A 57,671-nucleotide genomic window follows, 5' to 3' on the forward strand; every position below is an offset into this window, starting at 1 on the left:
ATGCTGTCGTCCCGTTGGGACTGGGCGTGATGGCTACAACGTGTCGTCCCGTGGGACTGGGCGAGCGCGCACTAGCCACGACATGGCGATAGGATAGAGGCATCGGCCTCAGCCCGTGGATCCCCCTGTCAGACAAGAAGGTTGATCATGTCGACGTTCACGAATCTGTTGTTCCATCTGATCTACAGCACGAAGTATCGCAAGCCTGCGATTCGGTCCGAATGGCAGGATGAACTGCACGGGTACATGGGCGGGATTGTCCGGGACCAGAAAGGGACGTTGCTGAGGATTGGCGGCGTCGACGATCACATTCACATGCTCGCGAAATTGAGTCCCACCATCGCCATCTCGGATGTGTTGCGCACAATCAAATCCAATTCGTCGAAATGGATCAACGAGCGATCGGACGTCCACCGAAAATTTGAATGGCAATCCGGGTACGCCGCGTTTTCCGTCAGCGAATCACAAGCCCCTGCCGTCGCCGAATACATCGCGAACCAGGCGGAACACCATCGCAAGAAAACGTTCGAAGACGAGTTCCTCTCGATCTTGAAGCGGCACCGCATCAAATACGACCCACGGTATGTTTTCGAACGCGAAATCATCGCGTGATCTGTTCGCCGGCCCAGCCACGAAGTGGCGACAGGATGTAGCCATTGGCGTTGGCCAATGGATATTCGGCGAAACGAGATCGAGAAGTCCCGAAGGGACGGCAGGTCGTGCAATACTGTCGCCCCGTTGGGGCTTGGCGCGTTGGGTGGGGGGCCTTGGATCCACGAGCTGACGCTCGTGGCTACAGCATGTCGTCCCGTTGGGACTGAGGGCGTGTACGACATGGCGATGTGTTACCCGAGCGCGCACCAGCCACGAAGTGGCGACAGGTTGTAGCCATTGGCGTCAGCCGATGGAGAACGAGAAAAACGCGATCGCATGAGGTTCGTCTCTGGCAACCGTGGACCAATGCACATCGGCTGATCGCTCAACCTGCGAAACGAATTCGATCAACCGTCTGGATGGCGACGGGCTACTGCGAGAGTGGAGCGAATTCGAGTTCGCCGTCGACGTCCGCATCGCTGGTCGGGCCGCCGCGATTGCCTTGGGCGTCTTGCGGGTTGAGGTAGTCGCTCAGGCTGGCGTCTTGGTCCGCCGGAATGTTATCCGGCTCCACGAGACCTCCCACTTGTGACCGTTCGTTTGCCAATCGCATCCAGCCGACACTGCCGGGAGGAATCATGGCGTCGTGAACCATGGCCATGGGTTTGGCGGTGACGTACTCAGGGTTGCGGCAGGCACGGTTGCATCCGGAACAACGTTCGCAAGGACGGCTGCCTCGCCAAAACATCAGCTCATCCAAACAGCTTCGCGACGCGACGAAAACGCGGTCACCGGGCTGGATCTGATAGTTCGTCGCCGTGTTCCCCATTTGAACGATTTCGCGGTAGCAAACAGGCAACGTAACGCGGCATTCACAGGGATCGGTTGGCCGAGCCAAAAGGATTTGGCACGGATTGGCGCTGGACGTCAAACCGCCCGCTGACACGATTGCATCGAGCACGGTTTCAGAGCCGGACAGCGGATATGCACCCGGCGCGTTGACTTCACCCAGCACATAAAAGCGATCGACTGGTTCGAGAAGCCGAACGTTGACGGCGATGGCGTCGCAATCCTCGGGCATCGGTTCCGGTCGGTTCGATTCCGAACCTTGTTTGCTGGCTGCTTGCTCGCTGGCGAATTGTTTGCAGTCGGATTCTTGCTGGCGAATCTGGTGAGCGATTTGTTGTTCGATGAGTGATTCCGCCTGCTCGAGATCGCGGCCGGCGACGATGACGCGTCCGTAAGGCCCCAGATCCAATGTTCCGTCCGCCAAGACGACTTGGTCGGCTGGCAATCGCAGGTCGCGTTCCAGATTGATGGGCTCGATCAACAGAGCATCACCCGGCTGCAAGGCTCGCGGTGGCAAGACTTGCTTGGCATTCTCTCGAGCGATCCCGCCAGGGATTCGAGAGGCATCGAGGACATCCTTTGCTTCGCTGGTGAGCGTCGCGCCGGACGGATACAGCGACAGACCCAGCGTGCTGCAGCCGGTGCTGGCCATTGCGAGCACGCAACCAAGCGTGAACAGAATCTGATGACCAGAACAACTCATCCTATTACCTCTTGCCGTGGAATCCTTTCCCTACGAACAATCGGCTCAAAGAACAGAACTGGCGTGACTGATTCACGAAGACCGTGGTGATCATCACAACCCGCAAACCTCGCCGCGATTCAACGCTCACGCGGATCAGTCAGCGTTTTCGCACGCAAGCAGAATTAAAATCCGCCGTCCATGCCATCGACGGCGCCGGCGGTGATTCCCGTCAGAATCAATCTTTGGCCTTCGCGAAGAAGGAATCGAGCCGTTTCTTCGCGGAATGTTTCGACGGGACGCAGCCGCACGATCGGACTTTGAGTGGATCCCATCACGGCCACGACCAGCGTCCGGTCGCGAAGCAGTTCCGAGACGCTGAGGATCGCAGACGCGGGAAGAAGCGAGCGAAGAGCGTACTGTTGTGCCAATTGGGTAAAGTTTGCCGCGATGTCGCGGTAGTCACCCGTCGCAATCAATGCGTTCAAATCCAAACGCCCGCTGCGCAAATAAACCTTACCATCCGCTTGCAGGAGTGCGTTGTCCGACCCCAGCCAGAACTCATCCAGCACGACGACACCTTGGCCAATGATGCCTTTGGCTTCGCCCACATCAAACGACTGATTGGCCAGCGAAATGGGTCCGAGAAATCGTGATGCGGCAAGCAACCCAGGCACGGCCGCACCGCGAGTGTCACCCAGCTGGAAATCAAAGCGTCCGGACAAATCATCGATGGATTGAACTGACTTTCCACGCAGCGAAATCTCGCCTGAAATTTCACCGCTGGCCAGCGAACTTGATCGACCGAGTTGATCCGTCAATCGAACGAAATCCATCCGCCGCGTCTTCCAGTGACTCGTCATATCGACGCCGCCGGAGCGTCCTGAAGAAAGCAGCAGGCCGCCTTCCAATTGACCTCCTCCAACGCGAGAACGCACTGACGGAAAGTTGACGCTCCATTTGGACGATTGAAAATTCGCGGTCGCGACCAACGCACTGTGAGCGTTGCCCGCGGGAAGGCCGTAGATGTCCAGGTCTCGTCCGTCGACGTTGCCTCGAACACGAATGGATTCAGTGTGACCTGTGACGGTTGCCTTTCCAGAGGCTCGTCCTAAAAACTGATCCGCGGTGTCACCGAGGAACCAAAGTCCGCGGTTCAAATCCACGCGGGATGCCACCAATCGCGTGTCGAATCGCGGGTGAATCCGTCGGTCGCTATCGACCAAATAAACCAGTCCATGCAGGCTGAGCGAACCGTCCGCGTAGTCGCCTCTGAGCGACTGAATCCGGAGCACGTCGTTTTCGATTCGGCCGGCCAATCGAAGTTTTCTCGAAAGCGGCTGAGCACGATACTTGAGCTGCGACAGCTCGAGATCGATCGTTGTGTCTGGGATCACTCGGCCGAGGCCGCTTGTCGAAGCAAGACCGCTTGGTGATGCGAAGTTGACCAAGACATTGCCGGTTGCCTTTCCGGTCAGCCCGATCTTTCGACGTGCCAACAAATCAACCAACGCGTCCAACGACACGCCATCGAACTTCAGTTGGGACGCTTGAAGCCGTGCGGGCAAATCATTCCATTGATCCGAAGCAATCAGTTGTGCGGTGGAGTTACCTTGAACGGTTCCGCCGAAGAGGTCGCCATTCAGATCGAACTGGAATTCACCTTGGTTGGTCGAAACGTTCGCGTTCAAATCACCGATCGAAGCATCGCCCAACATGATGGACGAGGCGATCAACTTTGCTGCCCCACGATGTGCGACCGGATCGGACAGCCGGTTCAATGGGACCTTCCATTCAAGCTCACCTGACAGCGTCGATGCGATTTTCAGTTCAATGCTGTCCGAGACAGGAAGTCGTAGCTCAGGTCGAATGTCACGAAAATTGAGATCCACGACGAGGTCTTCTTGATCACGGCGAGGCACGGTCGCTTGGCCGGAGATTTGTCCGCCGAACAGAGTGGCGGTCAACGATGTCAAATCAAAAGCGGTCTCCGTGAGTTGATATTCGGACTCGACACGATGCACCTTGAAGCGTGAGGGGAGCTCAGAACTTTGCCGCCGCGGCGTGAGAGCGAAGTTGGTTGGCGTGAAGCGAACATCGTGCTCGAACGAGCCGAGGTTGACGCCCGCGATTTGGATCGATGGAGACGCCAGTGACCCAGCGATGCTCCATTGCGATTGTTCCGCTCGATCGTTCAGTTCACCTGACCCTTGGATTCGAAAATCAAGTTTGCCCTGAACGAGCCCTTCTTGTTCGGATGATTCAGAGGCGGCGATCCATTTGGACATTTGCCCGATCGGAAGGTCGTCCGCGGCCACTTCGAAAGAGAACGATCCGTTGCCGGTCAGCGGAAGGTCCGCTCGGCCAATCATTCGAACGGCGGAAGGATTCGACGTCGGCGTTGTTTGCAGATCGATCTTGTCGGCTCGCAGACGACCGTCCCGTATGACCACTTTGCCGACCTTCAAATCCGCCGGCGGCAATCCACCAAGCTCCAGGGCGTCGGCTTGAAAGGTTCCCTCCAAGTCGTAGCTGGCGATGTCATCGATACGGTGGATGGGAGCTCGAAACTGGACGTCTCCGGATAGCTCACCATCCTTCGGGAGCATTGGCTCGTAGGATGGGAACAACGAGGCGACCAGTTTGGTGATGGGGGCCAGCGAGATGTTGTCCACTATTAAATTGGCGGACGCGTCGCCTTGAGGAACCAGTTCAAGTGAACCGCTTCCTGTGAAGTTGCCTTTCGTTGGATCGTTGGAAGCCTCGCCGGATTCGACGGCTGAGCCGGTCAACGAACTCAGCGTGGCAACACCATCGCGATAGCGGACCGTGGTTCGCAGATCGAGAAATTCGAAACGGTCGACAACCAAGCGTGAGCTGGTCAGTGTTCCATCGAATCGGTAGGCGGCTCCGTCGGTGAGAGACGTCCAAGGAACGCCAACTTCAAACTGCACCGTCACGTTGCCTTCCAACGGGATGCCGAGATCGATCCCAATGGATCTCAGTCGCTCGGCCAGTTTGGCAACATCGATCTCACGAAACGCCCATTGGCTCTCCCAGTAGCGATCGGCGGGGGCCGCGTTTTCTTGGACTGCTGGTGGCTGGACTGCAGCGGGCTGGACTGCGGCGGGTTGCTGGGCCGAAAGTTGTGCGGCAAAGGCAAGCGACGAAAACACCGTGACGACGCCAATGACGATGCACGTGCGCAATCGCCCGGCCGAACTTAGGCGGCACATGGCGGGCGGCGGATCGAGGCGATTCCCGGACACTTTGGCTCCATCTTTCGTAGTTCATGCCATTTTGAACCGCAGCCTACAAAAAGTTCGCCGCCCGATGCCAACGGAATCTGGCGGATTCGAGCGGATCAGAGACGCCAGCATCTGCCGCGATTGGATGCCGTCCAGTCCGCCTGCCACGGGGCAAATCACGGGCCCAACGGTGCTTTCCGGACAGGTGTTTCTCATGCATTGCTGGCCGAGATGTGTAGAAACCTGACCAATGTTGCGGGGTTCCACTCAATGTCCGAGCGGCACCGTTGGGCCCAAGTCGGGATCGCCGGTGGCTGATGGACGCCGTTTGGATGCGGCCCGGAGCAGTTTTGTATCGATCCAAACGTCGCTTCACCAACCGGCCGCCGACTTCCCTAAACTTTCTGTCGTGGCCCGATGGGTTCGCGACGCAACGAAGCACCCGTGGTTTCTTTTCCAGCAGTCTTTTCCCAGGATTCCTACTGATGACCGGTTTTCAACGTTACTTGGTCGTTCTTTTGTCGCTCGCGTTGTGCGACTCCATTGTCGATGCCGAAGACTGGAGCCGCTTTCGAGGACCGAACGGATCGGGAGTCGTCAAAAGCGACGAATCCGTTCCGGTTCAATGGAGCCCAACACAGAACGTGAAGTGGAAGGTGGCTCTTCCGGGGGCAGGTGTTTCCAGTCCGATCGTGGTTGGCGACCGAATCTTTGTGACGTGCTACTCCGGCTACGGGCTCGATCGTGCCAATCCTGGAGACATCAATGATCTGAAACGACATCTCGTTTGCGTTGACGCCAAATCAGGCGAAATGATCTGGGAGAAATCGATCGACGCGGTTCAGCCGGAAGATCCCTACACAGGTGCCGGCGTTCCCTCCCACGGCTACGCATCGCACTCGCCCGTGTCCGATGGCGAAAACGTGTACGTGTTCTTTGGAAAGACCGGCGCGTTCGCATTTGATTTCGATGGCAACCAATTGTGGCACACTCCGCTGGGCACCGAATCGGATCCGCACCGTTGGGGTTCCGCGTCGAGTCCGATCTTGTTGGACGACAAAGTGATCGTGACGGCTTCTTCGGAAAGTCAAGCTTTGGTGGCATTGGACAAAGCGACCGGCAAAGAAATCTGGCGTCAGGAAGCGAAGGGGCTCGACAACGTGTGGGGCACGCCGGCACTTGCGAAAACGGAGAACGGAGTGGACTTGGTTGTCGGAGTTGCCGGCGAGGTTTGGGGGATCAACCCTGACAACGGCAAACTTCGCTGGTACGCCTTGGCGGGCGAATCGGATCAAGCCAGCACGAGCGCCGTCGTTGACAAAGACGTTGTGATCGTCCTTGGAGGTCGCGGTAGCGGGTCGATCGCGGTCCGCGCAGGAGGAACCGGCGACGTGACGGATTCCCATGTGGCTTGGAACGGTTCAGAATCAGGACGGTTCGCGACGCCGGTGGCTTACAACGGAACGGTCTACATGATTGCCAACGACGTGTTGACTCGCACCGATGAAGAATCCGGCGAGATGATCGACCGCATTCGGTTGTCGGGTGGAAGCGGCAGTTCGGGCGGCGGACGAGGAGGCTCGGACTACGCGTCACCCATCGTCGTTAATGGCAAGCTCTACTACATCAAAGGCAATGGCGACATGTTTGTCTTTGACGTGCAAGACGAACTGAAACAACTCGCCGTCAATCGCACGACGACCGAGACCGAATCGTTCAGCGGATCGCCAGCGTACAGCGATGGCAAGTTGTTCGTTCGATCGAATAAACATCTTTACTGCGTCGCTGCCGGGCCCTTTGATGAGTCATCCGAATCGGTCCCCGCAGCTGACACACCGGACTCAAATGAAATGGCGCAACGCGTTGATCGAGGCCGGGGCGGACCAGGTGGTGGATTCGGACGCGGCGGTTTCGGAGGTGGTGGATTTGGCAACCGTGGCGGTGGCGGTGATCGCGGACGCGGTGGAGACCGTGGCCGAGGCGGCGGACGCGGAGGCTTTGGCGGTCAACAGGAAGACAACCGTCCCGATCGGCCACAGCGTCCACCGATGGATGCCACGAGCAGCAACTGATGCGTTGAACGTTTCTGTCGGTCGTGCGGCCTCGTCGCCACGCGACCGATTTCTAGAAGTCAGCTCTGGACGTTGCTACCATGGGTGATCCGATTTGCCGCTGGGAACGGTTGTTGTGGAAGGAACCGTGGCTAACGCCAAAACGCCTAATGCGATCCGCATTGCCACAAGCCAAATTGGATCCGAAATCCGTTTTGAACTTGCCCCGTAACGAGGAATCGATTCGATGAAACGCAAGACTGCAAACCAATTCGATCAACGTGTTCTTGATCTGTACGACGACTTTGCTCATGGCCGATTGGATCGACGTGGCTACTTGAAGGGACTCGCCGCGTTTGCGGTGGGAGGAGTCACGGTTGAAGCACTTGAAGAGAGTCTCTCACCAAACTACGCGTGGGCTGAGCAAGTCCCCGCGACGGATCCGCGAATCAAGACGGAAACGGTCACATACGATTCGCCTGAAGGCGGCGGTCAAATCAGCGGCCTGCTGGCTCGACCCGCGACGGGTGAAAAGTTTCCAAGCGTGGTGGTGATTCACGAGAACCGCGGATTGAATCCATACATCGCGGATGTCGCGAGACGATTGGCGGTCGAAGGTTTTCTCGCGTTGGCACCCGATGCCTTGTCACCGTTGGGCGGTTACCCCGGCAATGACGATGATGGTCGCGCGATGCAGAGGCGTCGAGATGGAGACGAAATGACGGAAGACTTCGTTGCCGCGGTCAAATGGATTGACACGCATGAGCTTTCGACGGGGAAGGTCGGTGCGGTCGGCTTTTGCTTTGGTGGAGGCATGGTCAACCAACTGGCGGTTCGATTGCCCGACGTTCTCGATGCTGGCGTGCCGTTCTACGGTCGTCAGCCGGATGCGGAGGATGTGGCCAAGATCAAGACTCCACTGTCGATTCAAAATGCGGAGCTTGACCGCCGAATCATGGCCGGCGCGGAAGCGTTCAACGAAGCGTTGAAAGCGAACGAAGTGCCATATGAGTCACACGTTTATCCGGGAGCCAATCATGGTTTCCACAACGACACCACTCCACGCTACGACGAGGCCGCGGCTGAATTGGCGTGGAAGAGAACGCTCGCCTGGTTCAATCGATATTTGAAGGCTTAGTGTTGAACCTGAAAATGGACGCCGCGAGATCATCGACGTTCGATGCGCCGATGAATTTTATCTCATGACCAAGCGATCAGGTGTTCAATCAAAATCGACGAGTCGGCCGGACGCTCGGATGTGCTTTCGGATCTCTTGCTTCGTCAGGGCTCGGTCGTAGAACGCGACTTCGTCGATCTGGCCGACATAGGGGCGATAGTTCTTGGTCGGGTAAATTTGCCCGATCAAGATTTTCATGTTGGCCGGAAGCGGAGCCTCATCTTCTTGCTGCGCCGCGAGATTCCCGTCAATCCAAAGCGACAACTCGTTGCCTGATTTGCGAGCCACAACGTGCTGCCACACGCGAACTTGGTATGGATCCTCTGAGACCAGATTCGTCCCGTCCAACACCACTCCCGAAGGCGGTGTTCGGTGATTGAAACGAATGCGGTTTGGCCCCAGTACCTTCAACGCATAGAACCATTCTCTCGCGAACGTTTCGAGCAACAGTGCTTGGTCATGACGCCCCTCTCGACGCTCCAGTGGATCGACCAAGCAGATCATTTCGCCGTGGTGATACAGTTGCGGTTTGGCCCAGGCTTCAATCGTGTAGTTGTCCAGCGGTTTGGAGGGCCACAATGTTTCCGTCGTGAAGGCAGAGGCCGCATCGGTGAGTCCCAACTCCGCAACACGATTGCCGCGGTATTGTCGCCAACCAGGGTTGCCGACTACCAACGCGTGCAAATCGGGCAGTTTTCCTTCGTTCTTGACGTGCTGCGGGTAAGATCCTTCGAGGCCTTCGAAACGCCAGTAGATATCCGGTGACGATTCGAGAACGGCGCTGACGTACTTCTCGTCCAGGCTGAGCGGATCAAAGGCGTTGGATCGAGCCGAAGCGAAGCTAGCCATGGATGCTTCGAACAGCACCACACCCGAGTCCATTTCTGTTCCCGTCGAAAGGCGGACCGCGTCGCCTTCTTCCAATCGAACATCGGAGGATCCGTAGGTGCTCAGCGGCCGAACGAAGGCTCGTCCCGAGAACAAATGGACTTCATGCGAGTCCCCCAGAGAAACCAAGCCAACGTAACTTTGCCCATCAACGGACACCAATCCAATTGGCGTGATGATCGACACCTGCTCACTGCCAAAGCCCAATGATTTTGCCGTCAAGGTTCCGTGATTGAGACCGAGTTGACCATCATCACGAATGAAGATGCTGGCGGGGCCTTCGATTCGCACCAAGGCTTCGTTGGGAGTCCCGTCGCCGGTTTTGAGTTCCGCGACCCCCTCCACCAAGTTCAGGACTTCGCCCTGATGAATGGGTTTCCCCAACGTCGGAACGGAGTTTCCACCATGTCCCCAAACGCAGGCGGTCATTGATACGATCTGAGGCGGTTTCACCTTCGCCGTTTGCATTGCAATGGGTGCGACTTCGCGAGCCGGTCTCGCGAGCGACCAAGCGAACGAACCAATCACCAAGTGACTCGCCGCCAACCCCACCAACCAATACGCTCGCGTCCAATTCTTGGAATGCGTTTCTGCTTGGGGCCGATTGGGCCGCGATGCGGCAACGGGTCTGGATCGTTCGGTGGCTGGCTCGGGGAACGCAGCGGTGTTGAAAGCTGGCGGCGCGGTGTGGTGAGAATCTTGGCGTGCGCCCGACTGTTCTTCTTCAAGCGACAAGAAATTGGATGAGCCGATGTCGGTGAACGCGCAGAGCTGATCGACCAGGCGAGCGGCTTCCTCGGCACCGCCAGGCAAATGAATCAAACGATTCAGCTCGATCGTTTCCGCTTCACTCAAGTCTTCGCTTTGGGACTTCAGAATCAGCGTGCGAAGCTCATCGAGTTGTTGGTCTCGCGAATTCATGTCCATGCCTCCTCAACGGATCGGTCCACGCAGCGTGATAGCATGCCGTGAATCTTGCTCAGCTCTCGATAGATCGCGTGGGTGGATCGGCCTGCTTTCTCAGAGATCTCCGCGACGCTCAAACCTTCGAAATATCGCTGGCGAATCAAATCTCGATCGGGGTTGGACAGTTTCCGAATGCACTCGGACAGCGCGGTTCGGCGATCGGTCAGCTCCGCCGAGATCGGCATGGCGGCTTCGGCCAACGATTCGATGGCCTCGTCGCTGAGAAGCTTGATGCGGCGTTTCGATTCTCGGTACTTCAGTGTTTCGAAGTATGCCATGCGGGATGCCCAGGCGGAGAAGTTGCCGGATGGTTCGTATTGCGAGAACTTTTGCCACAAGACCATGCAGGTCAGTTGAAAGATCTCCTCCGCGTCATCCTGGCGGTTCATGGTCAAGATGCGAATGAACGACATGATTTTGCTGGAATGCATTGAGAGCAATCGAACGAACTCTTCTTGCGAGACTTCGTTGTTCGGTGGAGGAGATTGCGAATCCAAGGAATCATTCCCGTTTGCGATCGAGTGGAAGGTATCACCAACTTTCCGGTGGCACTGTTCTTCTTCCCCCGACCCGAAGCATGTTTTGCGAAATTTTTGTGCGCTATTTTGAGTTGAAACCGGTTTCGTCGCAAATTGCTGGCAATCTTTTGATTTTTGAAGCAAAATCTTATACTCAGAGCGGCTTGTCTATAGATCGTCTACAGGCCGCTCCGCTCGGTGGGTTCTTGGTAGCCAACCATCAATTTGTTGCCACTGCATCATGCATCGAGCTCGCTAGCGGTTTGCAGAACGAAAGCTTCGACGAAATGCGGACCAGACGGTGGTGAGGCACGGCTCGGCAATCAAAGCAGCATATTGAACGGTTAAGTCGCACGATCGAAAGGCGGCGTGCCCGTGCAGGTAGACGAGATTCGACAAGGCATCTCAGCGACAGAAGCTGACTCCCAATCACTCAGTGCCAATGGATCGATAAAAACACATTTTTCGGATGATTTGCCGCAAAGCCGGGCCGCAAGGACGGGAATAGTCGCATACGAGCGGATTTGTGGTGGCCGAAACTGTGACGCCTTCGTTTACCGCGTTTAGCATCCACACGCTCGTTTCACTCTTCTTCTCTTATTCGATTTGGGATTGTCCAAGATGAAACGAAAGCATTCTGGCTTCACACTTGTTGAGCTGCTGGTGGTCATTGCGATCATCGGTGTGCTGGTAGGACTTTTATTGCCGGCTGTTCAAGCCGCACGGGAAGCAGCTCGCCGTATGAGCTGCAGCAACAACTTCAAGCAAATTGGGTTGGGCATCCACAACTATCACTCGGCATACAACGGTATGCCAATTCATGGCACCGGCACGGACCGAGTCGGTGGCCAGCAGATCTATGCAGGCGACAACAGAACCGACAGCATCAACCGCCGCGGATCGTTTCTGATCAGCGTCCTTCCATTCATTGAACAGCAAGCATTGTGGGAGCAAATCAGCAACCCACTCGGTTTCAACGCGGACGGCTCCACGAGAGCGACTCCATGGCAAGCGATGGGGCCCGGCGTGGCACGCATCGATTACGGTCCTTGGGGAACGACGATTCCAACGTTCCGTTGCCCAAGTGATCCAGGCAGCGGTTTGCCATCGCTCGGCCGAACCAACTACGGTGCCTGCACCGGTGACTCGTCCGTGATGTCACGCGAAGGGCCCATCAATGTCACACTCGAATCGCGTGGCGCAACGGTTCCTTACACCGAGAACAATTCGACTTTGTCGCAACGTTCACGCAAAGTCCACCGCGGCATGTTTGTCATGACTCGTCGAATGAAATTCCGCGACACCCTGGATGGTCTCAGCAACACGATCATGTGTGGCGAATTGGCAACCGACCTTGGTGATCGAGATGTGAGAACATCGTTCCCAACCGCGAACGCCTACAACGATCGCAGCGGACACGGCCGAGCCGAATGTCGCCGCAACCCTCGATACATGGATCAATTCCATGATCCCGCGCGACCTCAATTTTGGATCGCTGCTGCAGGATCTTCCGTGAACGTTGCAAACTCTCGCGGTTACCGCTGGCACGACGCTGTGCACATGCATTCGCAAGTCCACACAATTTTGCCGCCTAACTCCGGCGTGTGCACGGGCGGATACACCAGTAACGATTCGAACGTCACCGTCTCGAGCCGTCACCAAGGTGGCGCACACGTTCTGATGGGCGATGGTGCGGTGAAGTTTGTCACTGATAGCATCGAAGCGGGTAACAGCAACCAAGCCATGATCTCTTATCACGGTTCGCCCGCAACGGTTGCTGGTGCTCAAAGCCCCTACGGATTGTGGGGAGCCTTGGGCACTCGTGCAAACAAAGAAGTCATCGACTCAGAGTTCTGAGTCAAAGTTGTCCATGTTTCGAAAGCCTCGCTACCGTTGGTGGCGAGGCTTTTTCCTTTCCTACTTTTGTCTTCAAAACCAGGTCTGTTTATCGATGTTCAAGACACTTCGTTTGGCAATGTTGCTGCTTCCATTGGGACTCATCACAGCATGCGGATCCTCCGAACCCACCAATGATCTGGCCGATTTGGACCAGTCCAAGATTGACGAATACAATGCGATGATCGCGGCGGAAGCGAAAGAAGCGACTGAAGCCGGTGACATCGGCAAAGGCGAATAGCCGATTGACTCCCCGCCTCATCCCCACCCTCCTGAGTTCTACACCGTGAAGTACAGTCGAATTGTCGTTGGATTCATTCTGTTGTTCCTTGCCGATACGCTTGCTCAAGCAGACGACACGTTGGCGACCATCACCAAACCGCAGTTTGACGCCAGTGTCGAGGAGGCGCGCGACAGCTTCCTCAGTCGTGGCTACACACCTCTGTTCAACGGGCAGGATCTGTCCGGTTGGCGGAATCCGTATCCCCACGGAGAAGCCTCCGTGGTGGATGGCGAAATTCACCTGACGGCGGACAAGAAGTTCTTCTTGGTGACAGAGAAAAAGTACTCCAATTTTCGGCTGAGCGTTGACATTCATTTACCCGAAGGACCATCCAATTCGGGCGTGATGTTTCGCTGTCACGTGGACGAAGATGCGGAAAAGAAGGTGTACGGGTATCAGGCCGAATGCGATGGCTCGGAGAGACGTTGGTCTGGCGGACTGTTTGACGAAGCGAGACGCCGCTGGATTTGGCCAAGCACAAAAGGCCGTTCGACGAAGCAATTCCTTGCTCACGAAGAGGAGTCGAAAGACTTCTTTGCCGAACCGCGTGTCCGTGACGCACTCAATCGCAACGGTTGGAATCGGTACACCATCACTTGCATCGATGATGTCATCACGATCGAACTCAACGGGGTCCAGACCGTTCGCTTTCGAGACGCGATGGATTCCAGCGGTTTCATTGGCATTCAGCACCACGGCGAGAAGGGTCAAACCTATCGCTTCCGCAATCTGTTCATCAAAGAGTTGCCATTGATCCCGGCGAGCGAACATGTGTCGCTGACCGAGCACGAACCCGTGTCGGTCAAACGGATCAACGACAAAGTCACGTTGATTGATTTCGGCAAGGTCGCGTTTGGGAACATCGTCATGCCTGTTCTCTCCGACGGACGTGGGACGGTCAACTTGCACTTTGGCGAGAAACTCAAAGAAGGACGCATCGACCGAACTCCACCCGGAACAGTTCGGTATGGCATGACGTCTGTTCGTCGAGGGCAGCAACGAGGCAATTGGATCGTGCCGACGCCCGTTGACGAACGCAACATTCAACAATCGGGACGGATGAATGCGAATCCGCCCGCCGTCCTGACGCCATCCGCATGGCAGTCCGTGATGCCGTTTCGCTGGATCGAGATCGAAGGGCTCGAAGCAGATTTCGCGTTTGATCAAATTCGTCGACGTGCCGCATATTCAAAGACATGGAACGATGACGCGAGCTCGTTTGAATGTTCCGATGAAACACTCAATCGCATTTGGGATCTGTGCAAGTACAGCATCAAAGCCACCACCTTCGCGGGCGTTTACGTTGATGGTGACCGAGAACGGATCCCCTACGAAGCCGATGCCTATCTGAATCAGCTCAGCCACTATGCCACGGACGATCACGTCACCATGGCCGCTCGAACCTTTGACTGGTTGATGGAAAACGGCACGTGGCCGACCGAGTGGGCTCCGCACATGGTTTTCATGGCTCATGCGGAATGGATGAACTCCGGAGACACAAAGTGGTTGCAACAACGCTACGAATCACTGAAGTCAAAAACGCTTTTGCATCGCAGCGCCGATGATGGACTGGTTCGCAGTGCTGAACTGGATCGCAGTCGCCACGACATCGTCGATTGGCCGCAGAAAGAACGTGACGGGTTTGTGTTCACTGAGATCAACACGGTCGTCAACGCATTTCACATCGAGGCCCTGAAGCAAATGGCCGAGATGGCAATGGCGGTGGGAAAGACCGCGGACGAGGATGCTTTCGCGGCCCGCGCCGATTTGGCCCAAACGGCCTTCCAAGCGACGCTGTTCGATGAAGAGGCTGGGATTTACCGCGACGGAGTTGGCACGGAACACAGCAGCATTCATGCGAATTTCTTTCCGTTGGCGTTCGGCTTGGTGCCCGACGACAAACAGGCCGGCGTTGTCGAATGGTTGAAAACCAAAGGCATGGACTGCAGCGTGTATGCGGCTCAGTACTTCATGGACGCGTTGTTTCAAAACGGCGGCGAGCACAAAGCATTGGCATTGATGTTGGCCGATGGCGATCGCAGTTGGAAACACATGGTCAGCAGCGGAACCACCATCACTTGGGAAGCCTGGGAAATGAAGTACAAACCCAATCAGGATTGGAATCACGCTTGGGGTGCCGCACCAGCAAACCTCTTGCCGCGTCATGTGCTTGGCATCCAACCTGTCCGCCCAGGTTGGGAGCAAGTCCTCGTGCGTCCGTGCTTGGGCGACCTGAAATTCGCTCGCGGAAAAGTGCCAACCGAGCATGGCCCCATCCATGTGGACTGGAATCGCGAATCGGGTTTTAAGCTTTCCGTCGAGTTGCCCGAGGGAATCACCGCAAACTTGGATTTACCTGAACTGGACGACATGCAATCGGTTTCAGTCAACGGATCGCCTGTTTCCGTGACTAAGAAACAGAATCGATGGGGTCTCGATGGCGAATTCAGTGGCTCGATTTTAGTCGAGGCCAATTGAACGAGTCCTCAGAGCATCTATGATCATCTTGGGACGGCAGTCTATACGTTTAACTGCCGTCCCAAGTCCCACCACAACAACCCACCTCCGCAGGCTCCCCGCCTGCATCTTCAACGCATTCAACATGCTCGTTGCATCAGCCCGAGTGAACCGCTCGAGCAAGCTGTTCCATGCGTGACGCGATCGAAAGCGGCGTTTGATCGACATCAAGCCCTGGTCCTATCGAAGGCCAGCTTGGAACGACGCCCAACTTGTTTCCTCCCACCTCTTTGCAAAGCCACCGTGACCTACATCGGATATTTGACACGCGCGTGTCTCGTTCTTTCGTTTGTCTGTTCTCTTTCCGTCCAGGCGGAAGATTCCTTTGAAAACTTGTTCAACGGGAAAGACCTATCTGGATGGGCCGGGAACAATTCCTTTTGGTCCGTTCGCGATGGAGTCATTCATGGCGAAACCACGAAAGAGAATCCAACCAAGGGCAACACATTCTTGGTGTGGCAGGGCGGAGAGGTCGGCGACTTTGTCTTCAAAACCAAAGTCCGTTTTCGCGGCAACAACAGCGGCGTGCAATATCGCAGCGAACTGATCGATCCTAAAGACTTTGTCGTCAAAGGCTATCAAGCGGACCTGCACAAATCGCCCGACTTCTTTGGAATGCTCTACGCGGAAAAATGGCGTGGCATCGTCGCCAAACGATTCCAAAAGGTCGAAGTCGGTGCGGATGGCAAACCCAAGGTGGTCGGCGAGGTCGGTGACCGCTCGCAAAAGCTGGTCGATTGGGAATGGAATGAACTGACGATCATCGCGGTGGGCGATCGGCAAATTCACCAGGTCAACGGCGTCACGACGATGGACCTGACCGACAATCACCCGGAAGCTCGCCGCAGCGGAATTCTAGCGTTGCAGTTGCACGCCGGGCCGTCGATGACTTGTGAGTTCAAAGACGTTCAACTTCAAAAGCTGGATGCCGCGAACGCCAAGTCCGTGTTGAACTCTTACGTGCAAAGTGGAGCTGCCTCCAAAGGCAAGAACGCCAAGAAACCTTCGGCCGCAACCGCGTTTGATTGGGTTGCCAAGTCAACAACACCAAAATGGATTTGGCGTCAGGATCAACCCTCATCCAACGACCCGCTCTATCTGCGGCATCAGTTCGAATTCATGCCCGAGGGATCCAAAGAAGCCATTCGCTCGGCCCGCTTGTATGCCACCTGCGACAACGAAGCGACCGTTTGGATCAATGGCAAACCTGTCGGCGATTGTCCCGATTGGAAGTATCCCATCAAACAACTGGATGCTCGTCAGTTTGTCCGAGCAGGCAAGAATCAAATCGCAGTGAAAGCCGGCAACCGGGGTGGCGTGGCCGCTTTCGTTTTCAAACTCGAAGTCGAAACCGAGGATGGAACCGTTCATCAAGTCATCTCGAGCCCGAACTGGAAACTGGCCAACGCAGCCACCGGTGATTGGAAGACCGCCGCTTACGATGATTCCAAGTGGAACGTTGCCGCCAAGTCGCTGGGCAATTTTGGAAAATCGCCATGGGGAAAACCGGGCGTCGGAACGGACCAGGCATCCGGGGACACTTCATTCAGTGCCGACGAAGTCACGGTGGCCGATGGATTCAAAGTCGAACTCGTTTACCAAGTTCCCAAAGTCCGCCAAGGAAGTTGGGTCTCGTTGACGACCGACGATCAAGGTCGCTTGTACGCCAGTGATCAAGGCGAAGCAGGTTTGTATCGAATCACGCTCGATGAAAGCCATTCCAACGCAACCGGCGAATCAGGCGTCAAGGTTGAGAAGATGCCCGTGAAGGTGTCGGGAGCTCAAGGCATGACCTGGCACGACGGTGCGTTGTATTTCAATCGCGGAAGCAGCCCGATGTATCGCGTCACGGATTCCACCGGCGACGGTTTGCTGGATCACGCCGAAGAATTGTTTGGCACGCATGGTGGCGGAGAACACGGGAACCACGCGGTGATTCCAACCGAGGACGGTGACGCTCTTTATGTTGCCGCGGGCAACCACACGAATCTGCCGGACGAGTCCATCATCGCTGGATCACGCGTCCCGACTTGGAACGAAGACCTGCTATTGCCACGCGAATGGGACGCCAACGGACACGCTCGCGGTCGACTCGCACCCGGCGGTTGGATCACCCGTTTTGATCCAAAGACGAACAAACATGAAGTCACCTCGATGGGGTATCGCAACCAATACGACATCGCACTGAACCGTGCCGGCGACCTGTTCACCTATGACGCTGACATGGAATGGGACCTCGGTTCGCCATGGTACCGCCCAACGCGAATCAACCATGCCGTCAGCGGATCGGACTACGGATGGCGAAGTGGTTCAGGGAAATGGCCAGAGTACTACGAGGATAGCTTGCCAGCCGTCTTGAACATCGGCCCCGGCAGCCCGACCGGTGTGGTCGGCGGCCAAGGAGCCAAGTTCCCCGCCAAGTATCAAGATGCGATCTATGCACTCGATTGGACCTTCGGAACGATCTACGCGATTCACTCGGAACCCGATGGGGCTGGCTGGAAAGCTCACCAAGAAGCGTTTTGTTACGGAGCACCTTTGCCTGTGACCGATGCCATCGTGGGCAAGGACGGTGCGTTGTACTTCACCGTTGGTGGACGTGGCACTCAGTCCGCTCTGTTCCGAATCACGTACGAAGGCGACGACTCGACCGAACCCGTATCGGCCCCGATCCCTGGTGAAGAAGCTCGCCAACAACGCCGAAGCTTGGAAGTCTTCCACGGGAAAGAGCACGCGGACGCAGTCGCCAAGGCATGGCCCCATCTTTCGAGCAACGATCGTTGGCTTCGTTACGCGGCACGAATCGCTGTCGAGTCGCAACCGACCGAGCAATGGGCCGACAAAGTCTTCGACGAATCCAACACGCAAGCCCGGATCACCGGCGCCGTCGCTCTGGCACGGCGCGGGGATGAATCCCATCGGTCCGACTTGGTGAACGCGTTGTTGGACATGAACCCCAGCGAATTGCCCGAACCGCAACTGCTCGGACTGCTGCGAGCCTACGCGTTGACCTTCATTCGGCTTGGTGAACCAACCGCGGAAGAACGCGAACGGGTCATCGAAGAGCTCGATGCCTTGCTTCCGAACAAAAGCAAAGACGTGAACACCGAACTGGTTCGCTTGCTGGTCTATCTGGAATCACCCACGGTGATCGATAAAGCAATCGCCCTGATGACGGACGCGAAACCGACAGTACCCGCTTGGGTGGAAAACGTTGATTTTCAACGCAACCAACGTTACGGTTCGCGAGTCGTGAAGATGCTGGAGAACCAGCCGCCGTCTCACGAAATCAACTACGCGTTCATGCTGCGAAACCTGCGTGATGGTTGGACGATGGACAATCTTCGGGCGTACATCCAGTTCATCAACCAAGCCGCGAAATACAGCGGCGGCAACAGCTACGGCAAGTTCCTCGCGAACTTGCGAGACGAAGTGTTGGGGCATCTCAGTAACGCACAGCGGGAAGAACTTTCCGACATCAGCGGCGAAGACTTCAACCCTGTCCCCGATTTTGAAATCACCGCTCCTAAGGGACCAGGCAAAAAATGGACTTTGGCAGAAGCGAGCAAGCACACCGGCGGTGCCTTGCGTCAGGCCAACTATGAAAGCGGCCGCAATCTTTTCCACGCCGCACAGTGTGCCTCTTGTCACCGGTTCGATGGACTCGGGGGCGACATCGGCCCCGACCTGACAACGGTGAAGAACAAATTCAACGCCAACTACTTGCTCGAATCCATCATCGAACCCAGCAAAGTCATCAGTGATCAATACGGGTCCAAGGTGGTGTTGCTGGAAGACGGTCGCGTGCTGACCGGGTTGATGGTCGAAAATGAGGACCGAATGGAAATCCATCCCGTCAGCAAGGCTGGCGAGACGGTGAAACCAGTCGTCGTGGAACCGGACGAAGTCATCTCAGTCAAAGACTCGCCGATCTCGCAGATGCCGACGGACATGTTGAATTCTTTGAACGCCGAGGAAGTTCGTGATTTGATCGCGTACTTGCTTTCCGGTGGTGACCCCAAAGCCAAGGTGTATGGGCGATAGTGATGAGCAAGCTCAAGAACTGTTTGACTGGACTGGCGATCACGGTTTTCTTCGGTGCTGCGATTGCAACGGCGAAGGACACCGAACGCCAGCCCGACATTGTGGTCTATCTGGCGGACGATTTGTCCGCCTCGGACTTGGCACTGTATGGCGGCACCAACATCGAAACGCCCGCCATCGATCAATTGGCTCAGGAAGGCATGACGTTCGATCGTGCCTTCGTCGCCAGCCCATCGTGTGCCCCGAGTCGGGCCGCGTTGTTGACGGGGTTGATGCCCGCACGAAATGGCGCGGAGGAAAACCACTCGTACCCACACGAGGATGTGTTGAAGCTGCCGGTCGTCTTGAATGAATTGGGCTACCAGACGGTGGCGTTCGGAAAGGTGGCCCACTCGCGAAGTGCACCGGACTATCAGTTCGATACACACGACCGAGCACAGGACATTCCCGCGGTGCGAAAGAACGTCCAGGCGTTTCTCGAAAGCCGAACTGATTCGCGACCGCTGGCGTTGTTTGTTGGAGTGTCCAACCCGCACGTTCCGTGGCCAAGTGAATCCACCGTGGATCCGGAATCCATGTCGCTGCCGGTGAAGCTGCTCGACACGCCACAAACTCGAGTCCAGCGATCTCGCTACCTGCAAGAGGTCAAGGACTTGGACGCCTACCTCGGTGAACTGCGGCAATTGGTTGACGAACACCTGGCCGAAGATCGTTTGTTTCTCTTTTCAAGTGACCACGGGGCTCAGTTCCCATTTGGCAAATGGACGCTCTACGACGAAGGCACACGCATCCCGCTCATCGTTTCTCGCGAAGGAATGATTGAACCTGGTTCACGCACCGACGCGATGGTCAGTTGGGTCGACATCTTGCCAACCTTGATCGAAGTCGGTGGTGGCGAAGTGCCCCAAGGCATCGATGGGAAGTCATTCGCCGGAGTGTTGCAGGATCCATCCAAACGTCATCGCGAGCGAATCTTCACGACGCACAGCGGCGACAAGATGATGAACGTCTACCTGAGCCGCAGCATTCGAACCGACAAGTACAAATTGATCTGGAACCCGCATCCGGAGTTTGCGTTCACGACGCACATCGATTTGTTGCTGCGTGCCACATCGGGGGACTACTTCAAGGAGTGGACCGAGGCGGCCAAGCGTGATCCTCGTGCCGCAGAGGTTGTCGCAAGCCATCACGGACGACCTGAGTTTGAACTGTACGACCTGACCAACGACCCGAACGAAACCGAGAACTTGGCAGACGATCCCAAATCGGCCAACGTTCGATCGCGTCTGCTGGCGGAACTGAAAGATTGGATGCGAACTCAAGGCGACGAACTGACGGTCTTTCACAAACCGCTCATGCTGGACGCTCCCGAAACATGGGTTCCTCGCAAACCATAAACCCTCGCGGCAGATTCAGTCGCGATCGAAAATCACTGCACCTGAGATAATGAAGTTAGAAAGCATGAACTGTATCCGAATCTCCCTCGTTGCCGTGTGTTTGGTGTTGATCGCCGGAGCTTGGCCGGCTGACCAAACGCAGGCCAAACAACCCAACGTTGTTTTCTTGTTGAGCGATGACCAATCGTGGACCGATTATGGGTTCATGGGACATCCGCATATCCAGACACCCAACATCGACCAATTGGCGAAGTCTGGTTTGGTGTATGAGCGAGGTTATGTCACAGCGCCGCTTTGCCGGCCTTCGTTGGCAAGTCTCGCAACCGGTTTGTATCCGCATCAGACCGGAATTCGCGGCAACGATCCCGTGATGCCGACCGCCCTGAACCGCAAAACGAACAAGAAGGTCTTTGCATCGCTGCGGAAGCAAATGACCGCACCGTTGCACCAGCAGCCCTCGTTCATCCGGTCGCTCAAGGACAATGGTTACGCAACTTTGCAAACTGGAAAGTGGTGGGAAGAAAACCCGCTGGATCATGGTTTCACCGACGCCATGACCCACGGCGACGTTTCGCGAGGCGGACGTCACGGCGATGTGGGTTTGCAGATCGGGCGAACCACGATGAAACCGGTGTACGACTTCGTCGATTCCGCCGTGAAGGACGATAAACCTTTCTTCATCTGGTACGGAGTCTTCCTGCCGCACGCACCGCACAACGCTCCCGACCGTTTGGTCAACAAGTACAAAGACATCGCTCCCAATGAACCAACCGCTCGCTACTGGGCCAATGTGGAATGGTTGGACGAAGGTTGCGGGCAGATCATTCAGTACTTGAAAGACAAGGGACTCTACGAAGACACGATTTTTGTCTACACCTGCGACAACGGCTGGGTGCAAAATCCCAACCGGATGAACACGAGCATTCGTTCCAAGCGTGAGCCCGTGGAAGCTGGGATTCGGACGCCGATCATCATCACGCATCCCGGGGCCGTGAAACCTCAGCGAGATTCATCGACGCTTGCCAGCAACATTGATGTCGCTCCCACCATTCTGAAAGCCTGCGGGATTGAGCCTCCCAAGGAAATGTCCGGTTTGGATCTGCGCGATCCCGAGGCACTGCGTCAGCGAAACCGAATCTTCGTGGACGTCTACGACCACGACAGCGATCTTGAACAACTCGATGACATCGACAACGGCTTGCAAGCTCGTGTCGTCATCGACGGATGGGACAAGCTGATCGTCCGACCAAGCGGCAAAGAACTCTACGATCTCCAAGAAGATCCAGATGACAGAAACGATCTCGCCGCACAGGACGCTGACAAAGTCCAACGTCTGTCAAGCATCGTCGATGAATGGCTCGAGAACACGCCAGCCATCGGAAAGTGATCTCCGCGAACACGGCTCCAGATGGTTCATGGTGCATCGTATTCGAGATTGTTTTGAGCCTCAAGAATTTTGCGTTTCGCTTTCGCTACTTCAGCAATAAGAGTTCGCAGGATCGCATCGTGATGCTAGGATTCAAGCGATCAATCATCCCCTTTTCTTTATGAAACCTTTGGTTTGATAATTCGCTTTTCCGCAGAGTAATACGATGAATTTGAGTGTGAAGAAAGTCAGCTGTCTGGCACTAATGATGAGTTGCTTGGGGTGTGGCGGATCACAGCCTGTCAATGTGAAAGACAGCGCAGATGAACAAAGCATCGAAGAGTACAAAGAAATGGTCGCGGCAGAAGAAGCCGCGAACGCTGGCTCGGAAAAGAACGGCGTGAAGCCACCCAAAGAGTGACTCGGGCAACCAGCTCGGTGATACAAAAAACGCCCGGGCAGCAATTGCTGACCGGGCGTTTCCTTTTGCGTGTCGATCAAGTGGATCAGAATTCGCCGTCGATGACTTCGCGTGACGCGCGAGTTCCCAAGGCTCCCCACAAGCCATAAGGGCTTTCGGATCCAGGAGCGTTGTTGAACGCCGCGGTTCCCCATTGATAGACCATACGGTTCGTTTGATTTCCGGCTTCGATCGAATCGGTAATGAACTTGACCGCACCGTCACCCATCAGGATATGAGCACCACCTTGGTGACGACTGGACACCGACATTAGGTTGTTGCGGTTGACGGCACCAGCGGAACAAATCTCCGAATTCGGCGGCCGAACCGTGTGCACCATCGTGAATGTTGGATTGAAGCTCGCCCATCGGTAGCCGCGTCCGGACGTGGCCCCTACTACAGGAGCTTCTGGACGCCAGAATTGAGGCCGTTCGGGATCAAGGTGTTGTTCGCACCAGTTTGGTGTCACGACGATGGTCCAGTGGTTGTTGTTGGTGCTGTACGTGCCACCGGCAGTCAGGCTGGTTCGAGCGTCTTTGTCACCCAAGTCCGTGGTCAGTTCGCCCATGGCAATGGTGTTGGACAATCCGTCGAGCACATCACGAAATTGAGTCAACTTGTGAACAACGAACATGCCACGATGGGCGGCGTTGGTTCGCTGGGAAGTGGCCGAGGTGGCTGCGTATGGCAGAACCGGTGAATCATTCCGCACATACACGAATCCATCACGCATGTAGTCGGTTGAGTCGCCCAGGTTGGCGGCGTAATTGGTCCGTCCCAATGATGGCAACCCCTTGCCAGGATCGCTTGGGCAACGCAGCGTGGGGATGTCGGTTGCCCACGGAACGTAGTCGATGTTTTCAGGTGTTGGTCCCATGGCAGGGAAATCAATTGTGCCGTCGCTGTCAGAGTCGTTCGGGTTGGCAATCAACTCCCAAAGTCCCTGTTGCTCGACAAATGGCATCAATCCAACCAGCATGCTCAGTCGCATGTTGTTACCGGTCGTTGTGTTGACCCAAGGATGAGTGGCAACCGTGGGGTGAGTTCCGCCGCCATGCATTGGCAGTTTGTTGTAGGCGGAATGGTAGTTGTGCAGGGCCAGACCGAGTTGCTTGAAGTTGTTGCTGCAGCTCATCCGTCGAGCGGCTTCGCGGGCGGCTTGGACAGCGGGCAGAAGCAAGCCGACCAGAACTCCGATGATGGCGATGACAACGAGGAGCTCAACCAGCGTGAACCCCACGCGAGTCCCGCGGTGCGGGTGTTGGGAAGTGGATTCCATTGAAGATTCTCAAGAGTGCGATAAGAAAACGGTGATGCCAATGCTCGCTCGAAAGCCAGCGAGGAAATCGTCACCGAATTCATTCCTGAGAATGTTCACACAATTTGCGCAAATTCGTCTGAATTGAAGAGTTTTCCCAGAAATCATTGATGCCATCACCCTCCCGCGAGGCCGAGCAGCATTCTGAGACCGCTTTTCGGCAGATTTCCACGTAGCGCACCTCTCCCGAAACGAAGTTTGGGGAGAGGTTGAGGCTCGGGTATGGGAAACGGCGCGCACTCCCTCCCCGGAATTCTCGCTGAACACTCGCATTCCGACCCTCCCCAACTGCGTTCAGGAGGGTGATTTCAACCTTGTGAGCATGGCACTTCAAAACTGCACGACTTCCGGCACTGGCGGGGTTCTCAAGACAGTACTGGCGCAGCACCTCAAAACGGCACGACTCTCCCCAGCCAGACCTCTTCGATGCCAAGAGGTCGGCTTTACCGGAGAAGCCTTTGAATCGATTTAGGCAATGATCTCTTTGACCACTCGAGCGGGCTCGACTCCGGTCAATTTCTGTTCCAGTCCTTGGAACGGGAATGTGAGCCGTTTGTGGTCGACGCCAAGAAGATGAAGCATCGTGGCATGCAGGTCACGAACATGAACCGGGTCGGCAACGACGTTGTAGCTGAACTCATCCGTCGCACCGTGTCGTATCCCGCCTTTGACGCCGCCGCCTGCCAACAAAGCAGTGAAGCACCTGGGGTGGTGATCGCGACCATAGGTGTCCATGTCCAATTTGCCCTGGCCATAAACCGTTCGGCCGAATTCACCGGCGAAGACCACCAGGGTGTCTTCGAGCAATCCACGTTGCTCGAGATCTTTCAGCAGCGCTGTGGTCGGTTGGTCAACATCCTGGCACTGCCCAGGTAAGTTCGCCGGCAACTTCGAATGATGATCCCACCCGCGATGGAATAACTGGATGAAGCGAACATCACGTTCTGCCATCCGACGGGCCAGCAAACAGTTGCGGGCGTAAGAACCCGGGTTGTTCACTTCTTCGCCGTACATCGCCAGTGTCTCAGGAGACTCGTCGGAGATGTCCGTCAGTTCGGGGACCGACGTTTGCATCCGAAACGCCATCTCTTGTTGAGCGATGGTTGTTTCGATTTCGGGGTCACCGATCTCACCGAAGTGTTTGCGGTTGAGGTCGCCAAGCGAATCGAGCATGCGCCGCCGAATCGCTGGATCAATGCCGCTGGGGTTGGAAAGAAACAGGACCGGATCGCCCGACGTTTGGAAGCTGGTGCCCTGGTGCTTGGACGGCAAGAAACCGCTGCCCCAAAGGCGCGAGTACAACGCTTGCACGTTGACCTTGCCGCTCCAGTGAGCCGATGGCATCACGATGTAGTCTGGTAAGTCCTTGTTGAGGGTTCCCAATCCGTAGCTCAACCACGCTCCCATGCTTGGTTTGCCTGGCAGTTCCGTACCGGTGCAGAACGCGGTTTTACCGGGGTCGTGATTGATCGATTCGGTGTGCATCGAATCAATGAAGCATAACTTGTCGACTTGCGTCGAAAGGTGCGGCAACAGATCGCTCATCCACATGCCGCTTTCGCCTTGTTGCGAAAAACCAAAGCGACTGGGGACGATCAGTTGTTCTTTGCCACGTGTCATGGCGGTCACACGCTGGCCTTGGCTGACCGATGGCGGCAACGGTTGATTGAACTGTTTGACCAGTTCCGGCTTGTAATCGAACAAGTCGATTTGGCTGGGGGCTCCCGCCATGAACAAGAAGATCACGCGTTTTGCTTTGGGAGCAAAGTGGCAACCCGTCGGGATATCGGATGGTGCACCGGACGCGGCGCTGGGGGCCGCGGCGCTTGCGAGCTTTGGTCCCAAGACCAACGATGCGAGCGCTGTCGTCCCCAGTCCCATGCCGGCATTGGCCAAGAACCGACGACGATTTTCGCTTGTCGAGGTGATGTGATTATGCATGGCGATTCAATCTTTGGTCTTGGTGATATCGAGGTTGTAGAGCGTGTTGCACAGTACCGTCCAAGCGGCGAGTTCAACTTTGTCTTGAGGCGAGTCGACGAACACTCCCTCGCACAAATCGTCAACCAGTTTGGGTGAGCTGGCGTATTCGTCACGCAGATCGTTCAACAGCGTTTGAAGAACGTCGACCTCTTTCGAATCTGGGAGTTTGGCCGTGACGGTTTCATAGGCGAACAAGATTCGGTCCTCGGCAGGTTCAGCCAAGGTGGACTGAGCCAATTGCCCGGCAGCACGAAGGTATTCACTTTCGTTGAGCAGCAACAAAGCCTGGGTCGGCGTGTTGGTTCTTTCGCGGCGAGCAATGCAAGCGTCACGATTGGGTGCGTTGAGGATGGTCATTTGCGGTGGCGGCATCGCACGTTTCCAGAACGTGTAGATGCTGCGGCGATAGATCGATTCGCCCTGGTCGGGCCGGAAACGTTCGCCCGTCATCGAAACCGCTTTCCACAACCCGTCCGGCTGCGGCGGTTTGACACTCGGTCCGTGCATTCGCGTGGACAGCAGTCCGCTCGAAAACAGGATTTGATCGCGGATCATTTCGGCATCCAACCGATAGCGTGGGCCGCGACTGAGCAGCCGATTTTCCGCGTCCGCTTTGAATTCATCCGGAGTGGCTCGCGAAGATTGGCGGTACGTTTTGCTCATCACGATTCGCTTGAGCAACGCTTTGACATCCCATCCTGACTCGACAAACGACACCGCCAATTCATCCAACAATTCAGGATGGCTTGGGACCTCGCCTTGGTTGCCGAAGTCCTCGGACGTCTTGACCAGCCCGACGCCGAAAAAGAGTTGCCAGAAACGGTTCACCGCCACGCGTGCGGTCAGCGGGTTTTCAGGAGACACCATCCAATCGGCCAAATCCATGCGGGACGGTGTTTCAGATTGGGGCTCCAGCGGCGGAAGGAATCCTGGGACGCCGCGTTGGACTTCTTCCCCGGGAGCGTCGTACTGCCCGCGAATCAGAACGAACGTCTTTCGGACCTCGTCGCGTTCCTTCATCACCATCGCTTTTTCGACACCATGTTCGACGGCGATTCTTTCACGCTGAGTCTTTGCACGTTGTTTTTGCGACTTTGCCAGCGATAACCTCAACTGACCGAGTTCGTTTTCGAGCGATTCTTTCAGAGCGTCCCACGCTCGGATTGTCTTCAGGCGAGCCTCTTCTTCAGGCGTCATCGCTTCCGCCACATCGCTTTCCGCCAACTCGTCGTCGGACTCTTCTTCCTCAGGCTCAATTTCTTTGATTTGCTGAAGCTGCTTGGTGATTTGGTTCGCTCGCTCATTACGAGGAGCGATTTGTTGATCGAGCTTTATCAGTTCTGCATCTAGGCGACTTAGTTCCGCCCGCTGAGCATCGGTGGGGAATCGCACGAAAGGCTCTTGGAAACCATCCACCACTTGTCGCGGGTTGGTTTCGGGTTCGGCATCGATGTTGTTGAAAAACGCGTACAGCGAGAAAAAGTCTTTCTGTGTGATGGGATCAAACTTGTGGTCGTGGCACTGTGCGCACTGAACCGTCAGTCCCATGAATGCGGTGCCGACGGCGGTGACGCGATCCAACACATTTTTGACGTGACTTTCTTCCGGCAATGCGGTTCCGCGATCGATGATCAAGTGCAACCGATTGAATCCGGATGCGATGAGTTGGTCTTTCGTCGGCTGAGGGTATAAATCGCCAGCGATCTGGTCTCGAACAAAGTCGTCGTACGGAAGGTTGTCGTTGAAAGACCGAATCACCCAATCGCGATAGGCGACGTGGTTGCGATAGAAGTCTTTGTGCATCCCGTTCGTGTCAGCGAAACGCACCAGGTCCAGCCAGTGGCGGGCGATGTGTTCGCCGAATTGAGGACGCGAAAGCAGGTCGTCGATCAATTCTTCCCACGCCAATTCGGGCGAGTTGGCGTAGGCCGATTCAAAGTGGCGGATCGCTTCTCGGCTGGGTGGCAGCCCCGTCAGATCGAAAGTGACTCGTCGCAGCAAAGTTCTCGCGTCGGCTTCTTCTGATGGGCGACGCTGCTGCGACTCAAGCTTTCGAAGCACAAACTGATCGACCGTTTGTGCACTCCACTCAGCATTTTGAGTCACCGGTGGTTGTGGCCGTTCAGGGACTTGAAAAGCCCAGAAGTCTTCGTAAACGGCACCACTTTCGATCCATCGCCGAATCAGCTCCGTCTCTTCTTCGTTGAACGGCTTCAAGTGTGAATCCGGCGGCGGCATCAACATCGATTCATCATCGGCAGTGATCCGGTGCCAAACTTCACTGTCCTCCACCGAGTGAGGTTCGATCGCGTATCCAATCGCCCCCTCATCTCCATCGGGCTGGTCCAGTCGCAAACTTCCCTCTCGCGAACCGGCGTCTGGACCGTGGCAGGCGAAGCATCGATTCGAAAGCAACGGCCGGATGTCGCGACTGAACGAGACCGGTGACTCGTCCGCGACGGAAACCGATTCGGTATCCTCGCTCTTGCGATCGACGTCCTCAGCATGCGAGCGAATTGGCGCGAGCGAACCGAGAACCGTGGTGCAAAGGGCGGCGGCCAGCATCAAGACGGGTGGCATGCACGTCTCGCGGGCGAACCGATTTGGGAGATAGCCCCGTTGGAATGGCATAGGTGTTGATCAGCGTTCGGCGGCAGGGTGGTAGGCGGGATTCGATCAGTGTAGATCGAACGGGATCATTTGAAAGCACAGCGGCAAGTCTCGATGGAGTCCGAGTTCGCACGATGCCTCTGTGATTCTCCCGGCGAAAGATCCCATTTTTGCAATCCAATTTCCTATGACGTTTCACTTTTCGGAAATTTGCGTGGGTTTTCGCGAAAACAACGCAACAGGTCGCGTCCATGTCAGGATGTAAGTGTCGAGTTTCAGTCGTTACTCATCGTTATTCGTTCATCCCTGAGTCAACGCATTTTCGGCACCGTGCTTCCTTGGTACCCACCTGATCAGACTCGGTACCCACCTGATCAGAATGGCCTGCAGCCATTGGCCATCTACACTCCCCACTCCCCTTCCCCAATGAACGATACAAAGACCACTCCATGGATCGACGTGAATTTGCCGGAATGACCTCGCTCGGCATCCTTGGCGGACTGGTAAGTGCGAACAAGTTGCTGGGGACGCGTCCCCTCTTGGCGAGTGGCCCGGATGCTGCGTCACAGAACCGATTGCCCGAACAAGATCATTCGGATATGCGATCGCTGGCGAAGTCTTTGCTGGTGGATTGGTGCGATGGCATGATCCGCCGCCAAACCGTTGCCCCTGATGATCCGTCCGCGCACGGTGCTCTCCAATGTGACTCCTGTAGTCACATCCATGGTCGATGCAGCGACGCCTTGTACCCGTTTCTTTACTTGGCTAATGCGACCGGCCAACAGAAGTACTTGGACGCGGCACGGAATGTTTACGCGTGGGCGGAAAACAACGTCAGTCGAGAAGATGGTAGCTGGACCAACGATATCAACCCTCGTTCTTGGCGCGGGACCACCATCTTTGGCGCCATCGCGTTGGCCGAAGCACTGCACTACCACGGTGAAGTCCTAGATGCCGACGAAAAGCGTGCCTGGGAACAACGCTTGGACGAAGCAGCCGGCGGGTACTTGTTCAGCGACTTTCGAAAAATTGATTTCACAAATCTGAATTACGGCATGACGGCCGTCTACGGCTTTCATTTGTTCGGCCGCGTATTGAACCATGCCAAGTACACCGAACGCAGCCAGCAGCTCGCGGTCCGAGTCAAAGAGTTTTTCACCGAACCGAACAAGCTGCTCTGGGGAGAGGGAAAGCCCAACGACAATAGAAGCGGTCGTGGACTGCTGCCGGTGGATCTTGGTTACAACGTGGAAGAGTCACTCAATGGCGTGGTGCTTTACGCCTTAGAAGTCGGTGATGAATCGCTGCTGGATTTGTTGACTCAGTCGATGAATGGGCACCTGGAATTCATGCTGCCCGATGGTGCCTGGGACAACAGTTGGGGAACTCGTTCAGCCAAATGGTCTTATTGGGGCAGTCGAACCGCGGATGGATGCCAACCCGCGTTCGCATTGATGGCTGATCGCAATCCAGCATTCGAAACCGCCGCGATCAAAAATGCGGAACTGCTGAAACGATGCACGGCAGACGGCCTGCTGCACGGCGGTCCTCACTACGTCTCTCACGGGGTCAAACCCTGCATCCACCACACCTTCGCACACGCCAAAGCGATGGCTTTGGTGCTAGACAAGACGCAGCCGACGGCGACGAAACACGAACTGAAACCGTTGCCTCGAGTGACGTCGGATGGTGTCAAGCACTTCGCCGAACTGGATGTTTGGTTGGCAGCAAAAGGCCCATGGCGAGCAACCGTGTCGGCGTATGACTCCATCTACAAAACCAAATCGGCCGATCACATCCAGCAACCCACTGGCGGCTCGCTCGCGGTCCTTCATCACGCCCAAGTCGGCACGTTGCTGGCATCCAGCATGGCTCGTTACATCCAAGTCGAACCGCTGAATCAACAACCGCAACCCGGGGAGGACTTCCCGCTCACGACTCGATTGGAACGACGCAACGAAGGGGGATGGTTCACGAATCTGTACGACCTCAAAGCCAACGTGACCTCCAATGCAACGGATGACCAAGTCCGATTCGACGTCACAACGACGCTCCAGGACGAAGACCGGCAAATCGACGACGAGTCAAATTCCCAGTGCCAGTTGAGCTATCGCATTGAACGTGAACGCGTGCTGCTCACCGCCTCACCAGCCCAATCCGATCGCCAAGCAAATGCGTTTGCTTTGATCGTTCCCATCGTTTCACCGACTGGCGAAACGGTCCGGAGAGTATCCAAGAACCAGATTGAGATCGAAAAGCCGGAGGGCACAGTCGTCTGCAAGTGCAATGTGCCGTTTGCAATCCACGGTGGTGCCCAGTCCAGTGGTGCACAGTCCAGTGGTGCCCAGTCCAGTGGTGCCCAGTCCAGTGGTGCCCAGTCCAGTGGTGCCCAGTCCAGTGGTGCCCAGTCGCGGGTTTTCAACATGGTGCCTGGAATGGAAGCGGTGCCTCTGGTTGTGGAGTATCCTGGCGGAAACGTCAGCGAAATCCAGTTTGAGATTTCGGTTTCGTAGACTCGACCTCCATCCTTTGCCTTTCCGTGGTTCCATGCAGATTCTTGTTCGTGCGTTGTTTGTCTTGACACTGGTTGCCTTCGCAAAAGGAGTTCCCTGCCAAGCCAAAGATGCAGCGACACCGCCGGCTGAGAAAGTCCAGCCCGCGGAAGCCAACCCTTTCGCTGATCTGAAGCAACAGCTCAAACAGACTTGGCCGAACAACCGCTTGGTTCGATTTGTCTTTCACGGGCATTCCGTCCCCGCCGGGTATTTCCGTACGCCGATTGTTCGGCGTTTTGATTCGTACCCGGTGCTCTTTCACCAAGAACTGTGCGAGCGTTATCCAACCGCGGTGATCGATGTTTGCAACACCGCGATCGGAGGCGAGAATTCGGTCAGTGGGGCCAAGCGATTCGCGGACGATGTGTTGACGTTGAAGCCCGACGTTATCTTCATCGACTACTGTTTGAATGATCGTCGCGTCGGCTTGGAAACCGCTCAGGATTGCTGGCGAGAGATGATCAAGCAGGCGGTGGCAAAAGACGTCATGGTTGTCTTACTGACACCGACTCCTGATTCCAAAGAAGACATTTTGGATCCCGACTCGCCTCTCGCGAAACATGCCGAATCGATCCGGCAGTTGGCTGGTGAGTTCAACCTGCCGCTGGTGGATTCCTACTCGGAATTTCAACGTTTGGTCGGGGAAGGCGATGATGTCACGGACTATCTCTCGCAGTCCAACCATCCCAACCGAGCCGGTCATCAAGTCGTGGCTGATCAGATTCTCGCGTTGTTCGAGTGACGCAAGTGGACCGCCACTTTCGCGTGGTTCAGAACACGATTCCCAACACTTCCCCGGAATGATGATGTCGCATCGAGCTCACTGGCAGTCGGTTTTATTGGCATGGGCCATGGCGTTTTTCGCATGCATGCCGTCGTCCGCCACGGCCGATGATGCTGGTGCCGAACCGCCGAACATTGTCTTGATCTTGGCGGATGACCTGGGCTTCAATCAAATCGGAGCGTACGGCAACACCCCGATTCAAACACCTCATCTGGATCGACTCGCCGCCAACGGAATCCGGTTCACGCAGGCCTATTCAGGCAATACGGTTTGCTCGCCATCCCGCGTGTCGTTGTTCACCGGTCGCGATGGACGATTGATGGACAACAATTCCAACACGGTCCAACTGAAAGACATCGACGTCACGATTGCTCATGTGTTGAAGCACGCCGGTTACGACACGGCATTGTTTGGCAAGTATTCCATCGGTTCGCAGATGGGAGTGACGGATCCATTGGCGATGGGGTTTGATACCTGGTACGGCATGTACTCGATTTTGGAAGGGCACCGGCAATACCCAACCATTTTGTGGCGTGACGGCAAGAAGATTCGAATCGAGGAAAACGAGGGCGGAAAGAAGGGGGCGTACGCACAAGCTTTGTTCACCAACGAAGCGATCCAGTACATCGAACAAGATCACAAGAATCCGTTCTTTGTGCTTCTGGCGTACTCGTCGCCTCACGCTGAACTGGCCGCGCCAGCCGAGTTTGTCGAACGCTACAAGGATGCGTTTCCCGAGACTCGCTATGGCGGCATGTCCAATGGAACCGCGTCAGACAAATACGCTTGGTATTACCCCGAGCCTGTTGAACGCCCGCATGCGACGTTGGCCGGTATGGTGACGGCACTTGATGCATACGTTGGCCAGATCTACCAAACGCTGAAATCCAAAGGCGTCGCGGACAACACGTTGATCCTTTTTACTTCGGACAACGGACCGCACGATGAAGGCGGTGGTGACCCGACGTTCTTTCGTGCTTCGGAACCCTACAAAGGGATGAAGCGTGACTTGTACGATGGCGGCATTCACGTGCCCATGATCGCCCACTGGCCCGCTGCCATCCAGTCTCCACGAGTGGACGATACGCCGTGGGCATTCGCCGATGTGCTGCCAACCTTCGCTGAGATCGCAGGCGTGTCCCTGGACATCGTTCCGCGAATCAAGACGAACGGAGTGTCCGTGCTACCGCGTCTTCGCGACGATCCACGACCGTTGCCCGATCGGACTCTGTACTGGGAGTTTGGCAAGCAAGCCGGAGATCCAAATTCCGGAGTGGTCGGCGAAGTCTACCAAGCGGCCCGTCGCGGTAAATGGAAAGCCGTTCGGTACGACATCGAGGGGCCCATCGAGCTGTACGACTTGGATTCCGATCCCGGTGAAACAGTGAACTTGGCAGCCGACAAGCGAGACCTGCGAGAAGAATTCACCGCGTTGTTCGAAGCCAACAAAGACTGAGAATCAACGCTCCACAGCGACGCCGTTCAGGCGTACGCGAGGGTGAGGGCCGAGCATGGGAAACGGCTCGCACTTCCTGGCCAGACCGCTTCTCTATGGACTTGGCACGATCGTGCTGGTTGTTTGCGCAATCGCAAAGGTTTGCCGCACAGCCTCGAGCTAGATTGGGGCTGTTCTGGTGACGCTAGTGCGCCGGACGAAGGTTTTCACATCCCTTAGCTGGGTCTCGCGTGAATAAGGGGGGCTGGCAAGATCAACGCCAGTCAGCACTGTTTCTCGTCGATTTGACGCGGCAGAGGGCGTTTTGCTGAGCTTCCCCCCATCCCGGTTTGACCATTGAAGACGCTCCTATCCTTCCTGTTTTTCGCGGCAACCACTGTCGCCGCCGCAGCATCCGTTTCCGCTCTCGAGCCGCAGCGTCTGCGGTGCGAGTACCTCGAGAATCCGACCGGGATCGACATCACTCAGCCTCGGCTGAGCTGGCAGGTCACGTCGAATCAACGGGGACAATCGCAGGCCGCGTATCGGTTGCTCGTCGCCTCTTCGGAAACGCAGCTTGGATCCAACGTCGGTGACCTTTGGGATTCCGGCAAGGTGAAATCCGATCAAACACTGTTCGTCGAGTATGCGGGCAGCCGGCTTCCGAGTCGCCAAGAATGCTATTGGAAAGTCCAGGTCTGGGATGGGGCCGGCAACGCGACTTGGAGTGATGTCGCCTCATGGTCGATGGGGTTGCTCGACGAAAGTGATTGGTCCGCCGAATACATCAGCTATCGCGACGACTCGCCGGTCCACACCGATCTTTCAACGCTTCACTTGCCAGCGGCGCGTCAGTACCGAAAAGAGTTCTCGGCGTCCAAGTCGATCAAACGTGCCACCGTCTACGCAACCGCACTCGGCATCTATGAACTGCATCTGAACGGGCAACGTGTTGGCGATGCCAGCTTCGCTCCTGGTTGGACGGACTATCACAAGCGTGCGTACTACAACACGCACGATGTCACTGACTTGGTTCGCGAAGGCGACAACGCGATCGGTGCTTGGGTCGCCGACGGTTGGTACAGCGGCTATGTGGGGTTTGGATTGTTGACCGGGATGGGACCGGAAAAGAACGGCCGATCAGTTTACGGAAAGACTCCCTCGTTCATGTCGCAACTCGAGATCGAATTCGAAGACGGTACCAAACAAACCATTGGCACCGACACGACTTGGAAGGTGACCGGCGAAGGCCCGATCCAAGAGGCGGACCTCTTGATGGGCGAAGCCTACGACGCACGTCGCGAAATGGTTGGTTGGTCCAAACCCGGGTTTGAGGATGGACAGTGGGACGACGCGATTTTGGCGAAGCAGAATGGTGAGGTGACGGCAACGTTCTACGAGTTTCGAAATCCGACCACGGCAGGTACCGGGGTGAAGAAGGTCGGAGAGCAACGCGACTTTGGTTTCAAACGGCCAAAGTTGGAAGCGTTTCCCGGAGTGCCGGTTCGTATCACTCAAGAGATCACCGCCAAAACGGTATCGGAATTGGAACCGGATACGTTTGTCTTCGACCTCGGACAGAACTTTGCCGGAACGATTCGTCTGAAAGTCAAAGGACGCGAAGGCGAGCGGATTCAACTGCGTTACGGAGAGATGTTGCATCCCGATGGTCGCTTGATGACCGAGAACCTTCGCAAAGCAAGAGCGACGGACTACTACACCTGCAAAGGTGATCCCGACGGAGAGGTCTACCAACCACGATTCACCTTCCATGGCTTTCAGTTCGTGGAAGTGAAGCGTTTGTCAGATTCGAATGAAAACGCAGGCGGTGCATCTGCCGAGGCGTCCGGTGGGACACCTCCATTGGACATGGTCACCGGTTTGGTGCTGCACAGCGACACACCCATGGCGAGCACGTTTGAATGCAGTGACTCGATGGTCAACCAGCTTTTCAAAAATGTGGTTTGGACCCAACGAGCCAACTTCCTCGATTTGCCCACCGATTGCCCGCAACGCGATGAGCGGATGGGATGGACGGGTGACGCTCAGGCTTACGTCGCGACCGCGGCTTACAACGCAGACATCGGCGCGTTCTACACCAAGTGGCTTCGAGAATTGATGGAGTCACAACGCCCCAGTGGTGCTTTCCCCGGCTACGCTCCGTATCCCTTTCAGCATGGATGGGACTTCGGAACGGCCTGGGCGGACGCGGGGGTCATTTGCCCGTGGACGATCTGGCAGTTCTACGGTGACACCCGAGTCATCGATGACTGCTGGGAACCGATGACTCGTTTCATGCAGTGGCGCAAAGAGACCAGCGTGGACAACCTTGGCGTGTCACACGGAAACGCATGGGGCGATTGGTTATCTCAAGGCGAAGAAACACCGCTCGACTACATCGACAGCGTGTACTTTGCGATCTCGGCACAAATGATGGCTGAGATGGCGGAAGCAACTGGTCGCGATGAAGAAGCCAAGCTCTACCGCGAGCAACGTGCCGTAACGCAAGCCGCTTTTCAGGCGAAGTACTTGAACGAAGATGGCAGCATCAACGTCCGGACTCAAACCGCTCAAGCCCTGGCGTTGTTTGCGGATCTGGTGCCCGCGGATCAACGCGAAGCGACTGGGAAATACCTGGCCAAACGGCTGGCGGAAAACGGCAATCACATGGCGACCGGTTTCCTCGGCACACGACCATTGCTGCCCGTTCTATCAGGATCGGGACAGCATGATCTGGCGACGTTCCTATTGCAGTCTCGCGAATTTCCATCTTGGGGTTATGAGATCTCCAATGGTGCAACCACGATTTGGGAACGATGGGACAGCTACACCAAAGAGGATGCGTTTGGCCGGCACAACGCGGCGATGAACTCGTTCTCTCACTACGCTTTCGGCGCGGTTTGCGAATGGATGTTTGCGACGCTGGCAGGAATCCAGTCCGACGGTCCAGGATTCAAGCGGATCGTGATCCGGCCGACCCCGCCGTCACCTGGAAGCAACGCGATGCACGAACCAATCAACTGGGTGAAGGCATCGTACGATTCCATTCGCGGAACGATTCGCAGTGAGTGGAAAGTGTCGGACGGCAAGTTTCATTTGAACGTCACGATCCCGGCCAACACCACGGCAACCATCTACCTTCCGACAAGCGATACCAACAGCATCACCGAGAGCGGCAACGCTCTGTCGGACACAGCGAACGTCAGCATCCTTCGGCAAGAAAGCAGCGTGGTTGCGTTGACCGTCGAATCGGGCAGCTATGAGTTTTCGGCGTCCAGCGGAATCGTACCAGCAAAGGTTCCGCTGAAATCATCGGCCCCCAAAGACAACTCCATCAATCCAGGCGAAATCGATCTGACCGGTGCGACAAAACTAGAGTCGTGGGACTTCCGAGACCCGCAGGATTTGGCGAAATGGGGCGAGCGAAAAAGTCTCCAAATCGAACAGCGAAATGGCGAGGCTTATCTGGTTGCAACCGGCGACGATTCGCAGATGGCAGTCCGATTGAGCGAGCCACTCGAAGGCAAGCTGGTCATCGAATTGCGAGCAATGCCCTCACAGAATTTGACCAGCCAATTTTACTGGGCAATTCCCGGCCGAGGTTTCAACGGTCAGCAACAAACCAAGCGGTTGCTTCGACAATCGGACACGGTGAACGACTATCTTTTCGCAATTCCCGATGGACTGACCGTGGGGAAACTTCGCTTTGATCCCTTCGCGACTTACGATAAATACGCCAACGCCGGCGAGATGATGATCGAATCGATCTCGATCTATCAATTGGCCGATTGATGGCCGGGCGTTTTCCCCACGGCCAAATCATCCGACCCCACATCCCTTCCCACCTCAAAACTGGCCCGCCGCGACACTGGCTGCCAATCCCCACCGGACAACCAATCATGAATCGAATTCCTCTTTCGTTGCTCGCTCTCGCGATTTGCGTTTGTGCTAGCCACGTCATCGTGGCGGGTGAACTCGACCCACAGCAGGATGCATGGCATGCAAAGTACAAAGGCCAAGCGAATGCTCCTTTGCCGGAGGAGATGCTGCTTAACACAGACCCCGAGCCGGATTTGTCGAAAGGTTTCACCTCGCTGTTCAATGGTAAGGACCTGAGTGGCTGGACTCCGAAGGGTGGCACCTGCAAGTTCACGGTGAAAGACGGGATCCTTGTTGGCCAAGTCGTTCCAGGTTCCAACAGCACCTATTTGTCGACTGAACGAGACGACTTCGAAGATTTTATTTTCACTTGCGACATGAAGTGGGAAGAGTCGTGCAACAGCGGTGTGATGTTCCGTGCTCAATCCAAACCAGGCAAGAACGGAACCGAAACGGTGTTTGGACCTCAGGCGGAGATGGAAGGATTCAGTCAAGATCGCCATTGGTCCGGTGGCATCTATGGTCAAAGCTGCGGCGGTTACTTTTATCCGCTGTGGTTGAAAGAGCACAAGGAAGCGAGAGCGGCCACCAAGGAAGACATCTGGAATCGTGTGACGATTTCTGCTCAGGGCAACGTCGTCAAAACCTGGATCAATGGTGTTCCAGCCGCTCACTGGATCGACGACGGATCCTACCGCAAAGGCTTCTTCGGTCTGCAGGTACACAAAGGTGCGAAAGGCACCGTGCTGTGGAAGAACATCCGAGTGAAAGAACTGGCGAACAAGCCCGCTGCGTCGCCGAAGACCAGTGCATCGAAGCGTCCCAACGTTCTATTCATCCTGGCTGATGACCTGGGGTGGAGCGACACGACTCTGTTTGGAACCACGAAGCTCTATCAAACACCGAACATCGAACGGCTTGCGAAACGCGGGATGACTTTCACGCGAGCCTACTCATCCAGTCCGCTTTGCTCGCCAACGCGGGCGAGTGTTCTGACCGGGCTCAGCCCAGCACGACACGGCATCACTTCGCCGACTTGCCACTTGCCGAAGGTCGTTCTGGAACCCAAAGAGACCGCGAAAGGGCCACCCAGCAAGTTCTCGACTGTTCCCGAATCGGTTACGCGGCTGGATCCCAAATACTACACGCTCGCCGAGATGTTCCAGGACAACGGTTATGCGACCGGCCACTTCGGTAAATGGCACTTGGGATCGGAACCCTACTCACCGCTGGAACATGGTTTTGACGTCGATTTGCCGCACCATCCCGGACCGGGACCTGCGGGCAGCTACGTTGCACCGTGGAAGTTCAAGGACTTTGATCATGATCCGATGATCCCGGACGAGCACCTTGAGGACCGGATGGCCAAAGAAGCGGTCCGGTTTCTCGAGCAGCACGCGCATGAGCCGTTCTTCCTGAACTACTGGATGTTCAGTGTTCACGCGCCGTTCGACGCGAAGAAAGAGTTGATCGAGGAGTATCGAGATCGCGTCGATGCGAACGATCCTCAACGCTGCCCCACGTATGCCGCGATGATTGAAAGCATGGACGATGCGATTGGCACATTGCTGGACACATTGGATCGTCTCGAAATCGCCGACGAAACCATCATCGTTTTCGCGTCGGACAACGGCGGCAACATGTACAACGAAGTGGACGGCACGACCGCGACCAGCAACGCTCCGCTACGAGGTGGCAAGGCGACGATGTACGAAGGCGGCGTGCGAGGACCGGCGATTGTTGTCCAGCCCGGTGTGGTGGAAGCCGGATCGCGAAGCGACGCGATCATTCAAAGCATCGATTTCTACCCGACGCTCTTGGAAATGCTTTCGATCAACGCTCAGCCGAATCAAATGTTCGACGGGGTCAGCATCGTCCCAGTCTTGCTTGGCGGGGAACTTCAGCGTGAAGCGATCTTCACCTACTTCCCTCATGATCCTCCTGTGCCGAATTGGATTCCGCCTTCGGTCAGCGTGCATCAAGGCGATTGGAAACTGATTCGCATTTTCCACGGTGGTCAAAACGGCTCACATCGTTACAAGCTTTTTAACTTGAAGAACGACCTCGGTGAACGAACGAACCTGGCGGCTAAACATCCCGAACGAGTCCAGCAGTTGGACAAGCTGATTGAACAGCATCTGGTTGAAACCAATGCCGTCAGACCGCTGGTCAATCCAAGATTCGATCCCGCCCGATACAACCTCGCCGCGGAAGGCAAAGGCGTTCTGAAACGCACCGGCAGCACACCGAAGAAGACCAAACCGCGAGTTCACCGAAAACCGGTCGCCGGTTGGTTGCCCGGTGGGACGTGCGACCTTTCCGTTTCCAACAACGTGCTGCGAGCTGAAAGCACCGGCGGTGACCCACACTTGAGTTTTTCGCTTCCCGAAGTGGTGAAGGCATCGCCGATGACCTTCACTGTTGAAATGCAATCGAATTCATCGGGCAGTGGGCAAATCTTTTGGAAAGAGATCGGGCTTCCCTACAATGCAGCGCGAAGCCAGGTGTTTGATGTGACTCACGATGGAAACGTCCACACCTATTCCATCCAGCTTTCGCCGAATGGCCCGGTGCAAGGCGTCCGAATCGATCCATCGAATGGCCCTGGCCAAATGGAAATCCGGCAAATGCATTTGCTCAACGGCAACGGCGACACCATCCAAGAATGGACCTTCGCTGACACAGTTCGCTAAGCACGTACGATGGTCTTCCAAGACCGTCGGGAAAACAGCGTCCTCTGTTTGGTCGGGCTTGGAAGCCTTTTCATACCCCACATCTCGAAACACCAAAGATTAGTGTCCGATCAGACTGGATTAGTGTTCCACCAGAGCGGTCAAGGGAACACTAATCGCCGCTAATCAAACACTGATAATTCCTCGGCAAGGGATGTCTGGCTTTAACCGCTTGTATTCCCAACGCAAGCGGCTCTCAAAAGATGTGGGGTGCAAAAAGGTTTGGAAGTCCAACCTATGAGACACCACCTCCAAAACTTCGCAATCAACTTTTAAAGACAACTGATATGAACTTTCGAAACGTGCGGAATCTGATTTGGGTGATGGCACTCGCTGGTTTGGCGATCGCTTGCAATCCCTCGCTTGCATCCGAACGACCGAACTTCCTTGTCATTCTCGCTGACGACCTTGGGTTCTCGGATCCCGGATGCTACGGCGGTGAGATCGAGACTCCCAACCTGGACGCATTGGCGGCGGGTGGCTTGCGGTACACGCAGTTCTACAACACGGCGAGATGCTGGCCGACACGAGCGGCGGTGATGACGGGGTACTATCCACAACAAGTGCGTCGAGACAGCATGCCAGGGGCGACGCGGCAATATGGCGGCGGTGGAAAACGTCCCGAGTGGGCTCAGACGTTGGCCGAATACCTTCGTCCGGCCGGGTATCGCACCTATCACTCGGGCAAATGGCACATCGACGGCAAGCCGACCGACAACGGATTTGATCTCTCCGACGAAGCCACCCGAAGCCCGGGGTTCTTTGACTCGATCCGCAAAAAGAATCGCGATCCGAAGTTCTACCGGACGACCGCGACCGCTCAGCATGCGATCGATAGTTTACAGGAACACGCGGAAGAATACTCTGACCAGCCGTTCTTTCACTTCCTCGCATTTCATGCTCCTCACTTCCCGCTGCATGCGTTGCCGGATGACATCGAGCGTTATCGCGACCGCTACATCGCAGGTTGGGAAGCATTGCGGAAAGAACGCAAGCAACGACAGCGCGAACTGGGCCTGAACGTTGGTGCTCTGTCTCCGATCGAGCAAGAAGTTGGTCCGCCCTATGCCTTCCCCGACCAAATCAAAGTGCTCGGCGAAGGAGAGGTCACTCGCCCGTTGCCATGGGAGGAACTGACCGAAGAGCAACAACAATTCCAAGCAACCAAGATGGCCATCCACGCGGCGATGGTGGACCGCATGGATCAAGAGATCGGCCGCGTGCTCGCTCAGCTCAAAGAAATGGGCCAGTTCGAAAACACTTGGATCTGCTTTCTGTCCGACAACGGTGCGAGCGCGGAGATCATGGTCCGAGGCGAAGGACACGATCCTTCCGCGTCACCCGGATCGGCCGCGACCTATTTGTGCTTGGGGCCTGGGTTCAGCAGCGCCGCGAACACCCCGTTTCGTCGGCATAAAACATGGGTGCATGAAGGTGGCACATCCACACCGTTCATTGTTCATTGGCCCAAGGGAATCCGTACGAAGAACGAGTTGCGGTCCAACCTCGGACACGCGATCGACATAGCGCCGACCGTGTTGGATCTCGCCCGAGTCGAGCTGGACGAGACCGGTGGCCCACCGATGAGCGGCCGAAGTTTGAAGCCGTCTTTTGACGACAACGATGCGTCGATTCATGACGAATTGTGGTTCTATCATGAAGGCAACTGGGCATTGCGGCAGGGTGATTGGAAGATCATTCATTCCAACATCTCTCGCCCCTTTCCCTGGTTGCGTTCCGAAACCGCGGCCAATGAGTCAAAAGAAAGTAGTGACTGGCAACTCTACGACTTGGCCAGCGACCGAGCCGAACAAAACGACTTGGCGGACAAGCATCCTGAACGAGTCCAGCAGATGGCGGATCGCTGGTGGGAATTGCGTGATCAGTTTTTGCGTGATTCGATGGTTGACTCGGACCGATCGAGGCGAGCCAACTGATGTTGAGAACGTTGCCTCTCCTCGTCGGCATCCTGCTGCTCGTGGTGTCGGTTGAACCCAAGGCTTCGGCGGCGGACAAGCCAAACGTGTTGCTCATCATTGCGGACGATGTGGGCTACTCAGACCTTGGCTGCTACGGCGGTGAGATCGACACGCCGCATTTGGATCGATTGGCATCCGAAGGGGTTCGCTTCAGCGAATTTCATGTCAACCCAATGTGCGTGGTGACTCGAACGAGCCTGATGACGGGGCACACACATTCTCAATCGGACAACTATCGACGCTCGCTACCGGTGGCACGCCTGCTGAAGAAAGCGGGCTACGCGACTTCGCTCGCTGGCAAGTGGCATCAACCTGGTAATCCAATGGACGCGGGCTTTGAATCGTTCTACGGATTCCTCGGAGGTGCGATCGACAGTTGGACTGGCATGGAGAATGGCAATCTCGCGATTCAAACGGACCGTGACGTACCCAAGCCCGTGACCGAGGAATGGTACAGCTCGGACGCGTTCACGGACCGTGCCATCGAAGAGATTGAGTCAGCACAAACGCAAGGCAAACCGTTCTTCACACTCGTTTCGTTCAACGCACCGCACACGCCGCTGCACGCGCCCCGTGAGAATGTTGAAAAGTACTACGAACGCTACCGGGCGGGCTGGAAAAGACTGCGCCGCGATCGTTACGACCGAATGATCGCGATGGGGTTGATCGACGAACGTTACGTGATGTCCGAACCGGATGCTGAGGTGCGACGTTGGGAGGAATTGCCGGCGTCGATTCAATCGCAGGAAAGCCGACGAATGGCGGCCTACGCCGGGATGCTGGATCGATTGGACTGGAACGTCGGTCGCTTGCTCCAACACGTGAGCGACCAAGGTCTGGACGAAGACACCATCGTGATCTTCATGGCGGACAATGGCGGCGCTTACAGCAACGGCAACATCCACACCTACGACCAACAAATTCCATGGGAACCCGGTAGCAACGCGTTCGTGTCCAATGGTTGGTCGTATCTGAAGAACACACCGTTTCGTTGGTACAAATCATGTGCTCAAGAGGGCGGCGTGTCCGTGCCGTTGATCGTGCGTTGGCCAGCTCAATTGTCGGGACAAGAAGGAGCCATTCGGAAACAGCGATTGCATGTCACCGATCTGTATCCAACGCTGCTCGAATTGGCGGGTGCTGAATATCCAACTCATGACGGCGATCGCAAATTGGAACCGTTGTATGGAAGTTCGTTGTTGCCATTGCTTCGAAATCCTGATCTGCCGGAACTCGCGATTCACGACGAGATGTTTTGGTGCTTCAACCAAACCGGCAAAGCACTGACCAAAGGCAACTGGAAAATTTCCAGCATCAGTGACGGGCCGTGGCGACTGTACGACATTCGAAACGATCCGGCCGAGTCACAGGATTTGGCGGGCGAACGCCTCGACGTGTTGACAGCGATGAGCGACGCTTGGTTTCAGTTCGCTCGCGAACGCACAACGATGCCTGCGTCTTGGCGTTCACCGCTGAAGGAGTACCAGGAAGGTTGGGGATACCACCGCATTCGCATGATCATGCCCGCTTACGTGCGTGCCGTTCCCGCGATGTCTGCGATGGATGTTCCGTGTGACACGGATCTGAGTTTTCACTTTTCAAAACCGATTCAATTTGCGAACTCAACCGGCAAAACCCTTCGTTTGTACGAAGCCGGTGACACCCAAACAGTGGTCTGGCAAGCGGATCCTGAACCGGGCCATCCTGACGAGGGCACTCGGCAAATCACATTCAACAATTTGCCGCGGTTGAAGCCAAACACGACTTATTTCGCACTGTCAGATCCAGGTTGGATCACGGTCGGAAATCAACCCGTCGGAGGTTTGAACGACGGAGCGTTCTGGTACCGGTTTCGAACGGGCCCCGCCCGCCCCGGTTTGTTGGATGGGCTTCCCGTTCAACGCCCGCTGCCTCGATGAAGTCCATCGACAATCGTTGTACACTGCTATTTCACCCCATTCACCGCAGAGAAAGTTTGAGCAAGAAAGAATATGAGCGTCGCAACCCAACACACATTGCTTCCCGAAGTTCAATCGTTCCTGGATCAATCGCCCCTGGCAAGCTTCGTCGGCGGAAAAGCCTTCCCGAGCGAACAGGGAAACGTGCTCGCAACGATCGATCCAGGCTCGGGCGATCAGCTCGCTGAGATCCACGATTTGAATGCGGCCGAGATTGATCGTGCGGTGGAAATCGCCAACGAAGCGTTCCCGGCTTGGGCGGGATTGTCCCAAGAAGAACGCAGCAGCATCCTGCTCAAACTCGCCGATGCAGTCGAAAGTCACAAAGCGATCATCGCCCAAATCGAGGCTCTCGATGCCGGCAAGATCGAAGCCCAAGCCGCCGGCGACGTGCAGAACTTCGTCGACACGATGCGTTACTTCGTTGGCCTGTCCGACCAAGTCGAGAAACGCACGAAGCTGGATGTGCCGGGCCACGATGCTTACACGGTCAAACAACCTTGGGGTGCCTGTGCTTTCATTTTTCCATGGAACTTCCCTTTCCTCTTGATCGGCTGGGGAATCTCGCCGGCATTGGCCGCTGGCAACACCGTCGTGATCAAACCCGCCGAAGACACATCGCTCTCTGCGATCTACTTGGCTCAATTGGCCAAGGAAGTCGGTGTGCCGGATGGCGTGATCAACGTCGTCACCGGTCGAGGTGCAACCGCGGGAGCGGCCCTGACCAACAACACTCAAATCAAACGTATGTCGTTCACCGGTTCGCCCGAAGTCGGCCGCTTGGTCGGTGAATCTTGCGGACGCAACCTGGTGCCGGTCAAGCTGGAATTGGGTGGCAAGGGTGCCGCGGTCGTCTTCGATGATGTCGATGTCAAAGCCACCGCGCAAGCCTTGGTTGGTGCAATCACATTCCACACCGGTCAAGTCTGCTGCGATGCAACGCGTTGGTTGATCCACGAAAACATCTACGACGAATTCGTCTCCGAGTGCAAACAGTTGATGGAAAAAGTCCGCATCGGTCACCCACTGGATCCGAACAGTGACATGGGCCCGGTTGTGAATCCGAAACAACGCGAACGTGTTCTCGGGTACCAAGAAAAAGGCACCGCAGGAGGAGCCCAATGCTTGTGCGGTGGTGGTCCCGCGACGGTCGAGGGCCTGAACGGAAACTATGTCAAACCAACTTTGTTGGCCGGACCGCTGGACAACGTTGCCGCACGCGAAGAGATCTTTGGCCCGGTGGCTTACCTGGCGAAATTTTCTGATGAAGCGGACGCGATCGCGAAAGCCAACGACACCGACTACGGGTTGGCCAACAGCGTTTGGACGACCGACGCCGAACGAGCCAATCGGGTCGCTGAGGCGATGATCGCTGGCAACAGTTGGATCAACGCTCACAACGTGTTCGCACACGGTGTCCCTTACGGCGGAGTCAAGAAAAGCGGCATGGGCGGCGGCGTGCTTTCGCCTGAAACGTTGATGGATTACTACCGCAGCACGTCGGTTGTCCGGCCTCTGTAATCGCCTCCGCTGACCTTTGATCGAACCTTCACCGACGGGAATAGAATGAGCCATTCGCGAGATGTCCAACATCCACGAGACCGAATCATGCAAACGATGGATCGGATCTATCGCTACCGCATGACGACGACTTCGGGTGGCAATCTGTCGATTCGAGACAGCGAAGGCAACATTTGGATCACGCCGGCGAGAGTCGACAAAGGCAACCTGACTCGGAACGATATCATTTGCGTTCGCGCCGATGGATCCGTCGATGGCCCGCACCCGCCATCCTCGGAGTTCCCGTTTCACAAAGCGATCTACGAAGCCCGGCCGGACGTGAAGGCGATCGTGCACGCTCACCCGGTCGCGCTGGTCGCCTTCAGCATCTGCCGCGGGACACCCGACACGCGGTTGTTCCATCAAGCGCACAGTGTTTGTGGCAAAGTCGGTTTCGCACCTTACGCTTGCCCGGGGACGGAAGCTCTCGGGGCCAGCATTGCGAAACAGTTCGAAGACGGATGCGACAGCGTGATCCTGGAAAACCACGGCGTCGTCGTGGCCGGCCAAGATTTCGCATCCGCATTCCAACGATTCGAGGCCTTCGAATTCGCGGGTAAAACACTGATCAAAGCCAAGCAGATTGGTGAGGTTCAATACCTCGACGATTCCCAACTGGATCAAGCGGCACACCGAAGCGTTGACTTCGTCAGCTACCAACCGCCCGCCGCCACCACGCAAGAACAAGAATTGCGACGGCAACTGTGTGAGTTTGTGCGTCGCGGTTGCCGCCAGCGTTTGTTGATCAGCACCGAAGGCAGTTTTTCAGCTCGTTTGAAAGACAATTCGTTCTTGATCACGCCAACACGGCGGGACCGCGAGTTGTTGCGGGCGGAGGACTTTGTCCTAGTAAAAGGTGAATTTCGTGAATACGGAAAACTGGCCAGCCGCGCTGCCAACGCTCACCGCGCGATCTACGAAAAACACCCGCACGTGCAAGCGATCGTGTTTGCTCATCCGGTCAACGCGACGGCGTTCAGTGTGACCAGCGTGCCCTTGGACGTTCGTACGATTCCTGAAAGCTACGTATTCCTGCGTGACGTGGCTCGTGCTCCCTACGGAGTCCAGTATTCTGGCGATGAATCGATTGCCGACTACGTGTGCAGTCGCAACCCAGCCGCGATTCTTGAAAACGATGGCGTGTTGGTGACCGGTACCACAGTGCTGGATGCATTCGATCGCTTGGAAGTGCTCGAATCCACCGCCGAAGCCGTGATCAATGCGAAAGCGATCGGGGACGTGTCGGTGATGCAACAAGACGTCATCGACGAGCTGTGCGAACAGTTCAACCTGGCGTGATGTTTGCCGCTTAACATCGCGTGAACAACAAGTCACGATGTTAGCGGTGTGGCGCAAGCCGCCCGGTGAGGAACCGGAGGGCTCGCGCCCTTCCGCTACGTCAACGTGGTTCTTATCGCATTTGCTTTCTGTATTCGCGAGGCGACAAGCCGAGGTGGGTGCGGAACTGCCGGCTGAAGTAGTTGCTGTCTGAAAAACCGACGTCAAAGGCGATGTCGGTGATCGACCGATCGGTGCTGCGAAGCAAGCGACTGGCTTCTTGAATCCGCACTTGGATCAAATACTTGATCGGGGAGGTCTCCATCGTGCCTTCAAAGGTGCGAATGAAATTCCGGCGAGACATTCCCGAAATCTCGACCAAGTCATCCAACGAAATCGAGCGATCGAAGTGTCGCTGGATGTGCGAAATCGCTTCGGCGATGCGAAGCAGTTTCTTGCTCTCGGGATTGCGGGTTCGGCTGTAGCACCTCGATAGAAAGGTGACCAATTGCAACATCGTGAGTGTCGCCATCGTTCGAAAGCCAGCCGAGCGTTGCTTCAGCTCTTGATCCAATGATTCGACATAACGAAGCGTCTCGATCAACTCCGCTGGATTGAGCTGCAAGCGGCTGGTGAATTGATGCCGCTTTCTCCACGCTGGCTCGAGCGTGAACAGCGCATGGTAGCCGGACAACGATTGCAGATCGCCAATCGAAAGCGGCAACTCGAGCGGATCAAACAAGATGTTGATCAGGCTCAACTGATCCATGTTCAAGTAGTCATGCGGTCGGTCCCCACCGATCACAAACGTGTCTCCCGTCACCAATTCGTAGCTGTCCTCGCCGGTGATATGAACGCCTTTGCCGCCGGTGATGATGACGATCTCGGCGAACTCGTGGCAATGCAACCCAAAGGGTTCTTGCGGATCACGCCGTTCGACCACGATCGGAAAGCCGTCGGGGTGAAACCAGTCCTCCTTTTTCAGCGTCGGGATCATCTCGGACATGGCTCCGGGGCACCTTGGACTGGAGTTTTGGCTCGATTCGGCTGTTTCAGAAAAGCGATTCCAGGTGGCACGATTGTCTTGTTATCGGCAAGAATGTCAAGGTTTGGCGTTGCTCCCTCGGATACGCTACGGAAAGATGGGTCACGCCAAGTGGCCGGACAGACACGCACACCGCCCTTAGATCAGGCATTGAGACCATGAATCGAGCTGGCAATATCGAGAAGGCTTTTGAGTTGGCCCGAGAGGACTACCAGGCGATTGGAGTCGATGTCGATTCGGCTTTGCAACGCATGCGAGACGTGGAAATCTCGGTCCATTGCTGGCAAGGCGATGACGTGAAGGGCTTCGAAGGCGACGACGGAGCACTCGGGAACGGGTTGGCGGTGACCGGTAATTTTCCGGGGCGGGCTCGCACAATCGATGAGCTTCAGAGCGATCTGGAATTGGCTTATTCGCTGATCCCCGGCAACCACCGTCTCAACCTGCACGCTCTTTATGGTGACTTCAAGAGCCGCGTCGATCGCGATGAGATCGAGGTCGAACACTTCCAGGGCTGGATCGATTGGGCTCGCGATCAAAAGATCCGCTTGGATTTCAACCCGAGCTACTTCTCACATCCCAACGCGGCGGATGGTTTCACGCTGGCTCACGCGGATTCAGGCATTCGTCAATTTTGGATCGATCACGGCATCGCCTGCCGAAAGATCGCCGCCGCAATGGGCGCGGCTCAAAACAATCCCTGCATCAATAACTTTTGGGTGCCCGACGGGTACAAAGACGTGCCCGCCGATCGAAAGGCACCGCGGGAACGATTGGCCGCTTCGTTGGATTCCATTTTCGCAACCGAGTATCCCGCCGAACACACTCTCGATGCAGTCGAATGCAAACTGTTTGGCATCGGAAGCGAAAGCTACGTGGTCGGCTCACACGAGTTCTACATGGGCTACGCGATGTCACGCAACAAAGTCCTGTGCCTGGACGCCGGGCATTTCCATCCAACCGAAACGATCTCGGACAAAATCTCCGCGGTGATGATGTACGTTCCTGAACTGTTGTTGCACGTCAGTCGCGGTGTGCGTTGGGACAGCGACCACGTGGTCACGTACAGCGATGAGTTGCAATCGATCATGCAAGAAGTTGTTCGCGGTGACTACTTGGGACGTGTGCACATCGGATTGGATTTCTTCGACGCCAGCATCAACCGCGTGGCGGCTTGGGCGATTGGAACTCGCAACGCATTGAAAGCGGTCTTGGCAGCATTGCTGGAACCAACCGAGCAACTGCGAAAGCTGGAACTGGAAGGCGACCTGACCGGTCGACTCGCGTTGATCGAAGAGCAAAAGACGCTCCCGCTCGGTGCCGTTTGGAATCACTATTGCCAATCGGTCGGCGTGCCCGCGGGATCAGATTGGTTGGAGAACGTGCGGGAATACGAGAGCAAAGTGTTGTCGCAACGAAGTGACAGTTCCGCTTTGGTTTGATCAAACCCCCGCCGATAAATTCGCGGTCGTGGCGGACCGACAAGCAGACGACGGTGAATCGACCGATCTTTAGAACTCGAGAGCATTGATGAGCGAAGAAAATTCAAACGCGGGCGGCGAATTTGAACGCGAACCCGTTCCCGAATCCGCACGAATGGGAAACGGGAAGTTCTGGGGGATGTACGCCGGCGAGCACGCGGCGGGCACCGAGTTCATGATCGGGCCGCTGTTCCTTGCCGCGGGAGCGAGCCTGTCTGATTTGCTGCTGGGGTTGTTGCTCGGCAACCTGCTGGCCGTGCTGACTTGGCGATTCCTCGTGGTCCCGATCGCGATGGCCAAGCGCCTGACCCTTTACTATCAGCTCGAACGCATCGCCGGTGGTTCGCTGGTCAAGTTCTACAACTTGGTCAACGGATTGCTCTTCTGCTTTCTCGCCGGGGCGATGGTCACGGTCTCCGCATCGGCCGTGGGAGTGCCCTTCGATATCCGCTTTGACGTGCCTGAGAATTTCTTTGGTCTGAGCAATCCATCGTTCACATTGTTGGTGGTCATCGTCGGCGCCGTGATCACCGCGGTTGCGGCGGGCGGCTATGAACGCGTGGCAAGATTCGCGAATATCGCGGCCCCGTGGATGATCGCCGTTTTTGCGTGCTGCGGGATTGTTTCGCTGTCTCAAATGGGTGCCACCAACGCATCGGCATTGTCGGAAGGCAAGTTTTGGTCCGATGCGATTGCATTCGTGCAGGAAAAGAACGGACCGGGGACGTTCAGTTTCTGGCAGATTGTGGTCTTCGCTTGGTTGTGCAACGGAGCGATGCATTTCGGGATGTCTGATCTCACGATCTTCCGCTTTGCGAAGAGTAAGTCCTCAGGCTGGGCGCCCGCGATCGGAATGTTTCTCGGGCACTATATGGCTTGGATCGCGGCGGCGTTGTTGTTGGCCGCGTTGATCAAGTTGCAGCCGGCGTTGGTGGTCGGCGATGACGGCAAAGTCACCGCGAATCCTGGGTTGCTTGCCTACCAAGCGGTCGGATGGACAGGGATCATTTGCGTGGTGATCGCGGGTTGGACGACCGCGAACCCGACGATCTATCGCGCGGGGCTCGCGTTTCAGGGGATGTTCCCCCGAAGCTCACGAACCGCGATGACCCTTGTCGCCGGTGTGGTTGCGACCATCGCTGGAGCGTTCCCAAACCTGTCGGCTCAACTGCTCGATTTTGTGGGCACCTATGGAACGGTCCTGGGAACGATGGGAGCCGTCATCTTTGTCGACTTCTACTTGATTCAAAAGTTTGGTTTGCGTGCCGAGTACGCGGCGGTCACCGGAGCTCGCATCAATAGCGCTGTCTTGATCTCTTGGGTGCTGCCGGTGGCGGTGGCGTTGTACTTCATTCTGGCCAAAGGATTTTTCGCGGCCTATGCGGTGATCCCATGTTGGTTCACTTGCGGCGTCCTTTACTTGCTCATCAGCAAGCTGACGCAGCGTTCACCGGCTGACGGAACGATTTCCTGATGACGGCTCGCGTTTGAATCCCGTTCAATTCATTTCTTCACCTCAATAACACAACCGTGCTGTCGCCATGAAGAACTTCGCCAAGATGATGTCGCTGATCACCCTTTGCATGATCGTCGTACCGTGTTCGCTGTTTTTTGCCGGAGCGATTGAGCTTCCGCTGGTCAAATCGATCGCACTGTTCGGCACCATCGGATGGTTCATCTTCACACCGATCTGGATGAGCCGGCAATTGCCGATCGACGCGGCAGAAGTCGAGATCTAGGAAGACGAATACCGACGCCGATGCCGATTCACTCACCGACGCCGCTTTCTAAAGTTGTTTCGCGAACCTTGGCGTGGTGAGATTGGTCCATGGGGCAAGGGATCCGATGCTGTTCGGATCCATCTCCCGACGCCAATGATGTGCCTTTCGCGAAAGATGAAACGATGCGAGTTTTGCCATTCTGTTTTGCAACAAAATCAGGTTGCGAGTGATTTCCGCTCGTATGCCTGACAAGAACGATTTGTCCCAAACAACTGTTCACACAATGCGAAACAATGAGAACCACATCCGAAACCCAGTCGGCGACTAACGTCGCTGCGCGAGTCGCGGGCGAAGACATCCAAAAGGGTGACTTCGTCACCGTTCTAAGCGAGATTTTCGAAGTCCCATCCTTTCTTTGGAACTGCTCGGACGTCTCGTTGCCACCGGACGAACCCGTGCGGGCTCGCTTTTTATCATCAGCCACCGGGACCCCATACAAGGTCACCGTGGTTTGCTTGCCTTTTGTCTACGCCAAGCGCACACGTGGTTTGGTCGCATGCTTCGACATCCGACGCCACGAATTGGTGCGTCTGGATCGCGAAAGCGGTCGCTCGATCTGGAAGCTGTTGAAGAAAAAGAAGAAGTGAACTCATAGTTCACGTTGTCCAAACACAGGTGGGCTTTGCAACTGTTTTTGCAAAGTCTGCCTGTGCTGGGCCATCTCTCCGGCACGGAGGCTCAGTTCAGTACTGCGATCTATTCGATGCTGAGTGCGGCAGTGTCGAGTAGCCAGTTTTCGATCGCGTCATAGACATGGTCGCGTTCGTCTTCGATCAACAGCGAATGCCGTAGACCGTCAAACGAGACGCGATGACACAATCGGCCCGCGTTCTCGACGAACTCGTCCGTGGTTTCCGAATCACAAAGTTCGTCTTCCGCACCGGTCAGCACCAGCAACTTGACGTTCAGCTCTTTCGCGTGGTCGGTCAACCAAATGCCATGGTTGACCAATTGGCTGCCGATCCCAATCGAGAGTTTCTCGTGTATCAAGTCGTCGTCGGCGAGATCGCGAAGTGCCTGGGTGTCCTGTGTCAATTGCGTCGGTTCAATCGATGCTGACAAACGAATGTGCGGGATGAGTTTGCCGGTCAGCCACGCCGCGAATGCTTGCGGACGCGTGGGTGGATTGGGCGGCAGAATCATCGGATTGGTCACGATCGCTCGCTTCACGTATTCGTGATCACGACCAAGAAGATGATTCAACACTAAGTTTCCGCCCATACTGTGCCCCAACAACACGAGTTCGGCTCGCGGGAATTGCTTCGCCGCGAATTCGAGGGCGACAGCGATGTCATCGACCAGCGTGTCGAAACTGGGAGCGTCGCCGCGGGCACCGGGACTTTGCCCGTGACCATGTTGATCATAGATCACCACTCCGCGGTCCAGTGCCAACATGCGATCGACGAAGTCGTCATAGCACCCGGAGTGTTCGCCCAAACCGTGCACGACGACAAACACGAGTTCGGCCGAGGATGGTCCGGCACGGCGACAATGCAGTTCGCGTCCGTCGGGAGTTTCAAGTGCTGATTCGTCGATTGCAATAGCCATGGAAAGTGTGTTGTTGAATGCCGGTCGTGCAAGTGAACTGTAGAGTGACGTCGAGAGAGCGTGAGTCGGGCGACGCTACTCTTTTTCTCGATCAATGAACTTGCAGAATCGGCTGAGCTCACCACCGGCGGTCTTGTCCTCGTGCAGAAACGCGAGGTTGGATTCTTCAAACTTGTCGAAGAAGTTTTCCCAACTGATCGTCGACAGAGAGTCGTTGCGGCCTCCGTGAGGAAAATCGATTCGCAAGATTCCGATGCCTTCGTCGGAGTCGGCGGTCGATTCGACTGTCGCGGGAACACCGCCGCGTTCGTGAACCCAGTTGCGAATGGTGTCGTGGTCAGTTGTTGTATTAGCCATGGTTTTCCTCGGACATTGTTTGGGACTGCCGATTGAGTCTTGTTCAATCGTGGTCGGTTTTACGCGCGTGGTCTGTTGCGTCGATCGAAAGTTGCAATTCAGTTTTCGAGACCACGAAACGTTGACAGCACCAGGATGGAAGCAACCATCGTGCCAACGCTGAGTGGGCGCGGGGTTTGCAAGACGACACAAGGCGACTGGCGTGCCGACCGTGCGTCGCATTCAATGATGTGGTGTCGGCAACCTCGCTCGGAAACGTCACGGTCTTCATGGTCATTTCGCGAGGGCCTCGAGCTTCTGAGAACGCTCCAGCAAGAGTGTTCGCATTCTCCCATCAACTGGAATTAACCTTGAGCGACAACTTGATTACCGGAAGTCTTCCTGAAGAAACCTTGGAAGAACTGCGTCAAGCCAAAAAGGTTTTGGAACACCATGGCATCGCGGATCGGCTGACCGAGATGATCGGGACTCCGGTGACCGCATCGTTGAAGATGTTGCCGGACAGCGTCGAGTCGGCGATCCACCAGGCGATTGAGAAGTCGTTGCACGTTGCGCTGGACGTGGCATTGCGGACGCTCGGTGACGACAAGGATTCCGCCAATGGGGCTTCACGTGGCAAGCCAAAGTTGCTGACGCACAAGTTGTTGGCGGGGCTCAGCGGTGCCGCCGGTGGTGCTTTGGGAGGAGCGACGGTTGCTGCCGAATTACCGGTTTCGACGGTGTTGATCCTGCGAAGTGTTGCTGACATTGCTCGCAGCGAAGGCGAGGATTTGTCCGAATTGGAGTCGCGTTTGGCATGTTTGGAAGTGTTTGCGCTCGACCCCGGTCAATCGTCCGATATCGATGACGAGACCGAAATCGGGTATTTCGCGGTGCGGGCCGCGATGGCAAAGCAGATCAAAGATGCGTCTCAGTACATCGTTCAGCATGGAATTCGGGATTCTGCCGCACCGCCATTGGTCCGTTTGGTAACTCAGATAGGGAAGCGGTTTGGCGTCGTGGTCAGCGAAAAGGTGGCGGCTCAAGCGATCCCAATCATTGGTGCGGTTGGCGGAGCGTTGATCAACAGCTACTTCATCGACCACTACCAAGACATTGCCAGAGCTCACTTCACGATCCGACGGCTCGAACGAGAACACGGCGAATCACTCGTTCGCGAAGCTTACGGGCAGATCAAACTTCGACAACGGCCTCGTCGTGTCACCGATCGGAATGCTTGATTCACTGTCGTTCTCTCAGCTTCTTCGAATTGTTGCGAATGAACACGTCGCGTTTGCTGGTCGAAGATTAACCACTCAGGGCGATTGCGGGGCGTTTTCACCGGCCCCAGGTCCCATTTCGAGATGACCTGGTAGCTGATTCATCAGATTGCCTGTTTTTCAACCCGTCGCGGTACGGCCTTTGCTTTCAGGCGGATAGACTTTCGCAACTAACGCTTTAGAAACGCAGACCTTCGGTGAATACACCTGACACAGACAAAAAAGTCGACTCTTCCATCGATCATCGGGCTGGGTTGATCTCCACGCGAATTTGCGCGGTCATGCTGGTGCTGTATGCCTTGTATTACGCTCGGTCGCTGGTGATTCCCATCGCAACCGCCATTGTTTTGTATCTGACCTTGCGTCCTATCGTTCGCCATGCCAAACGGGTCGGTGTTCCTTCGCCCGTCGGAGCAATCGGGATCATCGTCGGAATTTTGCTGACACTTGGTTTAGGAACGTACTTGGTTCTCGAGCCCGCGAAAGAAACGATCAGTGCCGCTCCACAGCATTTGTCAGTTGCCAAGGAAAAACTGTCGTTCATCACTGACCGTTTAAAGGATGTTGATGAGGCGACAGAAGAACTCGCCGACACGGAAGAAGCCGCGGAGGGAGAGGTCGCCAGTGAGAAGCCTGTACCTGTCGAGATCAAACAGCCTACCTGGACAAGTGGCTGGTCATACCTGAGCGGTACCGGGAATGTGGTTTCGTTTTTGACAATTTGCATCGCACTGTTGTACTTTCTGCTCGCTACGGGGGATGACCTGTTACGTAGCGTGATGCGTTCGTTGCCTAATTTTTCTTCCCGTCGAAAACTCGTCGAAGTGATTGAGAATGTGCAAGAGGGTTTGGGCAGCTATCTCGCTCAGGTTTCGGCCATCAATGCGGGGCTCGGTGTTTGTGTCACCCTCGTGATGTGGATGTTGGGAATGCCGTCGCCCATCATGTGGGGAGTCATGGCGTTTGCTTTTAACTTCATCCCGATCGTTGGGGCAATCGCGGGTGCGCTCATCATTTTCTTTGTCGCGTTGCTGAATTTTGACCCCACTTACTACGCGTTTGTCGTGACGTTGGCATTCATGACTCTCACATCGTTGGAGGGACAATTCATCACGCCGGCGATCTTGGGACGTTCGATGAGCATGAGCCCGGTGCTGGTGTTTTTGTCGATTGTCGTTTGGGGATGGATGTGGGGAATCATGGGCGTCTTTCTGAGCGTCCCCATTTTGATTGCTGCTCGGATGGCCTGCGAAGGTTATGAAGATCTACGTCCGCTGGCAATGATTCTCGGTGCGGAAGTTCCCGAGCCTGAGAAACCAGAACATACCACCGATCAAGAAGCTTCCGCTTCGACTGCCGGCTCGGCAGAGAAGCATGTTCAACACGAAAATACGCCCTCTTCACACACACACATCACGCCGTCAGTCAGTCAATGAAAACTGGAACTTGTCGCTGCGACAATCGCATCTTTTTCAACAATCATCGCTGTCTCTCTTGCGACGCGTCCCTTGGACGATGCAATGTTTGCAATTCACTCACGAGTTTTTCCCAAGGGGAAACCTCGAGTCAGTGTGACAAATGCACGACCGAGGTCTTTTCGTGCGTCAATCAAGAACACGATGTTTGCCAATCCTACAACGCAGAACCCGACACCCTTTGTCGGTGGTGTCAGCTTACCAATGTGATTCCGCCACTCGATAAACCACAGAGTGTTCAGCGGTGGGCGAGAATGGAATCCGCGAAGCGGCGACTGCTGTTGCAGTTGGAGGATTTGGGACTCCCCCCCTACATCGCGGACACACAGGTAACTCATCCACTGTTGTTTGAGTTTTTGGAAAACACCGTGGATAAGAAGGGCAAGCCGAAGAAGGTAATCACGGGGCACCAGAATGGTCTGATCACGATCAACTTGGCGGAAGCTGACAGCGTTCACCGCGAACGATTGCGAGTGAAGCTGGGAGAACCGCAACGCACGTTGATCGGTCACATGCGTCACGAGGTTGGTCACTACATCGATTGGGCGTGGGCCAGTCGTGTTGCACCCGCCAAATACCATGCTCTCTTCGGTGATCCAAATACACTGGACTATGGAGAAGCAATGAAGAAGCACTACGCAGTGGGAGCTCCGGCGAATTGGGCCGACAGGCACGTTAGTGCTTACGCGACAATGCATCCATGGGAAGACTTTGCCGAGACGGTGAATGTCTATTTGGACATCATGGCGATCGCGACGACTTCCAACGAATTAGCTGGTCGCAATTTGGATTTATCTGCCAGCGCCAACCATAGAGAATTGGTGAACTCGGTGCTGCAAATTGTGCTCGAGGTGAGCGAATACAATTTCGATCTCGGGTTGGCACCGCTACTTCCAGAACGACTGCCTCCGATTGTGCTAGACAAACTCGCCTTCATCCATGACCTGCGAAGCATGCAGCTCGAATTAGTTGAATGATACGCGTGAGAATGGAGGGGGTCCGAAAGTAGCACGCCTCGGTGTCCGGTTCTATTCTCGCGAATCTGCCGAGGGCTTGATTCCGATCTCCACGATACAATCACCACTCGCTGAGGAAAAAAGTGAACTCAAGATATTCACCTGCGGTGGCATCAAAACGCGATGACCGCTGCCAGTGACGACAAGCGGCAAACCGAGCGTCAAGTTCGGAGCTGCGAATCTTTCTTTTGCGCCGCCTACAACCATGTTTGCGATTTCGCCGATTACATCGACAACTTCTTCGTCGATTCTATCCGACGTCTTTCCGAGTAAAGCATTTGTGCAAGCAAGTGCTAATTGTTTTGGAAAGCGAACCGCCACAGTTGCTTGAGTTGCACCCGTGATCGTAACGATGCCGCTAGCATCGAAATTGAACGCGTCGCAACGACCATCGATCCGCTCGTTTCGAGTCAGATCGATTCCGCACATCGTTTTGAAAACTTGTACCGTGCTTGCCTCGACACACGTTTGAATCCCTTCGGGGAGATCCTTCGTTTCTTGCGTTTCGCGAGGCGATTGGAAAAGCGAGCTATTGCGCTGAAGTACCTCTGCAAGAATGTCTTGGCCGGCCATTTCAGTCATCGTGAGTTCCTCACTCACTAAACAACGCAATTCAAATCGAACACGAGGTTAGCGAAGAATAGAAGGGGGGTGAAAACGAGGTCGACCTACACGGCGACGTATTTGTCCAGTTTGCGTTGC

At 55.8% G+C, this 57,671-nt stretch carries 38 protein-coding genes and 1 pseudogene (1 of these 39 running past the window's edge); 27 read left to right on the forward strand and 12 right to left on the reverse strand.

Going from position 1 to position 57,671, the window contains the following annotated elements; translation table 11 throughout:
• The first annotated feature begins 147 nt into the window (after positions 1-147).
• On the forward strand, positions 148-612 hold the full coding sequence (gene tnpA, locus RE6C_RS19510; protein WP_008659331.1) for an IS200/IS605 family transposase: 465 nt from the start codon (positions 148-150) through the stop codon (positions 610-612).
• Between the two features lie 412 nt (positions 613-1,024).
• Here tnpA and RE6C_RS19515 read toward each other — a convergent pair whose 3' ends face one another.
• Together RE6C_RS19515 and RE6C_RS19520 are read right to left on the reverse strand one after the other, a co-directional pair.
• Complete coding sequence (locus tag RE6C_RS19515) at positions 1,025-2,146, reverse strand: polysaccharide biosynthesis/export family protein (RefSeq protein ID WP_008659332.1); 1,122 nt, start codon at positions 2,144-2,146, stop codon at positions 1,025-1,027.
• Between the two features lie 164 nt (positions 2,147-2,310).
• Positions 2,311-5,334, reverse strand: coding sequence for an AsmA family protein (locus RE6C_RS19520; RefSeq protein WP_008659334.1), 3,024 nt, complete (start codon positions 5,332-5,334; stop codon positions 2,311-2,313).
• A gap of 524 nt (positions 5,335-5,858) precedes the next feature.
• Here RE6C_RS19520 and RE6C_RS19525 point away from each other — a divergent pair.
• Positions 5,859-7,445, forward strand: coding sequence for an outer membrane protein assembly factor BamB family protein (locus RE6C_RS19525; RefSeq protein ID WP_039962662.1), 1,587 nt, complete (start codon positions 5,859-5,861; stop codon positions 7,443-7,445).
• Between the two features lie 226 nt (positions 7,446-7,671).
• Entirely contained in the window at positions 7,672-8,562 is an 891-nt protein-coding gene (locus tag RE6C_RS19530; RefSeq protein ID WP_008659336.1) for a dienelactone hydrolase family protein, read from the forward strand.
• Between the two features lie 84 nt (positions 8,563-8,646).
• Here the strand turns inward: RE6C_RS19530 and RE6C_RS19535 are convergent, their stop codons facing one another.
• Entirely contained in the window at positions 8,647-10,410 is a 1,764-nt protein-coding gene (locus RE6C_RS19535; RefSeq protein WP_236618355.1) for a LamG domain-containing protein, read from the reverse strand.
• Complete coding sequence (locus RE6C_RS19540; RefSeq protein WP_007332939.1) at positions 10,407-10,952, reverse strand: sigma-70 family RNA polymerase sigma factor; 546 nt, start codon at positions 10,950-10,952, stop codon at positions 10,407-10,409. Before RE6C_RS19540 ends, RE6C_RS19535 begins: the two co-directional genes overlap by 4 nt.
• A 642-nt stretch (positions 10,953-11,594) precedes the next feature.
• Here RE6C_RS19540 and RE6C_RS19545 point away from each other — a divergent pair.
• The 7 genes from RE6C_RS19545 (at position 11,595) to RE6C_RS19575 (ending at position 22,897) form a co-directional block, all read left to right on the forward strand.
• Complete coding sequence (locus tag RE6C_RS19545; protein WP_039962664.1) at positions 11,595-12,830, forward strand: DUF1559 domain-containing protein; 1,236 nt, start codon at positions 11,595-11,597, stop codon at positions 12,828-12,830.
• Positions 12,831-12,843: 13 nt separating this feature from the next.
• On the forward strand, positions 12,844-13,110 hold the full coding sequence (locus RE6C_RS19550; RefSeq protein WP_008659341.1) for a hypothetical protein: 267 nt from the start codon (positions 12,844-12,846) through the stop codon (positions 13,108-13,110).
• Between the two features lie 45 nt (positions 13,111-13,155).
• Positions 13,156-15,630, forward strand: a complete 2,475-nt coding sequence (locus RE6C_RS19555; RefSeq protein ID WP_008659342.1) for a family 78 glycoside hydrolase catalytic domain — start codon at positions 13,156-13,158, stop codon at positions 15,628-15,630.
• Between the two features lie 234 nt (positions 15,631-15,864).
• Positions 15,865-19,713 carry a 3-keto-alpha-glucoside-1,2-lyase-like domain-containing protein gene (locus RE6C_RS19560; protein WP_236618356.1) on the forward strand — a complete coding sequence of 1,283 codons (3,849 nt, stop codon included), beginning with the start codon at positions 15,865-15,867 and terminating at the stop codon, positions 19,711-19,713.
• Positions 19,714-19,715: 2 nt separating this feature from the next.
• Positions 19,716-21,110: a sulfatase family protein gene (locus RE6C_RS19565; RefSeq protein ID WP_039962668.1), complete on the forward strand. Its 1,395-nt coding sequence runs from the start codon at positions 19,716-19,718 to the stop codon at positions 21,108-21,110.
• A gap of 64 nt (positions 21,111-21,174) precedes the next feature.
• Entirely contained in the window at positions 21,175-22,497 is a 1,323-nt protein-coding gene (locus RE6C_RS19570; protein ID WP_039962669.1) for a sulfatase family protein, read from the forward strand.
• A gap of 205 nt (positions 22,498-22,702) precedes the next feature.
• Positions 22,703-22,897, forward strand: coding sequence for a hypothetical protein (locus tag RE6C_RS19575; protein WP_037200192.1), 195 nt, complete (start codon positions 22,703-22,705; stop codon positions 22,895-22,897).
• Between the two features lie 85 nt (positions 22,898-22,982).
• On the opposite strand, the gene RE6C_RS19580 is transcribed toward RE6C_RS19575, so the two are convergent.
• From RE6C_RS19580 to RE6C_RS19590, 3 genes are all read right to left on the reverse strand, one after another.
• Positions 22,983-24,215, reverse strand: a complete 1,233-nt coding sequence (locus RE6C_RS19580) for a DUF1559 domain-containing protein (RefSeq protein WP_039962652.1) — start codon at positions 24,213-24,215, stop codon at positions 22,983-22,985.
• 507 nt (positions 24,216-24,722) lie between these two features.
• Positions 24,723-26,195, reverse strand: a complete 1,473-nt coding sequence (locus RE6C_RS19585) for a DUF1501 domain-containing protein (protein WP_008659350.1) — start codon at positions 26,193-26,195, stop codon at positions 24,723-24,725.
• A 6-nt stretch (positions 26,196-26,201) separates the two neighbouring features.
• Positions 26,202-28,817: a PSD1 and planctomycete cytochrome C domain-containing protein gene (locus RE6C_RS19590; protein ID WP_008659351.1), complete on the reverse strand. Its 2,616-nt coding sequence runs from the start codon at positions 28,815-28,817 to the stop codon at positions 26,202-26,204.
• Between the two features lie 479 nt (positions 28,818-29,296).
• On the opposite strand from RE6C_RS19590, the gene RE6C_RS19595 reads away from it, so the two are divergent.
• The 9 genes from RE6C_RS19595 (at position 29,297) to RE6C_RS19635 (ending at position 47,028) form a co-directional block, all read left to right on the forward strand.
• On the forward strand, positions 29,297-31,360 hold the full coding sequence (locus RE6C_RS19595; RefSeq protein WP_008659352.1) for an ulvan lysase-like protein: 2,064 nt from the start codon (positions 29,297-29,299) through the stop codon (positions 31,358-31,360).
• 34 nt (positions 31,361-31,394) lie between these two features.
• Positions 31,395-32,144 carry an SGNH/GDSL hydrolase family protein gene (locus RE6C_RS19600; protein WP_008659353.1) on the forward strand — a complete coding sequence of 250 codons (750 nt, stop codon included), beginning with the start codon at positions 31,395-31,397 and terminating at the stop codon, positions 32,142-32,144.
• 58 nt (positions 32,145-32,202) lie between these two features.
• Positions 32,203-33,642 (forward strand): sulfatase-like hydrolase/transferase, encoded by a 1,440-nt coding sequence (locus RE6C_RS19605; protein WP_008659354.1) that lies wholly within the window; start codon positions 32,203-32,205, stop codon positions 33,640-33,642.
• Positions 33,643-33,978: 336 nt separating this feature from the next.
• The gene (locus RE6C_RS19610; protein WP_008659355.1) at positions 33,979-37,413 is read left to right on the forward strand and encodes a glycoside hydrolase family 78 protein; all 3,435 of its coding nucleotides are present in this window, start codon (positions 33,979-33,981) and stop codon (positions 37,411-37,413) included.
• 107 nt (positions 37,414-37,520) lie between these two features.
• Entirely contained in the window at positions 37,521-40,193 is a 2,673-nt protein-coding gene (locus RE6C_RS19615) for a sulfatase-like hydrolase/transferase (RefSeq protein WP_008659357.1), read from the forward strand.
• 326 nt (positions 40,194-40,519) lie between these two features.
• Complete coding sequence (locus RE6C_RS19620) at positions 40,520-42,169, forward strand: arylsulfatase (protein WP_039962654.1); 1,650 nt, start codon at positions 40,520-40,522, stop codon at positions 42,167-42,169.
• Positions 42,169-44,130, forward strand: coding sequence for a sulfatase-like hydrolase/transferase (locus tag RE6C_RS19625; RefSeq protein WP_008659360.1), 1,962 nt, complete (start codon positions 42,169-42,171; stop codon positions 44,128-44,130). The genes RE6C_RS19620 and RE6C_RS19625 overlap by 1 nt, the downstream gene beginning before the upstream one ends.
• A 72-nt stretch (positions 44,131-44,202) precedes the next feature.
• Positions 44,203-45,690, forward strand: a complete 1,488-nt coding sequence (locus RE6C_RS19630) for an aldehyde dehydrogenase family protein (protein WP_008659361.1) — start codon at positions 44,203-44,205, stop codon at positions 45,688-45,690.
• Between the two features lie 45 nt (positions 45,691-45,735).
• On the forward strand, positions 45,736-47,028 hold the full coding sequence (locus tag RE6C_RS19635; protein ID WP_008659362.1) for a class II aldolase/adducin family protein: 1,293 nt from the start codon (positions 45,736-45,738) through the stop codon (positions 47,026-47,028).
• 112 nt (positions 47,029-47,140) lie between these two features.
• On the opposite strand, the gene RE6C_RS19640 is transcribed toward RE6C_RS19635, so the two are convergent.
• The gene (locus tag RE6C_RS19640) at positions 47,141-48,013 is read right to left on the reverse strand and encodes a helix-turn-helix domain-containing protein (RefSeq protein ID WP_008659364.1); all 873 of its coding nucleotides are present in this window, start codon (positions 48,011-48,013) and stop codon (positions 47,141-47,143) included.
• A gap of 197 nt (positions 48,014-48,210) precedes the next feature.
• Between RE6C_RS19640 and RE6C_RS19645 the strand changes: the two genes are divergently transcribed.
• The 4 genes from RE6C_RS19645 (at position 48,211) to RE6C_RS19665 (ending at position 51,901) form a co-directional block, all read left to right on the forward strand.
• Positions 48,211-49,494: an L-rhamnose isomerase gene (locus RE6C_RS19645; protein WP_008659365.1), complete on the forward strand. Its 1,284-nt coding sequence runs from the start codon at positions 48,211-48,213 to the stop codon at positions 49,492-49,494.
• 88 nt (positions 49,495-49,582) lie between these two features.
• Complete coding sequence (locus RE6C_RS19650; protein ID WP_008659366.1) at positions 49,583-51,007, forward strand: purine-cytosine permease family protein; 1,425 nt, start codon at positions 49,583-49,585, stop codon at positions 51,005-51,007.
• A 67-nt stretch (positions 51,008-51,074) separates the two neighbouring features.
• Entirely contained in the window at positions 51,075-51,272 is a 198-nt protein-coding gene (locus tag RE6C_RS19655) for a hypothetical protein (RefSeq protein WP_008659367.1), read from the forward strand.
• 275 nt (positions 51,273-51,547) lie between these two features.
• Positions 51,548-51,901, forward strand: coding sequence for a hypothetical protein (locus RE6C_RS19665; protein WP_008659369.1), 354 nt, complete (start codon positions 51,548-51,550; stop codon positions 51,899-51,901).
• Positions 51,902-52,010: 109 nt separating this feature from the next.
• On the opposite strand, the gene RE6C_RS19670 is transcribed toward RE6C_RS19665, so the two are convergent.
• On the reverse strand, positions 52,011-52,862 hold the full coding sequence (locus RE6C_RS19670; protein ID WP_008659371.1) for an alpha/beta hydrolase: 852 nt from the start codon (positions 52,860-52,862) through the stop codon (positions 52,011-52,013).
• A 75-nt stretch (positions 52,863-52,937) separates the two neighbouring features.
• Entirely contained in the window at positions 52,938-53,219 is a 282-nt protein-coding gene (locus RE6C_RS19675) for a hypothetical protein (protein WP_039962671.1), read from the reverse strand.
• Between the two features lie 269 nt (positions 53,220-53,488).
• Here RE6C_RS19675 and RE6C_RS19680 point away from each other — a divergent pair, with 269 nt between their 5' ends.
• The 4 genes and pseudogenes from RE6C_RS19680 to RE6C_RS19690 all read left to right on the forward strand — a co-directional run bounded on the left by RE6C_RS19680 (position 53,489) and on the right by RE6C_RS19690 (position 56,930).
• Positions 53,489-54,439, forward strand: coding sequence for an EcsC family protein (locus RE6C_RS19680; RefSeq protein WP_052035011.1), 951 nt, complete (start codon positions 53,489-53,491; stop codon positions 54,437-54,439).
• A 236-nt stretch (positions 54,440-54,675) separates the two neighbouring features.
• The gene (locus RE6C_RS19685) at positions 54,676-55,914 is read left to right on the forward strand and encodes an AI-2E family transporter (RefSeq protein ID WP_008659374.1); all 1,239 of its coding nucleotides are present in this window, start codon (positions 54,676-54,678) and stop codon (positions 55,912-55,914) included.
• A pseudogene (locus tag RE6C_RS33590) lies at positions 55,911-56,117 on the forward strand (zinc-ribbon domain-containing protein); the annotation flags it as partial. The gene RE6C_RS19685 and the pseudogene RE6C_RS33590, both read left to right, overlap by 4 nt.
• 42 nt (positions 56,118-56,159) lie before the next feature.
• On the forward strand, positions 56,160-56,930 hold the full coding sequence (locus RE6C_RS19690; protein WP_039962674.1) for a putative zinc-binding metallopeptidase: 771 nt from the start codon (positions 56,160-56,162) through the stop codon (positions 56,928-56,930).
• A gap of 51 nt (positions 56,931-56,981) precedes the next feature.
• Here RE6C_RS19690 and RE6C_RS33595 read toward each other — a convergent pair whose 3' ends face one another.
• Entirely contained in the window at positions 56,982-57,551 is a 570-nt protein-coding gene (locus RE6C_RS33595; RefSeq protein ID WP_039962657.1) for a chemotaxis protein CheX, read from the reverse strand.
• Positions 57,552-57,637: 86 nt separating this feature from the next.
• Positions 57,638-57,671: the 3' end of a response regulator gene (locus tag RE6C_RS19700; RefSeq protein ID WP_008659379.1), read on the reverse strand. Its footprint extends 326 nt past the window's final position; only the last 34 of its 360 coding nucleotides appear in the window; its start codon lies beyond the right edge, outside the window — the gene reads right to left on this strand; it ends in the stop codon at positions 57,638-57,640.

This window comes from Rhodopirellula europaea 6C (assembly GCF_000338295.1).
GTDB classification, from domain to species: domain Bacteria; phylum Planctomycetota; class Planctomycetia; order Pirellulales; family Pirellulaceae; genus Rhodopirellula; species Rhodopirellula europaea.

Excerpts from the sequence above, each read along its gene's own strand:
- tnpA (WP_008659331.1), top strand. The coding sequence starts at position 148 with ATGTCGACGTTCACGAATCTGTTGTTCCATCTGATCTACAGCACGAAG.
- RE6C_RS19515 (WP_008659332.1), bottom strand. The coding sequence starts at position 2,146 with ATGAGTTGTTCTGGTCATCAGATTCTGTTCACGCTTGGTTGCGTGCTC.
- RE6C_RS19525 (WP_039962662.1), top strand. The coding sequence starts at position 5,859 with ATGACCGGTTTTCAACGTTACTTGGTCGTTCTTTTGTCGCTCGCGTTG.
- RE6C_RS19530 (WP_008659336.1), top strand. The coding sequence starts at position 7,672 with ATGAAACGCAAGACTGCAAACCAATTCGATCAACGTGTTCTTGATCTG.
- RE6C_RS19535 (WP_236618355.1), bottom strand. The coding sequence starts at position 10,410 with ATGAATTCGCGAGACCAACAACTCGATGAGCTTCGCACGCTGATTCTG.
- RE6C_RS19545 (WP_039962664.1), top strand. The coding sequence starts at position 11,595 with ATGAAACGAAAGCATTCTGGCTTCACACTTGTTGAGCTGCTGGTGGTC.
- RE6C_RS19550 (WP_008659341.1), top strand. The coding sequence starts at position 12,844 with ATGTTTCGAAAGCCTCGCTACCGTTGGTGGCGAGGCTTTTTCCTTTCC.
- RE6C_RS19565 (WP_039962668.1), top strand. The coding sequence starts at position 19,716 with ATGAGCAAGCTCAAGAACTGTTTGACTGGACTGGCGATCACGGTTTTC.
- RE6C_RS19570 (WP_039962669.1), top strand. The coding sequence starts at position 21,175 with ATGAACTGTATCCGAATCTCCCTCGTTGCCGTGTGTTTGGTGTTGATC.
- RE6C_RS19575 (WP_037200192.1), top strand. The coding sequence starts at position 22,703 with ATGAATTTGAGTGTGAAGAAAGTCAGCTGTCTGGCACTAATGATGAGT.
- RE6C_RS19580 (WP_039962652.1), bottom strand. The coding sequence starts at position 24,215 with ATGGAATCCACTTCCCAACACCCGCACCGCGGGACTCGCGTGGGGTTC.
- RE6C_RS19585 (WP_008659350.1), bottom strand. The coding sequence starts at position 26,195 with ATGCATAATCACATCACCTCGACAAGCGAAAATCGTCGTCGGTTCTTG.
- RE6C_RS19590 (WP_008659351.1), bottom strand. The coding sequence starts at position 28,817 with ATGCCACCCGTCTTGATGCTGGCCGCCGCCCTTTGCACCACGGTTCTC.
- RE6C_RS19595 (WP_008659352.1), top strand. The coding sequence starts at position 29,297 with ATGGATCGACGTGAATTTGCCGGAATGACCTCGCTCGGCATCCTTGGC.
- RE6C_RS19600 (WP_008659353.1), top strand. The coding sequence starts at position 31,395 with ATGCAGATTCTTGTTCGTGCGTTGTTTGTCTTGACACTGGTTGCCTTC.
- RE6C_RS19605 (WP_008659354.1), top strand. The coding sequence starts at position 32,203 with ATGATGATGTCGCATCGAGCTCACTGGCAGTCGGTTTTATTGGCATGG.
- RE6C_RS19615 (WP_008659357.1), top strand. The coding sequence starts at position 37,521 with ATGAATCGAATTCCTCTTTCGTTGCTCGCTCTCGCGATTTGCGTTTGT.
- RE6C_RS19620 (WP_039962654.1), top strand. The coding sequence starts at position 40,520 with ATGAACTTTCGAAACGTGCGGAATCTGATTTGGGTGATGGCACTCGCT.
- RE6C_RS19625 (WP_008659360.1), top strand. The coding sequence starts at position 42,169 with ATGTTGAGAACGTTGCCTCTCCTCGTCGGCATCCTGCTGCTCGTGGTG.
- RE6C_RS19630 (WP_008659361.1), top strand. The coding sequence starts at position 44,203 with ATGAGCGTCGCAACCCAACACACATTGCTTCCCGAAGTTCAATCGTTC.
- RE6C_RS19635 (WP_008659362.1), top strand. The coding sequence starts at position 45,736 with ATGAGCCATTCGCGAGATGTCCAACATCCACGAGACCGAATCATGCAA.
- RE6C_RS19640 (WP_008659364.1), bottom strand. The coding sequence starts at position 48,013 with ATGTCCGAGATGATCCCGACGCTGAAAAAGGAGGACTGGTTTCACCCC.
- RE6C_RS19645 (WP_008659365.1), top strand. The coding sequence starts at position 48,211 with ATGAATCGAGCTGGCAATATCGAGAAGGCTTTTGAGTTGGCCCGAGAG.
- RE6C_RS19650 (WP_008659366.1), top strand. The coding sequence starts at position 49,583 with ATGAGCGAAGAAAATTCAAACGCGGGCGGCGAATTTGAACGCGAACCC.
- RE6C_RS19655 (WP_008659367.1), top strand. The coding sequence starts at position 51,075 with ATGAAGAACTTCGCCAAGATGATGTCGCTGATCACCCTTTGCATGATC.
- RE6C_RS19665 (WP_008659369.1), top strand. The coding sequence starts at position 51,548 with ATGAGAACCACATCCGAAACCCAGTCGGCGACTAACGTCGCTGCGCGA.
- RE6C_RS19670 (WP_008659371.1), bottom strand. The coding sequence starts at position 52,862 with ATGGCTATTGCAATCGACGAATCAGCACTTGAAACTCCCGACGGACGC.
- RE6C_RS19675 (WP_039962671.1), bottom strand. The coding sequence starts at position 53,219 with ATGGCTAATACAACAACTGACCACGACACCATTCGCAACTGGGTTCAC.
- RE6C_RS19680 (WP_052035011.1), top strand. The coding sequence starts at position 53,489 with ATGGTCATTTCGCGAGGGCCTCGAGCTTCTGAGAACGCTCCAGCAAGA.
- RE6C_RS33595 (WP_039962657.1), bottom strand. The coding sequence starts at position 57,551 with ATGACTGAAATGGCCGGCCAAGACATTCTTGCAGAGGTACTTCAGCGC.